General features: G+C 62.0%; 44 protein-coding genes, 1 pseudogene and 1 riboswitch. Of the genes and pseudogenes, 25 read left to right on the forward strand and 20 right to left on the reverse strand.

The genetic code is table 11. From position 1 onward, the window contains the following. Nucleotides 1–111: pseudogene (locus AKG11_RS33860) on the forward strand (amino acid ABC transporter ATP-binding protein); the annotation flags it as partial. Between the two features lie 63 nt (nucleotides 112–174). Beyond that, nucleotides 175–1,197, forward strand: coding sequence for an Ldh family oxidoreductase (locus tag AKG11_RS28360; protein WP_157255843.1), 1,023 nt, complete (start codon nucleotides 175–177; stop codon nucleotides 1,195–1,197). 144 nt (nucleotides 1,198–1,341) lie between these two features. Here the strand turns inward: AKG11_RS28360 and AKG11_RS28365 are convergent, their stop codons facing one another. Together AKG11_RS28365 and AKG11_RS28370 are read right to left on the reverse strand one after the other, a co-directional pair. Continuing rightward, nucleotides 1,342–2,382: a tartrate dehydrogenase gene (locus AKG11_RS28365; RefSeq protein ID WP_050746341.1), complete on the reverse strand. Its 1,041-nt coding sequence runs from the start codon at nucleotides 2,380–2,382 to the stop codon at nucleotides 1,342–1,344. A 71-nt stretch (nucleotides 2,383–2,453) separates the two neighbouring features. Then, complete coding sequence (locus tag AKG11_RS28370; RefSeq protein WP_050746342.1) at nucleotides 2,454–3,839, reverse strand: aspartate aminotransferase family protein; 1,386 nt, start codon at nucleotides 3,837–3,839, stop codon at nucleotides 2,454–2,456. 507 nt (nucleotides 3,840–4,346) lie between these two features. Here AKG11_RS28370 and AKG11_RS28375 point away from each other — a divergent pair. The 5 genes from AKG11_RS28375 (at nucleotide 4,347) to AKG11_RS28395 (ending at nucleotide 8,319) form a co-directional block, all read left to right on the forward strand. Beyond that, nucleotides 4,347–4,955 (forward strand): GntR family transcriptional regulator, encoded by a 609-nt coding sequence (locus AKG11_RS28375; protein WP_050746343.1) that lies wholly within the window; start codon nucleotides 4,347–4,349, stop codon nucleotides 4,953–4,955. Nucleotides 4,956–5,421: 466 nt separating this feature from the next. After that, nucleotides 5,422–5,916, forward strand: coding sequence for a GNAT family N-acetyltransferase (locus AKG11_RS28380; RefSeq protein WP_082342724.1), 495 nt, complete (start codon nucleotides 5,422–5,424; stop codon nucleotides 5,914–5,916). A 251-nt stretch (nucleotides 5,917–6,167) separates the two neighbouring features. After that, the gene (locus AKG11_RS28385; RefSeq protein WP_081870736.1) at nucleotides 6,168–6,521 is read left to right on the forward strand and encodes a hypothetical protein; all 354 of its coding nucleotides are present in this window, start codon (nucleotides 6,168–6,170) and stop codon (nucleotides 6,519–6,521) included. Between the two features lie 81 nt (nucleotides 6,522–6,602). Then, nucleotides 6,603–7,130 (forward strand): hypothetical protein, encoded by a 528-nt coding sequence (locus AKG11_RS28390; protein WP_050746344.1) that lies wholly within the window; start codon nucleotides 6,603–6,605, stop codon nucleotides 7,128–7,130. 163 nt (nucleotides 7,131–7,293) lie between these two features. After that, a complete protein-coding gene (locus AKG11_RS28395; protein WP_082342726.1) occupies nucleotides 7,294–8,319 on the forward strand; it encodes a DUF3829 domain-containing protein in 1,026 nt (341 codons plus the stop codon). 333 nt (nucleotides 8,320–8,652) lie between these two features. On the opposite strand, the gene AKG11_RS28400 is transcribed toward AKG11_RS28395, so the two are convergent. Genes AKG11_RS28400 through AKG11_RS28420 form a run of 5 tightly spaced genes read right to left on the reverse strand, consistent with a single transcriptional unit; the run spans nucleotide 8,653 to nucleotide 14,467 of the window. Further along, a complete protein-coding gene (locus AKG11_RS28400) occupies nucleotides 8,653–9,417 on the reverse strand; it encodes an ABC transporter ATP-binding protein (protein WP_050746346.1) in 765 nt (254 codons plus the stop codon). Between the two features lie 3 nt (nucleotides 9,418–9,420). Continuing rightward, a complete protein-coding gene (locus AKG11_RS28405; protein WP_050746347.1) occupies nucleotides 9,421–11,163 on the reverse strand; it encodes a dipeptide/oligopeptide/nickel ABC transporter permease/ATP-binding protein in 1,743 nt (580 codons plus the stop codon). Next, the gene (gene nikB / locus AKG11_RS28410; RefSeq protein WP_050746348.1) at nucleotides 11,156–12,118 is read right to left on the reverse strand and encodes a nickel ABC transporter permease; all 963 of its coding nucleotides are present in this window, start codon (nucleotides 12,116–12,118) and stop codon (nucleotides 11,156–11,158) included. Before nikB ends, AKG11_RS28405 begins: the two co-directional genes overlap by 8 nt. Nucleotides 12,119–12,123: 5 nt before the next feature. After that, nucleotides 12,124–13,656, reverse strand: a complete 1,533-nt coding sequence (locus tag AKG11_RS28415) for an ABC transporter substrate-binding protein (protein WP_050746349.1) — start codon at nucleotides 13,654–13,656, stop codon at nucleotides 12,124–12,126. A gap of 1 nt (nucleotide 13,657) precedes the next feature. Beyond that, a complete protein-coding gene (locus tag AKG11_RS28420) occupies nucleotides 13,658–14,467 on the reverse strand; it encodes a (2Fe-2S) ferredoxin domain-containing protein (RefSeq protein ID WP_245290264.1) in 810 nt (269 codons plus the stop codon). A gap of 100 nt (nucleotides 14,468–14,567) precedes the next feature. Next, nucleotides 14,568–14,800: riboswitch (cobalamin riboswitch) on the reverse strand. A gap of 212 nt (nucleotides 14,801–15,012) precedes the next feature. Between AKG11_RS28420 and AKG11_RS28425 the strand changes: the two genes are divergently transcribed. The 5 genes from AKG11_RS28425 to AKG11_RS28445 all read left to right on the forward strand — a co-directional run bounded on the left by AKG11_RS28425 (nucleotide 15,013) and on the right by AKG11_RS28445 (nucleotide 23,160). Then, entirely contained in the window at nucleotides 15,013–15,966 is a 954-nt protein-coding gene (locus tag AKG11_RS28425; RefSeq protein ID WP_082342731.1) for a helix-turn-helix transcriptional regulator, read from the forward strand. Nucleotides 15,967–16,052: 86 nt separating this feature from the next. Continuing rightward, on the forward strand, nucleotides 16,053–17,309 hold the full coding sequence (locus AKG11_RS28430) for an MFS transporter (protein ID WP_050746351.1): 1,257 nt from the start codon (nucleotides 16,053–16,055) through the stop codon (nucleotides 17,307–17,309). 2 nt (nucleotides 17,310–17,311) lie between these two features. Continuing rightward, complete coding sequence (locus tag AKG11_RS33865) at nucleotides 17,312–19,516, forward strand: TonB-dependent receptor (protein ID WP_082342733.1); 2,205 nt, start codon at nucleotides 17,312–17,314, stop codon at nucleotides 19,514–19,516. Between the two features lie 69 nt (nucleotides 19,517–19,585). Continuing rightward, the gene (locus AKG11_RS28440; RefSeq protein ID WP_050746352.1) at nucleotides 19,586–21,382 is read left to right on the forward strand and encodes an ABC transporter ATP-binding protein; all 1,797 of its coding nucleotides are present in this window, start codon (nucleotides 19,586–19,588) and stop codon (nucleotides 21,380–21,382) included. Next, a complete protein-coding gene (locus AKG11_RS28445) occupies nucleotides 21,379–23,160 on the forward strand; it encodes an ABC transporter ATP-binding protein (protein WP_050746353.1) in 1,782 nt (593 codons plus the stop codon). Before AKG11_RS28440 ends, AKG11_RS28445 begins: the two co-directional genes overlap by 4 nt. 138 nt (nucleotides 23,161–23,298) lie before the next feature. Here AKG11_RS28445 and AKG11_RS28450 read toward each other — a convergent pair whose 3' ends face one another. Next, on the reverse strand, nucleotides 23,299–24,402 hold the full coding sequence (locus AKG11_RS28450; protein ID WP_050746354.1) for a DmpA family aminopeptidase: 1,104 nt from the start codon (nucleotides 24,400–24,402) through the stop codon (nucleotides 23,299–23,301). A gap of 112 nt (nucleotides 24,403–24,514) precedes the next feature. Between AKG11_RS28450 and AKG11_RS28455 the strand changes: the two genes are divergently transcribed. The 5 genes from AKG11_RS28455 to AKG11_RS28475 all read left to right on the forward strand — a co-directional run bounded on the left by AKG11_RS28455 (nucleotide 24,515) and on the right by AKG11_RS28475 (nucleotide 30,432). Further along, complete coding sequence (locus AKG11_RS28455) at nucleotides 24,515–26,020, forward strand: ABC transporter substrate-binding protein (RefSeq protein ID WP_050746355.1); 1,506 nt, start codon at nucleotides 24,515–24,517, stop codon at nucleotides 26,018–26,020. Nucleotides 26,021–26,092: 72 nt separating this feature from the next. Further along, the gene (locus tag AKG11_RS28460) at nucleotides 26,093–27,031 is read left to right on the forward strand and encodes an ABC transporter permease (protein ID WP_023513374.1); all 939 of its coding nucleotides are present in this window, start codon (nucleotides 26,093–26,095) and stop codon (nucleotides 27,029–27,031) included. Continuing rightward, nucleotides 27,028–27,849 carry an ABC transporter permease gene (locus tag AKG11_RS28465; protein ID WP_050746356.1) on the forward strand — a complete coding sequence of 274 codons (822 nt, stop codon included), beginning with the start codon at nucleotides 27,028–27,030 and terminating at the stop codon, nucleotides 27,847–27,849. The genes AKG11_RS28460 and AKG11_RS28465 overlap by 4 nt, the downstream gene beginning before the upstream one ends. Further along, complete coding sequence (locus tag AKG11_RS28470; RefSeq protein ID WP_050746357.1) at nucleotides 27,846–29,438, forward strand: dipeptide ABC transporter ATP-binding protein; 1,593 nt, start codon at nucleotides 27,846–27,848, stop codon at nucleotides 29,436–29,438. Before AKG11_RS28465 ends, AKG11_RS28470 begins: the two co-directional genes overlap by 4 nt. Before the next feature lie 52 nt (nucleotides 29,439–29,490). Further along, nucleotides 29,491–30,432: a MurR/RpiR family transcriptional regulator gene (locus tag AKG11_RS28475; protein WP_050746358.1), complete on the forward strand. Its 942-nt coding sequence runs from the start codon at nucleotides 29,491–29,493 to the stop codon at nucleotides 30,430–30,432. A 72-nt stretch (nucleotides 30,433–30,504) separates the two neighbouring features. Here AKG11_RS28475 and AKG11_RS28480 read toward each other — a convergent pair whose 3' ends face one another. From AKG11_RS28480 to AKG11_RS28490, 3 genes are read right to left on the reverse strand one after another with little or no spacing between them, the layout of a single operon-like run. Beyond that, complete coding sequence (locus tag AKG11_RS28480; RefSeq protein ID WP_197284028.1) at nucleotides 30,505–31,734, reverse strand: RNA polymerase sigma factor; 1,230 nt, start codon at nucleotides 31,732–31,734, stop codon at nucleotides 30,505–30,507. A gap of 23 nt (nucleotides 31,735–31,757) precedes the next feature. Then, nucleotides 31,758–32,120 (reverse strand): YciI family protein, encoded by a 363-nt coding sequence (locus AKG11_RS28485; RefSeq protein WP_023513379.1) that lies wholly within the window; start codon nucleotides 32,118–32,120, stop codon nucleotides 31,758–31,760. A gap of 10 nt (nucleotides 32,121–32,130) precedes the next feature. Next, nucleotides 32,131–32,523: an MAPEG family protein gene (locus AKG11_RS28490; protein WP_050746360.1), complete on the reverse strand. Its 393-nt coding sequence runs from the start codon at nucleotides 32,521–32,523 to the stop codon at nucleotides 32,131–32,133. A 357-nt stretch (nucleotides 32,524–32,880) separates the two neighbouring features. Here AKG11_RS28490 and AKG11_RS28495 point away from each other — a divergent pair, with 357 nt between their 5' ends. Beyond that, the gene (locus AKG11_RS28495) at nucleotides 32,881–33,837 is read left to right on the forward strand and encodes a phosphotransferase family protein (RefSeq protein ID WP_157255844.1); all 957 of its coding nucleotides are present in this window, start codon (nucleotides 32,881–32,883) and stop codon (nucleotides 33,835–33,837) included. 206 nt (nucleotides 33,838–34,043) lie between these two features. On the opposite strand, the gene gcvA is transcribed toward AKG11_RS28495, so the two are convergent. Beyond that, entirely contained in the window at nucleotides 34,044–34,919 is an 876-nt protein-coding gene (gcvA, locus tag AKG11_RS28500) for a transcriptional regulator GcvA (RefSeq protein ID WP_050746362.1), read from the reverse strand. Nucleotides 34,920–35,099: 180 nt separating this feature from the next. Here gcvA and AKG11_RS28505 point away from each other — a divergent pair, with 180 nt between their 5' ends. The 3 genes from AKG11_RS28505 to AKG11_RS34755 all read left to right on the forward strand — a co-directional run bounded on the left by AKG11_RS28505 (nucleotide 35,100) and on the right by AKG11_RS34755 (nucleotide 38,656). Continuing rightward, nucleotides 35,100–36,536, forward strand: coding sequence for an amidase (locus AKG11_RS28505; RefSeq protein WP_050746363.1), 1,437 nt, complete (start codon nucleotides 35,100–35,102; stop codon nucleotides 36,534–36,536). A gap of 154 nt (nucleotides 36,537–36,690) precedes the next feature. Then, nucleotides 36,691–37,935, forward strand: a complete 1,245-nt coding sequence (locus AKG11_RS28510) for an MFS transporter (RefSeq protein WP_050746364.1) — start codon at nucleotides 36,691–36,693, stop codon at nucleotides 37,933–37,935. 550 nt (nucleotides 37,936–38,485) lie between these two features. Next, nucleotides 38,486–38,656: a hypothetical protein gene (locus AKG11_RS34755; protein ID WP_023514711.1), complete on the forward strand. Its 171-nt coding sequence runs from the start codon at nucleotides 38,486–38,488 to the stop codon at nucleotides 38,654–38,656. Nucleotides 38,657–38,671: 15 nt separating this feature from the next. Here AKG11_RS34755 and AKG11_RS28515 read toward each other — a convergent pair whose 3' ends face one another. Continuing rightward, nucleotides 38,672–40,012, reverse strand: a complete 1,341-nt coding sequence (locus AKG11_RS28515; protein ID WP_050746365.1) for a glycoside hydrolase family 140 protein — start codon at nucleotides 40,010–40,012, stop codon at nucleotides 38,672–38,674. 27 nt (nucleotides 40,013–40,039) lie between these two features. Then, complete coding sequence (locus AKG11_RS28520) at nucleotides 40,040–41,236, reverse strand: glycosyltransferase family 4 protein (protein WP_050746366.1); 1,197 nt, start codon at nucleotides 41,234–41,236, stop codon at nucleotides 40,040–40,042. A 200-nt stretch (nucleotides 41,237–41,436) separates the two neighbouring features. On the opposite strand from AKG11_RS28520, the gene AKG11_RS28525 reads away from it, so the two are divergent. The 4 genes from AKG11_RS28525 (at nucleotide 41,437) to AKG11_RS28540 (ending at nucleotide 46,081) form a co-directional block, all read left to right on the forward strand. Further along, nucleotides 41,437–42,651, forward strand: a complete 1,215-nt coding sequence (locus AKG11_RS28525; protein WP_050746367.1) for a polysaccharide pyruvyl transferase family protein — start codon at nucleotides 41,437–41,439, stop codon at nucleotides 42,649–42,651. 165 nt (nucleotides 42,652–42,816) lie between these two features. Further along, nucleotides 42,817–44,268, forward strand: a complete 1,452-nt coding sequence (locus AKG11_RS28530) for an oligosaccharide flippase family protein (protein WP_157255845.1) — start codon at nucleotides 42,817–42,819, stop codon at nucleotides 44,266–44,268. A 3-nt stretch (nucleotides 44,269–44,271) separates the two neighbouring features. Continuing rightward, entirely contained in the window at nucleotides 44,272–45,243 is a 972-nt protein-coding gene (locus AKG11_RS28535) for a glycosyltransferase family 2 protein (protein ID WP_050746369.1), read from the forward strand. A gap of 166 nt (nucleotides 45,244–45,409) precedes the next feature. Then, the gene (locus tag AKG11_RS28540; RefSeq protein WP_023515873.1) at nucleotides 45,410–46,081 is read left to right on the forward strand and encodes a class I SAM-dependent methyltransferase; all 672 of its coding nucleotides are present in this window, start codon (nucleotides 45,410–45,412) and stop codon (nucleotides 46,079–46,081) included. A gap of 162 nt (nucleotides 46,082–46,243) precedes the next feature. Here AKG11_RS28540 and AKG11_RS28545 read toward each other — a convergent pair whose 3' ends face one another. The 6 genes from AKG11_RS28545 to AKG11_RS28570 all read right to left on the reverse strand — a co-directional run bounded on the left by AKG11_RS28545 (nucleotide 46,244) and on the right by AKG11_RS28570 (nucleotide 53,381). Beyond that, nucleotides 46,244–47,500, reverse strand: coding sequence for a polysaccharide biosynthesis/export family protein (locus AKG11_RS28545; RefSeq protein ID WP_050746370.1), 1,257 nt, complete (start codon nucleotides 47,498–47,500; stop codon nucleotides 46,244–46,246). 12 nt (nucleotides 47,501–47,512) lie between these two features. After that, a complete protein-coding gene (locus AKG11_RS28550) occupies nucleotides 47,513–49,699 on the reverse strand; it encodes a GumC family protein (RefSeq protein WP_050746371.1) in 2,187 nt (728 codons plus the stop codon). A 25-nt stretch (nucleotides 49,700–49,724) separates the two neighbouring features. Beyond that, nucleotides 49,725–50,435 (reverse strand): response regulator transcription factor, encoded by a 711-nt coding sequence (locus tag AKG11_RS28555; RefSeq protein WP_050746376.1) that lies wholly within the window; start codon nucleotides 50,433–50,435, stop codon nucleotides 49,725–49,727. A gap of 191 nt (nucleotides 50,436–50,626) precedes the next feature. Further along, entirely contained in the window at nucleotides 50,627–51,280 is a 654-nt protein-coding gene (locus AKG11_RS28560) for a PIG-L deacetylase family protein (protein ID WP_023516403.1), read from the reverse strand. Continuing rightward, entirely contained in the window at nucleotides 51,277–52,089 is an 813-nt protein-coding gene (locus tag AKG11_RS28565) for a glucose-1-phosphate cytidylyltransferase (RefSeq protein ID WP_023516402.1), read from the reverse strand. The genes AKG11_RS28560 and AKG11_RS28565 overlap by 4 nt, the downstream gene beginning before the upstream one ends. Continuing rightward, nucleotides 52,086–53,381 (reverse strand): class I SAM-dependent methyltransferase, encoded by a 1,296-nt coding sequence (locus AKG11_RS28570; RefSeq protein WP_050746372.1) that lies wholly within the window; start codon nucleotides 53,379–53,381, stop codon nucleotides 52,086–52,088. Before AKG11_RS28570 ends, AKG11_RS28565 begins: the two co-directional genes overlap by 4 nt. Nucleotides 53,382–53,795 lie beyond the last annotated feature (414 nt).

The raw sequence follows: 53,795 nt of genomic DNA on the forward strand, positions 1-53,795 counted from the left end.
GTGATCTTCATGGACCAGGGCCAGATCGTCGAGCAGAACTCGCCGGCCGAGTTCTTCGACAACCCGCAGCACGAGCGCACCAGGCTCTTCCTCAGCCAGATCCTCCACTAGGAGTGCACCAAGACGCAGCTACAAAGGGGAGCACTCATGCAAAGATACCGTTACACGGACCTGATGGATTTCTCCGCGCGGCTGCTCGAATGCGCAGGCCTTGCGCCCGAGTGCGCAGAGACGGTCGGCTCGCTGTTTCTCGAAGCCGACCTTCTGGGCTATTCGACCCATGGCATGCAGCGCCTGCCGACGAATGTCGAATGGCTGCTCAGTGGCGAGACACGGCGAGAGGGCGACCACACCGTCGTCAGCGCATCCCGAAGCAGCGAGGTCTGGGATGCCGCATTCCTTCCCGGACCGTGGATCACGGCAAAGGCGGTGGACCGCGCCTGCGATATCGCGACGACCGAGGGGACCGGGACCCTGGTTGTCCGCCGGGCACAGCATATCGCCTGTCTTGCGAGCTATCTGGAACGGGCAACCCGACGCGGCATCATGGTGATGATCACCGCCAGCACGCCAACGGAAGCAGTCGTGGTGCCGCATGGCGGATTGAGCCGCGTATTCTCCTGCAATCCGATCGCCGCCGGCATTCCCACCGATCGGGATCCCATTCTGATAGACACCACCGCGGCGATGTCCGCGCTGGGGCCGCTGAACCGCAGCTACCGACTGGGGCAGACGCTGCCGGTTCCCCTGATCATTTCGCAGGATGGCAGGATTACCGGCGATCCCGCCGAGTTCGTCGAAAGAGGCGGTGGCATTCTGCCCATCGGCGGCACGGAACAGGGCTACAAGGGCTTCAGCCTGGCCCTTCTTACCGAGGCGCTTTCCGGTGCATTGGGCGGGTTTGGCCGGACTTCACAGAGCGGTGACAGCGAGGCGAACGGTGTCTTCGTGCAGGCTATCGATCCCGCCCATTTTTCCGGCCGCGCATCATTCGAGCGCGAGATGGGGCGGTTGGCCGCGCTATGCAGGGCAAGTGCGGTCGCTCCGGGGCACGACCCCGTGCGCATTCCGGGAGACCGTTCGCTCGCGCGCAAGCGTGACCAGCTTGAGAACGGCGTGGGACTGATTGATACGATCGTCGATGATATCCTGCCTTGGGCGAACAAACTTGGCTGCCGCTTCCCCACGCCGATCTGAACTGCTTCCGCCCATCGAGACGGAAGCGCCCATCTTCTCATGCTCTGAAGTCAGTCAGCTTCATACCGAAGCTGACTGACTTTGGCGTTCTTTGTTTTCGTCTGTCTTTTCGGGAAAACCGGGTTCCACTTTTCCTGGCAAACTCTAGTCGGTTGCGGCGAGGATGGCGGCCGCAATTGTCTCCGTCTTGTCCTTGCCGGGGCTGACGCCGATGCCCTGTGCTGTGGTGCGCTCGATGGCGGCCATGACGCGGCCGGCGGCGCCGTGCTCGCCGAGGTGATCCAGCATCATCGCACCGGACCAGACGGCGGCAATGGGATTGGCGATGCCGAGATGGGCGATATCCGGCGCGGAGCCGTGTACGGGCTCGAACATGGAGGGTGCGCTGCGATCAGGGTTGATGTTGGCGGAAGCGGCAAAGCCGAGGCCCCCCTGGATCGCCGCACCGAGATCGGTCAGGATATCGCCAAACAGGTTGGAGGCGACGACCACGTCGAGGCTTTCCGGTGCCATCACCATGCGCGCGGCCATGGCGTCGATGTGGTAGCTGGTGACCTCGATATCGGGATACTCGGCTGCAAGCTGCTGGGTGATCTCATCCCAGAATACCATTGAATATTTCTGCGCATTGGACTTGGTGACGGAGGCGAGCCTGCCTCGCCGTGCACGCGCCTGTTCGAAGCCGAAGCGCAAGATGCGCTCAACGCCCGCGCGTGTGAAGATGGAGGTTTCCACAGCCACTTCGTCCATCGTGCCCTGGTGGACACGCCCGCCCGCGCCTGAATATTCCCCTTCCGTATTTTCGCGGATGCAGAGGATGTCGAAGCCCTCCGCACGCAGCGGGCCTTCGACGCCCGGCAGCAGGCGATGCGGACGTATATTGGCATATTGCACGAAAGCCTTGCGGATCGGCAGCAGCAAACCATGCAGCGAAACGGAATCGGGAACCTTGGCCGGCCAGCCGACCGCACCGAGCAGGATGGCGTCGAAGGCGCGCAACGTCTCGATACCGTCCTCCGGCATCATCATGCCGTTTTCCTCGTAAAAGGCGCACGACCACGGGAAGGTCGTGCCCGAGAGCTTGAAATCGCGGGCGGCCGCCTTTTCGAGAACCGCCCAGGCGGCCTCGGTGACTGCCGTGCCGATGCCGTCGCCGGGAACGAGCGCGATTGAATAGGTCTTCATGGGATGGCTCTCCAGGTGTTGCGGATGGCGCGAAAAAGGGCGCCGTCGCGGAGACGGCGCTCTTTTTTTGTTCAATTCAGACCTTCGGTGGCGCACCAGTGTGCGGTGTCGTCGAGGGCCTTGCGCAGGCGGTTCACGGTCTCGTTCACCTGCTCTTCGTTGATGATGAGCGGCGGGCAGAGCGCGACGACGTCGCCGATCGCGCGCACGACAAGGCCGTGGTCATGCCCGGCCGCAAAGGCGCGTGCGCCTGCTTTGCCGGCAGCAGCGAAGGGGCGGCGCGTTTCCTTGTCCGCCACCATCTCGATGCCGGCGATAAGACCGGCGCCACGCACTTCGCCAACCAGTGGATGATCGGCGAGCTCAGCCAGACGCGTCTGGAAGATGTCACCAACGCGGGCAGCGTTGCCGATGAGATCGCGCTCTTCGATAATCTTGAGGTTTTCCAGGCCGACGGCAGTTGCGACCGGATGGCCGGAGGCGGTGAAGCCGTGGCCGAAGGTACCGATCTTTGCCGTGTTGTCGGCAATCGCATTATAGACCGCTTCGGTGAAGACGATGGCGGCAAGCGGCATGTAGGATGAGGTCAGCTGCTTGGACATGACCATGATATCCGGCGTGAAGCCGTAATATTCACAGCCGAAGGTTTTGCCGAGGCGGCCGAAGCCGCAGATCACTTCGTCGGCGACGAGCAGGATATCATACTTGCGGCACAGCGCTTCGATGCCCTTCCAGTAGCCGGCCGGCGGCGGCATGACACCGCCCGCCGCCATCAGCGGCTCGCCGATGAAGGCGGCTATGGTCTCCGGGCCTTCCTCGAGAATGACGGCTTCCGCTTCGGCGATCAGGCGTGCGGCGAACTCCGCCTCGGTCTCGCCCGGGAGGCCGAAGCGATAGTGGTGCGGGCAGGTCAGGTGGCGGACCGGAATCGCCGGCAGGTCGAAATCGCGATGGTTGTTCGGCAGGCCCGTCAAGCTGCCGGCGGCGACCGTGATGCCGTGATAGCCGCGGGTGCGCGCCAGGAACTTCTTTTTCTGCGGCCGGCCAAGTGCGTTGTTCATGTACCACACCATCTTGATCATGGTGTCGTTGGCTTCCGAGCCGGAGCTGGTGAAGAAGACGCGGGTGAGGGGCTCCGGCGTCATCTCGACGATTTTCTCCGACAGCCGGATAGAGGGCTCGTGCGACTTGTGGCTGAAGGTGTGGTAGTAGGGCAACTTGGCCATCTGATCTGCCGCGGCCTTCACCAGGCGGGGTTCGTCGAAACCGATGGCGACCGACCAGAGGCCTGCGAGGCCTTCGATATATTCCTTGCCGGCGTCGTCATAGATGTAGATGCCCTTGCCGTGGTCGACGATCATCGGGCCCTGGCGCTCGTGAGCGCGGGCATCCGTATAGGGATGCAGGGTCGTCGTGATGTCCGCATGGGCGAGGGAATTGGAGAGCTTGCCGCTCATAGTCTGTTCCTCCTTGGGGCTTGGCCGCAAATGGCGGAGCCCTGGCGGCGAAACAACGCCGCCGCCGCTTGCATGTTTGTGCTGGTATCCTTGCAGATGACCGTTCGGAAAACCGGAGGCGGCGCGACAGGCGCCCGCCTCCGGCGATGGTGACAACACGCCCCGTCGCATCCTGGAACGCGCCGGAATCGACCCGGTACGGTCACGTCGCCGGATGAGGCGGGGGTGAACTCGACAGAATCGGCCCGGGCGCACCAACACGTCGTCACCGCGCGGGTGAAGCTTCTCGGGTGGACCCTTATGGCCGGGCTGCTTCCGGTTGAGGAGAGCGAGCTGAATTTCCGTCTAGTGTTATAACAAAAATACCATGCCCTGCCATGTTTTTCGTGTCAAGCCGTGTGTTTGATGTTATGACGGGCCACGCACACAGGGAGAGCCTATTTGACACGTGGTGAAGCACCCTTCGGTGGGGCGAACGCGCCGGAACTGTCTCCAGTATCGCGGGACATGCTGCACGAGCAGATTTACGAGATGCTGAAGCGCAACCTCATGATGGGACGTTTCACCCCCGGACAGAAGCTTCCCCTGCGCGGACTGGCAAAAAGCCTCGGCACCAGTCTGATGCCGGTTCGCGATGCACTCCAGCGGCTGGAAAGTGTCGGAAGTGTCGTCTCGACGCCCAACAGAACGATGATGGTGCCGATCTTCACCACCAAACAATTGCAGGATATCCGCACCCTGCGCTCGATCCTCGAAAGCGCCGCGCTCGAACTGGCCGTGGTCAACCGAACGGATGAAGAGCTTGAAAAGTTGAAAGCCCACGTCGCCGATATTTGTAGCTCGGCGGAAGTTGACGATCTCGATCTTTTTCTCGAAGCCAACTACCACTTCCACATGCTGATTGCCGAAATGAGCCGGCTGTCCTTCATCGGCCAGCTTCTGGAGCCGCTGTGGATGCATATCGGCCCGTCAGTCCGTCACTCGGTGCCCAACAAGACGCTTTTCTACAGCTCGGCGCAGAACCACAAGGATGTTTACGACGCGATCGTTGCCGGGGATGCCAAGGCCGCCAACGCGGCGCTGCAGAGGGATATTTCCGAAGGCTACAACTTCTAAAATACTTTTCAGCCGATTGGCTATGTGAGTGCAGGTAAGCGAGATGGCGCCACAGGCTTGGTGGTGGCTCTCCATCTCTAGACGCTGACAAGGCGCCGGGGCGGATTTCATCTTTACGCCGCCGATCCCGGCGTTCGGCTGGGGCCGCCGTCGACCGTTCTTCCACCAGTTGGGAATGGTCCCCGCCGATGGCCTTTCCAACATCACCGCATGGAGGCAGTCATGCGGCAAATCGGTTATTTCCATTCTGCTGCATCCGGCTTCGCCAGGCAATTCGCCACGCCCAGTGCAGGGTGAGGACTACGGCACTTGCTCCGCACGGAGGGAGGTTGCCGGACTGGATGAGCGCGAAATTGGTCTGGCTCGGCTTTCCAAATTGGTGGGATCTATCCCATCCAATCTTGGTAAGACGCTCTGGAAAATTCCGGCGTAAACGCCGTGTTGACAGAGACAGGAAGACTTATCGATGACCGAACCGACCAACCTAAAGTGCCAAACCGTGAGCGCAGCTACATCAGAGCCGGTTGAAATCCGCGCGGTGGCGCCGATGGATGAAGCGGCCTGGAGAAAGCTCTATCGGGCTTACGCGGCCTTCTACAGGGTGCCGATGACGGAAAATGTTCTCGACCGGACATGGGCCTGGCTGCGTGACCCGGCGCACCCGCTCGAAGGGCTTGTGGCCGTGACGGGTGAACTCGTCGTCGGCTTTGCACATTACTGGCCACAGCCGAGACCGTTGCTTGGGCGGGATGCCGGGTTCTTGGACGATCTTTTCGTGGACCCGTCACAGCGCAGTCGGGGTATCGGGCGTCTGCTTCTCGAGGCGCTGAACGAAACGTCCCGCGCGCGCGACTGGGCGATGCTGAGCTGGGTAACAGCGCAGGACAATGCGACAGCGCGCCGACTGTATGACGACGTCGCAAAGGCGGCGAACTGGGTTACTTATGAACTGACGCCCTGATCCGGCCATTGTCTGTGGCCTGCCTCACCCGTTACAGGCAACGATGCGCCCAGTTTTCAGGAAAGGCTACGCCTTGAGAAACGGTGAATGGCGAATCTCCCTAGAAGGCAATATTCCGCCCTGCCACTAGCAAATGGCAGAACCGGGTGTTCTGAAGATTTTGAGCTTCAGAACACCCGGTTTGAGAGGCGCAAGAGTGTAATTTAAAGCAAGCCAGAAACAAAACAATCGAGGATCAAGAATTGAAAGTAATGACAAGAAGCGTATTTGCCGGCGTTATCATGCTTGTTTCAGGTTCCGACGCCTTCGCCGCGCCGACATACCTGACCTGTGAGTTTGCGGACCCGACGGGAGAACCTCAGGTGTTCAATTTCGCTCTCGACGAATCCGCCAGGACATTCGGCGTCTATGTCCCGGCTTCTGGAAGCCAGAGAACCGCGGAGGGTACGTTTGCCGATGGAAAAGCCAGCCTGAATGAGGGGGCTGTTGCATGGGAAATCGATCTCGCAAAGGGCGTTGTCATTCGCGACAAGCGCATGGTTGGCGAGAAGGACAGTGGCACTTGCAAAACGATTTCAGCGGAACAAAGCGGCTTTGACGAGTAATTCTTCGCCTCGCCCGGCAGTTTTTTGGGCTGCATGCGAAGATGACAACAGATAAACAGCCCAATTAATCCGAGAACATAAATGGAATCTGAACTGAAACTCTACCAGAAAAAGCAAAAGCTCATGCTGGGAGGCCTTGGTGTCGCCGCGCTGCTTACTGCTCTGGTAGTCGTTCTGATAAGTGGTCCCGATCCGAGCTCGGTTTTTGGGCCACTGCGGGTTCCCGCGATCTTCTATCCCCTGGGGCTCGCGGGTCTAGCGCTCACACTCTATCTTTTGCGGTTTGTGATCGCCAGTCTGCGCAATCCAGTACCGAGGGTGATCTTGTCTGCACATGGTGTCACTGTTGACGGCTTTTCCGGACGCTTTCGTGCTCCATGGGAAGAGATCAAAGGCTACACCGTGAACAGCCAATCCACCTATGTGCTGCATCTCAAGGATGCCCAGGCGTTTCTTGAAAGGATACCGCCTGGCCGAGCCAAGGAAACCGCTCGGGCATTGGTGGGAATGTTCGGTAGCCCTTTGCTGATCGAAACCAAGATGCTCGACGTCGAGACCGACACGATCGAGGCGTTCCTTGGAAAGTATACTCAGGAACTGGGGACTTGATCGGGAAACGGGCTTGCCTTTTGCGAGAATTATGGAAGGTACGGAGTCAAACAAGGTGCCTGCCGGCACCGGCAGTAGTTCTCATCAACAATGGCTTGCCCGAGAGGGCATGCCATTTATGCGTCGGTAGTGGTGCCGATGATTGTTGCATACAGGGTACGAAATGAAAAAGGTCACAAGTATTGTCATCCTGGGAGCGCTCGGTGCTTTTGTCGGAGCTTACGCGACGGGAGGGTTCAACGCATGGCTGCCGCAAGAGATGAAAGTCGGGGTCTCGAGCGCATCCTTGCTCGGCGATGGTGACGTGGCATTGAAGGAGCAGGACACGCGGTTGGAGGACAAGCTGCAGCCGGTCATCGGCTGCCTCAACGACGTGGCCAGCCCGTTGCGCGATCGTGCCCAGACCTATGTGAACGAATATCCGCACCTTGCGGCAACACCCGGGGCGACAAGAATTGCCGCCAGCTTCAAAATCCAGGTGTATGAACAGAACAACTCCATATCGCGTGAGTGTATTGCCGCTCTCAGGGGCGCCATCGCCATGACCCCGGCCGATGCGGGGCTGGATGATCCGGGCAAGATTTTTGCCGATACGTTGGAGCAGCTCATTCCCGTCATGAACGAGGTTGATCTCTATTACAGCCGCAAGGACAATATTGATGACCACATGAAGAAGGGCGGGGCGCTCAATGAGCAGATCATGCCGCTCTTCACGATGCTTTTTGATGCGGAGGACAAGCTCAGGGAGATCGTTTCAGAGCGCAACCATACACTGCGCGAGAAGCGACTTGTCGCTATTGAGCAGGCATTCGGAACGGAGAATTTCGGCTGGCACACGCTCAACGTTTCCCTTTCCGCCCGGCGTGCCATCGACGGTATCAGCAATCTTGCCGAGACAGGTCAACTGGATACGCAGTCGATAGAGAAGGTCGAGCAGGCCTATCAGGCCGCTCTCGACAAGGCCGACGCCTTTGCCAAGGCACACCCTGACACCAGAACGAAGCTCGGCAACACGCCCAAATGGTTTGCGTTGTCCAGTGACTTCAACACCTTTCTGGTCGGCCTGAAGGATTTCCGGAGATTGCTTGCGGGCAATCCGGACCAACAGGCCATCGAGGCTCAGCTTTCCAAGCTGCAGGGTGACTACAACAGCATGATCCGAAGCTACAACATGATCCCGGATGTCTGACAAGGCAGGTGCCCTTGCGCCTTCCGCAGGCTGGAAGGCGCATACTATCCGCTACCTGGCTTTCAGGCGCCCGTCAGGAAACGTGCCACTGCCTGGCGGGCCGGCTCCCCGCCATCCGTAGTCTTCAAGGCACGCAACCGCAAATCCTTACCAAGTGCCCCAGTCATCGTCTACCCCGCCAATGTGGCTGTTGGGGCAGATACCGCGACCACAACGTCCCGTCGCTCTCGATCCATTGATACCCGATGGGCTCTAAAGCATAGCTTCGCCACAATGAAAATCTGGCTGAAACTCTTCAGCGCCCTTTCTCCATCAGCCGAATTTTTGCTTCCACTATTTCGGTTCGTGCTGCGTGTATGGCGGTGGCAGAACATCGCGGAGCAAGCCCTGGGTGTAGGTGTGCGTCGGATGAACAAGGATGCTTGCGGCATGTCCCGTTTCCACCACTCGTCCTTCATTCAAGACAACAATTTTCTCGCATAGGTCTCCAGCCACCGCGAAATCATGGGTGATCAGCAGATATCCGATGCCTGCGGACCGATGGAGTTCCATCAACAGTTCGATCAGCCGAGCCTGTACCGAAACATCGAGCGCAGACAGCGGCTCATCGAGGACCAGCAAGGCGGGATCCGGTGCCAGAGCGCGTGCCACGCAGAGCCGCTGGCATTGGCCGGTGCTGAGTTCGTGAGGATAACGATCCAGTAGATTGCCGCTTAACGTCACGCGATCGAGCAGGGCCGTCAGGCGTGCGCCGCGAGCTGAACCTTCCTCACTCGGCGTCCAATTGTCGAGGGGTTCGCTGAGCAGTTGGCGCACGGTCCAGCGTGGATTGAGGCTGGACCGCGGATCCTGGAAAACAGCCTGGATTTCGCGCAATGCCGTCCGGCGAACGGCGCGTTCTGCAAGGGAGCGGCCGCGCCAGCTCATCTGACCGGCATCGGGGCGTTCCAGCCCCAGGATGCATTTTGCGATGGTGCTCTTGCCGGAGCCGGATTGCCCGACCAGTCCAACGATCTCGCCGGCGCCGACCTTGAAGGATACCTCGGAGAGAATTTGCTGTTTCCCATAGCTCTTGGAAAGGCGTTCGATGGTCAGCATGGGTCACGTTCCATAGGCACGGAGTGGCTGCAGTTGGCGGCCGGGTACGGCGGCCAATAGCTCGCGGGTATAGGCGTGGCTCGGCCGGGTGAAAATCTTGTTGGCTAGCCCCGTTTCGACCACTTGCCCCTCGCGCATGATCACGACCCGGTCGGCTACCCGCGATACGACCCGCAGGTCGTGGGAGATGAACAGCAATCCGAGACCATAGAGAGACTGGAGTTCGCGCATAAGGTCTAGGATGCGAACCTGCGTCGATACATCGAGCGCCGTGGTCGGTTCGTCGGCAATGAGCAGGCGTGGCCGGTTGGCGACCGCCATGGCGATCACGACGCGCTGGCGCATGCCGCCGCTCAGTTCGTGGGGAAATTGGTCGATGACGCGATGTGGCAGATGGACTTCATCGAGCACTTCCCGCAGCCGTCGTTCGAGTTCGACACGTGAAGGTGCCATGTGGACTTGCACAACCTCCCGAATCTGGTCGCCGACGCGCAAGACCGGATTGAGGGCAGACAGCGGATCCTGATTGACCAGCGTCACCGTCCGCCCGCGCACGTTTTGCCAGTCGTCCCATGACCAGCCGGCGGTGTCTTTTCCGAGTAGGGTTACATCGCCATCTGTCAGAGCCAGCGGCGGGCGGGTCAACCCAAGGGCCAGCGTCGCGAGCGTACTTTTGCCGGAGCCGCTTTCGCCGATGAGGCCGACGCACTCGCCGGGCTCTACGTGAAGGCTGACGTTATCCAGAATGCAGCGGCCGAAAAATGGCGAGCGTCGGTCGGCCACCTCCACCCGTACATTGGCTAGGCTGAGTACCGGTGTAGGCAGAGCATGATCCGGTTGAGCAGGGAAAGGTTCCCTAGGCCGGGATCGAAATGTCGGCCATACGATCCAGCTGCGCGGGCCATGAACGGTGCGGCTTTCGACACTATCCCGCACGACGTCGCCAAAGTAGTTGACCGAGAGCACCACGAGGAAGATCGCTATCCCCGGAGCCAGAACCAGCCAGGGTGCGATCTCCATGCTCGCCCTACCGTCATTGAGCATCGCGCCCCATTCCGGAGCGGGAGGGGGCACGCCAAGGCCGAGAAAGGAGAGAGCGGAAACGGCAAGGATCATGTTTCCGATATCGAGCATGCCGAGGACGAGGATTGGACCGACCAGGTTGATAGCGATATGCCGAAACAGGATCTTCCAGGTGGGTGTACCCATGCAGCGAGCAGCGGCGACATAACCTTCCCGGGATATCTGCAGCGTGAATCCACGGATGATCCGCGCGTAGGCAGGCCAAGCCACCGCCGAGACGGCAATGACCAGAGGCACGATCCCGCCCCCCATCAAGGCTGCGACGGCGATGGCGAGAACCAGGCGCGGAAAGGCCAGCAGCACGTCGATGAGTTTGGTCAGTGTGAGATCGACCACGCCGCCGAAGTAGCCGGCTGTGATGCCCACCGAGACGCCAATCGTCATGACAATGACGACGGCGATCGCACCGACCATGAGCGACGTCCGGCCGCCGTAGAGCAGGCGGGTGAAAACATCCCGCCCGAAATCGTCCGTGCCCAGCAGGTGGGTGGCGCTTGGCGGCAGCAGCACATCGCGGAAGTTCGTATCGATCGGACTTGCCTTGCTCAACAGAGGAGCGGCCAGCACCATCGCGACAATCCCGACCATGACGAGCAAAAGCAACAGGCCAAGAGGATCCCGCTTCAGGTTGACTACAAAGCGGCGAAGAACGCGATCAGCCATGGTTTCCCTCCTCCACTCGCACGCGAGGGTCGAGGAAGCGATAGAGCATGTCGACCGTGAAATTGATGATGACGAACATGGCGGCCATGATGAGAGTAAACCCCTGGACGACGGGGTAGTCGCGGCCGCTGATCGCCTCGATGACGTAGCGCCCGATCCCGGGCCAGGCGAAAACAGTCTCGACCACGGCTGCACCGCCAAGCAATCCGCCCGCAACCAGGGACGCGGAGGTGAGGACCGGGATCAGCGCCGGCCGCAAAGCGTGGCGAAACAGGAGTATGCGGCGCGGCATACCCTTCGCCTCGGCCATCAGCATGTATGGCTGCGACAGGGTATCGAGAAGGCTTGCCCGTAACAGCCGTGAGGTTGCAGCGGCAATGCCGGTTCCGAGCGTCAGGGCCGGCAGAATGATGCTTTCCGGCCTTTGCCAGCCAAGTGCGGGTAGCCAGCCCAGCTCGATCGTAAACAGGTATATGAGCAGGACGCCGAGAAAAAAACTCGGCATCGACTCGCCGATCAGGCTGAGAAACCGGGTGGCGTGATCCACCGGCCTGCCGGCATAAAGACCGCCGAGGATGCCGCTTGGAAGAGCGATTACGAACATCACGAGCAGCGACGTTCCAGCAAGGGCCAACGTTGCCGGGAGACGAACGGAGAGCTCGTCGACGATCGGCTGGCGGCTGCGCAGGGAAGTGCCAAGATTGCCCGATACGACACGGCCGAGCCATTTGACATATTGTTCAGGCAACGGGTCGTTCAGCCCCATCTGCTCCCGCATCTGCTGAATGTCGCCCTGTGTGATTTGTGCGGAATCGAGACCGGGCTCGACCATGGTGAGCAGCACGGCCGTCGCGGGGTCGCCCGGGATGAAGCGCAGCATCAAGAAGATGACGACGGTAATCCCGAGCAGAACCGAGAGGCCGGCAAATGCCCGCTTTACGGCATAAGCCAGCACGAACCCTACTCAGCCTTGATGAACATCGAAGGTGTGATATCGCGCGGGCGCTCAGGATCTACCCCTCCGACTTTTACACCCTGCGCAATAGCAATCAGCTCGGAGTTTGCTACGTAAAGCAATGCATGGTCCTGCATGACCCTGTCCTGGATCTGGCGAGAGAGTTCGAAGCGTTTTTCCGGCTCGAGTTCGGTTCGCAACTGGTCGATGAGCGCGTCGACCTGCGGATTTGCATATTTCTGCCAGTTCTGAACAGCGTCCGAACGGTAAAAGCTCGCAAGCTGCCCATGAAGGTCGCCGGTCGCAGCGCCGCATGAACAATAGGTGGCAATATCGAAGGCTCCGTCGAGCATGATCTGGTTCGAAGCCGTGGGCTCGACCACTTGCAGCTTGGTCGCCACGCCGATCTTGCGCCATTGCGCCTCCAAGGCGATAGCGACAGTTTGCCACCAACCATACGTCAGAACAGAAAATTCCAGACGCTTGCCGTCCTTCATGCGGATACCGTCAGCGCCCGGCTTCCAGCCAAGCTGGTCGAGAAGAACGTTCGCCTTTTCGACATCGGATGCTTGCTGTGTCTTGATGGCATAGGGCAGGCCGGCCGGAAAATGCCCGGTGGAATAGGTGGCGAAGGGAGCCATGACCCCGTCCACGATTTCCTTCCGGTCTACACCGAGGCTCAAGGCTTCGCGGAGCTTCGCATCCTGCAGCAGCGGGTTGCGGTAGTTCATCCAGATGTTCCAGTTGGTCTGATTGACGGCCGGAAACTGAAACTTCTTGCTTCGGATGTAGGACCGGCGCTGCTCGAACTGGACGTTGGCGTCCATATCCGCTTCGCCGGATTGCAGGGCGAGATACCGGGTCTGGGGATCGACGACAAAGCGTGCCTCGAGGCGCTTCAGCTTCGGCTTCTCACCCCAGTATCCGTCGAAAGGCTCAGCGACGACCAATTCGCCGGGCACGAATTGGGTCGGCTTGAAGTAGCCCGAAAGGTCGGCTTCCATCGCATACTTGTCGCCGAGTTCATCAGCCTTGGCAGCGTTGTGGATGCCGATTGTGACGGTCTTGAACAGGAAGGCGGGATCCGCCGCCTGTGTGCGGATCTCAAGCGTTGTTGGCCCGACAGCCTTGAAGGCTGCTCCCTTGAGAAGCGAACCGGCGCGGGTGTTTTTTGCCTGGTGACGCTCGAAAGACGCCTGAACGGCCGCCGCATCGACTGCTGCGCCACTCCAGAATTTGGCATTTGGCTGAAGCTCGATGCGCCAAATCGTAGGCTCGACCATCGCCCAGCTCTTGGCAAGCGCGGGGATGAGCGATGCACCGTCGAGGCTGGCGTGAACCAGGGGTTCGGCGAAGCCGTTGTTGATGATCCGTTGTGCATCGATATTGATGGGATCGAGTGAGCGCGGCATGTTGGCGGTGACAAGGCGCAACACCTGCTCGTCCGCCGGCGCCATATCCGCGGCAAAAGCCGCACTCATCAGTCCAGTGCAGGCAACCACGAGCGCTGCTATCGCAGCACGCGGAACGTATCCCATCTTATTCTCCCATCGGGTTGGATTGAGGACAGCCGGCGCGGAGGCGCTGCTTGCGTCCGTTTGGTTCATAGGCGTGTTCGCTGGCAACACGGCCTTCGAGAAGGTGCTCGGAGATAATGTGGTCGAGGGCGGCCTCGTTGACGCCGCCATAGTAGGTGCCTTCAGGCCAGACCTGGACGACGGGCGCAAGATTGCAAGGACCAAGGCAAGTGGACTTGGCGGACATCGTGCCTTCGCCCGTCACGCGCAGCTTCAGCCGTTCCTGTTCGTTACGCAGATGCCCCCAGAGCACATCCGCGCCTGCCGAGTTGCACGGGCCGCCTTCGCAGACCAGCACGCGTCGCTTCTGCGCCGGCACGAGCGAACCTTCGGTCACGGCCTCGGGCGGAACGGGAACAGGTGCGTCCGGCCCCTCGGCCAACAGTTCCGAGAGGACGGCAGGTATCAGGGCGCTGCGCGCAACGTCCCGCGCTATCGCCACCGGCGGCCATGGCCGGTTGGATTCATGCTGCCAGCGCTTGAGCGATTTTGTCAGCCAGATGTGGAAGCTCGGTTCCATCGGCAACACGAGCGGCAAGATCGTGATGGCATCGTATTGCCCGTCCAGCAGATCATGAAGCGCGTCACGGAGCGACGGGCGACCCTGTTCCGAAAACGCGGAAATAACGCGACCGACGCCTGCAAAGGCGGCCACGATATCGGCAATTCTTGCCATCTCCTGGTGCGGAGCTGCAGCGAAAGCCGCCTTGGCCAGAACCACGATCGCACGACCGCGGCGCCGGTTCTCCGAAATACCTGTTGCTGATTGCACCCACCCACCTCGCTAGCGAACGGGGCAGGCAGAAAATGAGGCGACCGGATGATATGACAAGCCATCGGTGAACCGTCATCCTGCTGACCATCCCCGGCCACGGAAAACTATGCTTGATGGCAGGTCTCCTGGCTCACGGATATCTGTCGCCCATCTGCCTTCCCGCGGATGGTGGCCCGCAGTGGCATGGCGCTCTCGCGCCACAAGGATAGACGGCAATCCGCTTACAGTTGCGGGGGCAGCCACGGCCTTGGTCCCTGACGGGGCCTCACCGTGTTCCCTATTAATCCCCGTCGAGTTATCGGGCGGGGAACCATCGGCGCGCACGCTATCCATGCATCTTCTTGGCGTCAAGACGGTTGGTGCCTTGACCACCATAAACATGATTTATATACTCATATTTATGGTGGTCCCCTATAGAGAGAGCGGGGAAGGCTTCAAACTGCCCGCATATTGCCAATGCCGGTTGTTCGGCGGGCTTGTCTTTCCAAGGCGCGCACCCAGACGGCAGGCGAAAGAGACAGTACGAAGGGTGTCGAGGCAGGATGGGTCATTGGTCGCCCTATAGGGAAGACACCGTCGCGATGATGGAAGCCGGCGACATATCGCTTGCCGACGTGCTTTATTCGCCCGCGGATAGCGAGCCGCTAGTTTTTGCGACAGGCCGGCATCGCACGCGCGCACTATCCCCGTATTTGCAATATATCGATTGCCGACTGACCACGACCGCATCGCTTGAGGCGACGGGCCAGTTCGTGCCGGGCATCTGCATCAGTCATGCTTTCGAGGGCAGTTGGACGAGCCGGATAGACGGCCACTCCCTTGCCCTGAGATCGGGCGGCGAGACCCTTGTCTATGGTTCCTCCCGTGAACTGGACTTTCTGGAAAGCCAGCCGGAGAACACCTGCATCGCCATGGCCGCGCTCTACATCGGCGCGAATTTCTTCGCTGCGGTGGATGTACCCTGCGAAATGATGGCGCTTCTTGACGGCAACGATCTCGTTTCGCGACACCTGGCCAAGGCCGGTGCGTTGCGCTCGGTCCTGCAGCAGATGTTCCAGGCGCCGCAGGACGGCTACCTTGCCGGGTTGCACATGACGAGCCTCGGCCTTGCTGCGGTCGTCGAGCTTGGCAGGGCGCTCGGCGGGGAGCCGGCGGTGGGCCAGGCCGATCGCCGGCAGCGCGAGCGCGCCCATGCCTTGCGGGACTATCTCGACGCCAATATCGCGGATCTGCCCTCGATCCCGGAAATCGCATCGCTCCTCGCGACCAACGAAAGCACCCTGCGGCGGGCCTTCAAGGCGACGTTCGGGCTGTCCATCACCACCTATGTCCGCAACAGCCTGCTTGACCACGCCCGAGTGCTGGTGCGTGACGGCCGGCTTCCGCTCTCCGTCATCGCCTATCGCTGCGGGTTTGCCACGCCTGCGAACTTCACCAGCGCGTATCGCCGGCAGTTCGGCCATCCCCCCAGCACCGAGCAGACGAAATCTGCCTGATCCGCAATAGTCTTGTCCCGACGCGCAAAAGCTCCTCGCTGCTAAGGAAGCACCCGTAAATCAAACAACGGGTGCTGAAAGTGCAGATGCAGGACGAAGCGCGATCCGGTACGCACCGGGCCTTTCTGGGGGCCGCCGCCTTCTATACGGCGACGGCCATCCCCATGTCCTATGTGTTCTATCTTCTGCCGGCGCAGTTGCGCGAGGCCGGTCATTCGGCGACGATCATCAGCCTGCTGGCGCTGGTCTATCTGCCCTATGCCCTGCGGGCGTTGTGGGCCCCGGCCATCGATCGTTATGCCCGTGGCGATGCGCGACGCTTCAAGATCGTCCTGGCCGCGTGCGCTGCCATGGCGGTTCCTGCCGTGCTAGCCTTCGGTCTCGTGGAACCGGCTGGCCAGATTGCAAGCATCATGACGATCGCCGCCGTGCTCTTCGTCATCCTCTCCACCGGCACGACCGGTCTCGACGGTTACACCGTCGCAACGCTGGGGGAAGGCGACCGTCGCCATGCCAGTATATGGCAGACGGCGGGCTTTACGGTCGGCGGCGTCGTCCTTGGTCTCGGTGCGATGCTGGCCGGCGGGCTGGCATGGAGCACCGTCGTCGTCCTGATCGCCCTTGCCACGGCGGTGGCGGCCCTTCCCATTCTGGCCTTGCCGGCCGACCGGCCGTCGCGCGCCGTTTCCATCCATGGAACAGGACCAGGCGAAGGCGGCTCGACCGGTGCCTTCCTGCGCAATCCGGCTGTCCGGCGGCTGCTCTGCATATCGCTTCTCTCCAAGATGGGATTGGGCATGATTGCGGGCTATCTGCCGATCCTTCAGGTGGACTATGGCGTATCGGCCAGCCAGGCCGGTTTCTTCGGTGCCTTCGGCAGCAACGTGCTGGGCCTCGGCTCTGCACTTGTCGGCGGCTGGTTCCTGCTGAGGATCGGCGGTCTGCGCGCCATCGGCGTGATGGGTCTCGTCGCTGCGGTGTTCTTCGCCCTGGCGGCGCTGACCCACGAAACGCTGCGCAGCCCCGCCTTCGCCATCACGCTGACCCTCATCTTCCTCTCGCTCGGCTATGCCTTCATCGCGCCGTTCAAGGCGCTTTCGCTGGCCGTCAGCGACGGGCCGCGCTGCGCCAGCCGCGCGGCGGCGCTCGCTTCCGTCGATCTCTCGCTCTCGATCCTTGCCGCTTCGATCTCGGGTTCTCTCGTCACGGCGCTCGGGCTGGAGAGCTTCCTTTGGCTTTCCATGGCCCTGTGCCTTGCCGCCGCCGGTGTCGCGTTGCGCACCGCACGAGGCCGACCCGACGGGCTTTCCGCTTCAACGACAGAAAGGTTGCCACTTCCGTGAACATGACAGCCCATCACCGCCCGCTTCTTCTCGCCACAACCGTGCTTGCCGGTTGCCTCGCCTTGCCCGCACAGAATGCCGCCCATGCCCAGGAGGCGGATGACGGCGCGACCGTGCTCGAAACCATCACGGTCACCGCCCGCAAGCGCAAGGAGGACATTCGCAACGTGCCGGCGTCGATCGATGTCGAAACCGCAGAATCGCTCGAGGAAAAGCGTGCGCTCGACGGCCAGGCGGTGATGCGCGACGTGTCGGGTGCCAGTGTCGGCACCTTCGGCGATCGCTCCAATGGCTTCATCGTCATGCGGGGCGTCGCGCCCATCCTCACACCGCTCAGCCCGGATGACAGTTCCGTTCTCACCTTTATCGACGGCGCTCCATTGCCGCTTGGCGGATCCTTCTCCTCCTCCTATCTCGACCTCGACCGCGTCGAAATCCTGAAGGGGCCGCAGAACACGCTGTTCGGGCGCAACACTTCGGGGGGCGCAATCAATCTGATCCCGGCGGAGCCGACGCACGATTTCCACGGTTCGGTGCGCGGCGAGTTCGGCAATGACGGCGTCTACCGCACCGAGACGATGCTGAACGGCTCGCTCATTCCCGACGTGCTGGCCGGACGCATCGCCCTTCGCCGTTCGTCGATCGACGGCTATATCGACAACATCGCCGGCGACGATCTCGGCGCGGAAGACAACTGGGTCGGCCGCGCATTGCTGCTGTTCACGCCGACCGAAGACACACGCTGGCTGCTGAGCCTGCAGGGCGAGGACAGTGACATGACCCCGACGACCTACATCGCCCTGCGCCCGGGCGAGGCAAAACTTGCGGCACAGAACCACACGATCGACGATACGCAGCTGGCTACCATCAACTCCCGCCTCGAACACGATTTCGAGACGATGACCTTTACTGCACAGACGAGTTTCACGAAGCTGAAGAACCGTAACGTCTACAATTACCCGGATGCCTTCATCGCCCATGATTTCAGCGGCCTTCCGCTGGAGGATTTCCTCGATCCTGATACCAATTTCATCGGCTGGACGAAGCGCGATACCCGGCTTTCGCAGGAATTCCGCCTTTCGTCGTTGCCGGACTCCGATATCGGCTGGCTCGCCGGCGTGTCTCTCTACCAGGACAGGGCGCGCCGTCATCGCCCCGTAGAAATGTGGTATTTCGGGCCGTCGGCGACGGGAGAATATTTCTATGACCAGACGACGACCGGCCAGGCCATCTTCGGCGAGATCACCTATCCGGTACTGGAGCGGCTCAACCTGTCGGTCGGCGCGCGCGCGACCCATGAGAAGAAGACGTTCGACGGTTCGTTCTTCAGCGATGGCACCGCCGGCGCCGTGAAGGAGTTTCACGAGGATGGCGAACAAAGCTACGGCTTTGCGACAGGCCGCGCGGCGCTCAGCTACGAATGGTCCGACGAGCTGACCACCTATGCCAGCGTCTCGCGCGGGTTCAAGAGCGGCGGTTATGCCGTCGAGAATTCGCTGATGTGGGCCGGCGTTCCGCGCAATCCCTACGATTCCTCTTCGATCATGAGCTATGAGGTCGGGGCCAAGTCCGCCTGGCTCGACAACCGGTTGAAGCTGAACGCTGCTCTCTTCTTCAACGACATGTCGAAGGAGCAGATGCAGACCTGGGATCATATGACGTTCACCGGCCGCACCTTCAATCTCGATGCCCGCAGCTACGGCTTCGAACTGGACGGCGACTATGACGTCACCGGCAACTGGACGCTTTCCGGTGGGCTTGGCTACACCTTCAGCGAAGTGCGCAACGTGCCCGCCGAGGTGACGGCGGCGCAGGATCGCCTCGTGAGCGGCAATTGGTTGCCGACGGTTCCGCGCTGGACGGCGCGCGCTGCCGTTCAATACCAGGCGGAGGGCAGCGAACTCGGTTTCGAGGGCGCCCTTGCCGAGACGATGTTCAATGCACGCCTTGCCTACAACTACACGGGCAAGCGCTATACCGATGCGTCCAACACCGGGGAGCTCGAGCCGGCGCATGTCGTCTCCGCCCGCCTCGGCGTCGATTGGGGTGGCGGGGAAGCCTACCTCTTCGGGGACAATCTCATCGGCAAGCAGTACATGACCATCAAGGACCGCTTCGGAATGGATCCTTCGGGCACCTCGACCGTCTTCGGCGTCTCCTATGCACGGGGCCGTACCTTCGGAGCGGGAATCACCCTTCGCTTCTGAGCTGCCGCGCGCTGGCCGCCCCGGCGGGGCGGCCAATGCATATCCGCAAGCCTGTTCTCCACATGTGCCATGTCCATATCCACCGACCAAGAGGCGGCGCAGGCGATGCCCGCACCCGACTATTTTGCCAGTCTGCGGCTTGTGCTTCCGTTTTTGGATGGGTCGCGCAAGGCATTGGCGGGCGCCTTCGCTCTGGCCACGCTTTCCGTTTTCCTGCAGCTGGTCCCGGTCTGGACCGTCTATCGCATCATCGACGCGGCGGTTGCAGGCGGCCTCGTCTGGCGCTTCGCTGTCAAAAATGCCGTTCTTGCTTTTGGCGCGATCCTGCTTGGTAGCCTGATGATGGGGCTGGCGCTTGGTCTTTCACATGTCGTCGCCTTCGATACCATCCACCGGTTGCGGCACGCCATGGCCCGGCACATGGCGCGCCTGCCGCTCGGCTACTTCTCCGACTGGCCGAGTGGTGATGCCAAGAAGCTCGTGATCGACGAGCCGGAGAAGCTGGAGGGCATCATCGCCCATGGTCTGCCGGAGGGCGTCAGCTCGCTCGCCGCGTGGCTCACGGTTTCGGTTTGGCTGCTCGTGCTCGACTGGCGGCTCGCGCTTGCCGCGATCTTCGTCACGCCGGTCTCCTTCTGGCTGCTTGGTGCCGCCATGCGCAGCGGTGCGCGCAACGCGCCGGCCTATCAGGCGGCGGCCTCGCGCATGAACGCGGCGATCGTCGAATTTCTCGCAGGCATGGCCGTGGTGAAGGTGTTCAACCGCAGCGACGAGAGCCTTGCCGAAGCGAGTGCGGCCGTGCGCGACTATGTGGTGCTGGAGACGCGATGGGCGTGTGACTATCTGCCGCTCGGGGGAACTTTTGCCAGTCTGGTCCTGACCAATATCGTCTTCATCCTGCCGTTCGGACTGGTGCTGCTCCATCTCGGCGAGATCACGCTTGCGACGCTGCTGCTCTTCATCATTCTTGGCGCGAGCTACAGCCAGCCGCTTCTCAAGCTGTTCGACCAGTTCCACAACCTCGCCCATGTCAGTATGGGCTCCTCGCTGGTTGCGGCGCTGCTGGCTGCGAAGCCGCAGCATGACAACAGGGAAAAGCTTGAGCTGGCTTCCCACGATATCCGCTTCGAGAAGGTCTGTTTCGGCTATGGCGGAGAGCCTGTGCTACGCGATGTCGGTTTCCGGGCCCGCGCCGGAACCGTGACGGCGATCGTCGGGCTCTCGGGAGCTGGAAAAAGCACAATTGCAAGCCTCATTCCACGCTTCTGGGATGTGCAGTCCGGCGGCATCGCTATTGGCGGGGTTGATGTGCGCGATATCGGCCTGGACCAGCTGATGGACACGGTCGCGTTCGTCTTTCAGTCGACATTCCTCTTCTCCGACACGATTGCTGCGAACATCCGCTTCGGAAAGCCGGACGCTACCGACGAGGAGGTGGAGGCTGCGGCGCGATCGGCGCAGGCGCATGATTTCATAAGCGGGTTGCCGGAGAGCTATGCCACCTGCATCGGGGGAGGGGGTGTTGCACTGTCCGGCGGCGAACGGCAGCGCATCGCGATTGCCCGGGCGATCCTCAAGGATGCGCCAATCATCGTTCTCGATGAGGCGACGGCCTTCGCTGACCCTGACAACGAAGCGGCCATCCAGCAGGCACTTTCCGTGCTTTCCGCGGGGCGTACCCTGATCGTTGTCGCGCATCGCCTGCACACCATCGCCGGTGCCGACCAGATCCTCGTGGTCGATGCCGGGCGGATCGTGGAGCGCGGGCGGCATGAGGACCTGGTCGCTGGCGGCGGCCTCTATTCCCGTCTCTGGGACGACTATACGCGCGGGCAGGCGGGCCTGCAGCCGCAGAGGATACGATGATGCAGCCCCGCAACCCTCGCGTCGATCGGTCGGACCTCGCAAGCCTTGCCCGCCTGTGGGAGCTGGCCGGGCCGCTTCGTGGCGGATTCCTGCTTGGCATCCTGTTCCGTATCGCGCAGTCCCTGTGTCTCGGCATCGCATTCGGCGCTGTTGTTTGGGTCGTTTCAGGCATTGCGGAAGGGCGCAGCCTCGATTGGCGGCGGATCGGTCAGGTTGCGCTCATCATGACGGCGTCGCTTGCCGGGCAGCTCCTGTTCGGCTACCTCGCGGCTTCCCGGAGCTGGCTTTCCAGCTATGCGCTTGCCGGACGGCTTCGTCTGTCGCTCCTCGCACGCCTGAGATGCCTGCCTATGGGCTTTCACCTGTCGCGTCACCGCGGCGATACGGTGACGGCGTTGACCTCCGACATGCAGATGCTGGAGGGTTTTCTCTCGGAGGCGCTTCCGCGCATCGCACAGGCTTTCGCCCTGCCGGTCATGGTTCTCGGCTTTCTCGTCTGGTGGGATTGGGCGACCGGATTGTCCGCACTCACTCTTCTCCTCGTGTCTGTGCCGTTGTTTCTATGGGCAAGCCGCGAACTGTCGCAGCTGGGTTTGCAGCGTCAGGACCTGCAGGCGGCGGCCAGCGCGCGGATGATTGAATATGCGCAGGGTATTGCCGTCATTCGTGCCTTCAACCGCATTGCAAGGGGCGAGGAAGGTTTTGCAGCCGCCCTCAGGGATTTTCGCGACATATCCATCCGGCTCGTGGCGCGCCTCACAACGCCGCTGACCCTGTTCTCCATCGTCATCATGCTGGGCGTGCCGGTTGTCATGGTGGCTGCGGCTTTGCGGCATGAGAACGGCGCGATCGATACTGCGACGTTGATCGCCTCCCTGGCGCTGGTCTTCTCCCTCTACCAGCCGCTCCTGGGGCTGGCGGCGGTGATGGAACTCGCGCGGATCGCCGATGCGTCGCTCACGCGCATCAATCGGATCATGACGGCTGTTCCGCTGCCGCAACCGCAAGTGCCGCGGGAGCCTGACGGTTTCGCCATCACGTTCGAGGCGGTCTCCTTCGGGTATGGACCGGACCGTTCGGTGTTGCGGGATGTCGGCTTCACGGTTCCCGAGCGGTCGATGACAGCGATCGTTGGCCCGTCCGGCGCGGGAAAGAGCACGGTGCTCAACCTCCTGCCGCGGTTCTGGGATGTGGATCAGGGGAGGGTCCGCATTGGCGGCGTCGACGTTCGCGACATTGCCGAAGAACGGCTGAACGGCCTTGTTTCGGTTGTGTTCCAGGACGTCTATCTCTTTGCCGGCACGCTGTTCGACAACATTGCGTTCGGCCGCCCCGGCGCGGTCATGGCCGATGTCGTGGCCGCAGCACAGGCTGCGCGGGCGCATGAGTTCATCCTGGCGCTGCCGGGCGGGTACGGTACGCGTGTCGGTGAAGGCGGGGCGACGCTCTCTGGTGGCGAGCGACAGCGGATTTCGATCGCCCGGGCAATCCTGAAAGATGCCCCGATCGTTCTTCTCGACGAAGCGACAGCGGCGATAGATCCGAGCAACGAGCGTGCAATCCAGGAAGCACTCGCCTGCCTGACGGCCAGAAAGACGCTGATTGTCGTTGCTCACAAGCTGTCAACCATTCAGGCCGCAGACGAGATTCTCGTGCTCATGGATGGGCGCATCGTCGAGCGCGGCAGGCACGATGCGCTGCTTGCGGCCGAGGGCTCCTACGCGCGCCTTTGCCGGCGTCGCCAGGAGGCTGCTTCCTGGCACCTTGGCCGGGTCTGACGGCTTCAGCCGGGTATTTGCCCAAGGGGCGCCGCCTGCCGCTCCAATGACGCCAACCCGGCACCCCTGCCAAGAGTATGGCGTGAACCGACTGCACTATATCGTTGTCGCCTCTCTTCGGGTTCGAGAGAAAATCGCCTATTTTCCCATGCACTCCAGGAGGCGGCGCGGGTTGATCGCCTTGCATACGGGGTTTTTGCGCGCTTTCACGCAGCTCATGTCCTCTGCCGCCAGCATGGCGTTGATCACGGCTTCGTCCACGGCATTGACCGTGGCGAGATAGACGGGATCGAGCCAATCATCCGGGATCGAGGTCATCGGGCGCAGGGCAGAGGCAAGTTCCCTGCGGGTGAAGCTGTTGGCGGTGCTGAAGGCGAGGAAGATGTCGCCGGATCCATTGCCGCCCGGACTGCCGCTGCGGGAGATCCCGATGCCGCCGCGTTGGGCGAGCCGTTCCAGCTGATTGGGCAGGAGCGGAATATCCGTTGCGATGACGACGATGATGGACCCCTGTTCGCTATCGTACATCCGGTCGTCCTGAAGGTGGCGCCCGACCGGAACGCCGAGCACCGTCAACCAGTCGCGTAGTCCGTAGTTCGCCTGGACGAGGACGCCAACGGTATAGTTCGTGTCGCCGAGCCGCACCGTCTGCGAAGCCGTGCCGGTGCCCCCTTTGAATTCATAGGCGATCATGCCCGTCCCGCCGCCGACATTGCCTTCGGCGAGCGGCGTCGAGGCTGCGGCGTCGAGTGCCTGGAACACATGCTCCTCACGCACGTGCTGGCCGTTGATGTCGTTCAATACCCCGTCATAGGTCTCGGCCACCACGGGCATGGCCCATACGTGATCGGAAAGGAAGTCATCGGCGTGCTGGCGGATCATCCATTTGGTCGCGGCTGCGTGTACGGCGCCGACGCTGTGGGTGTTGGTCAGGCAGATCGGGCCGCAAAAGTGGCCCGCGTGGCGTATCCAGTGGCTTCCCGTCATCTCGCCGTTGCCGTTCAGCGCATGAAGGCCTGCCCAGACCGGTCGCATTTCTCTGGTCTGGCCCCGAGGGAGAATGGCGGTGACGCCCGTGCGCACCGGGCCCTCGCCAACGGTGAGCGGTCCGTCGCCGCAAATCAGTGTCGTATAGCCGACGGCGACGCCCGGGACGTCCGTGATCGCGTTCCACGGGCCGGTTCGCCCCGAAAATTGAAGCCCCAGTGCGCGGCCGCGCAGTTTCACCCCTTGTGTTCCCATAGCCATCTCCTTCGCTGATATATTTTTATAACATCGATTGACATAATAGTTGTAAATATACCAGAATTAATTTGCTCGGCCGGGAGGGCCGCTCAAAAAAGGGGAAAGTCACATGAAACGAAGATCCATCTTCCTGGCTTGCGCCTTTGCCGGCGCGCTGCTGTCCCAGCCGGTTTCGGCCGAAAGCCTTATCCGCATCGGGTCGCCCTATCGGACGACCACGCTCGATCCGATCCGTTCGACGGCGGCAGGAAACATCGAGGCCTTCGGCCAGCTCTATGCACGCCTGCTGCGCAAGGATGAGGCCGGCAAGGTGCAGCCGGGCCTGGCCAGCGCGTGGACGATTTCCGAGGACGGACTGGAGCTCGTCTTCACGCTACGCGCGGCAAAATTCTCCGACGGCAGACTGATCACCGCCGAAGATGTCGCCTTTAGCCTGACCCGCGCCTTAAAGGATGAAAAATCAGTCTATGCCGCGACGCTCGCCGCCGTCGAAAGCGTGCGCGTTCAGGGCGATGCTACAGTCAAAGTGCGGTTGAAGCATCGCTTTGCGCCGATCCTCGACAATCTCGAAGTGTTCAATGCGGGCATCGTTTCAAAGGCCGACGTGGAAGCGCGGGGGGAGATGGCCTTCAGCGAAAAGCCGGTGACATCAGGGCCCTACCAGGTCCGCGAGTGGCGGCCAAACGACCGGCTGGTGCTGGAACCCAATCCGAACTACTGGCGCGAAGGGTATCCGAAGAACGATGGCGCCGAGCTGATCGAGGTGGAAAACTCCAATACCCGCGTGTCCATGCTGATGTCTGGAGAGCTCGATGCGATGCGTGACGTTCCGTGGGCGCAACTCGAAGCCGTCAAGGCGCGGGATAGTCTGCTGATGGCGCTGGAGCCCTCGACTGTCATCTATATGACGTTGCTCAACGAGCGTCGCCCGCCGTTCGACAATATCAAGGTTCGCCAGGCGGCGGCCCATGCGCTCAATATCCCGGCCATCGCCAAGGCGATGACGGCCGGCAACGGCATGCCGGCCAACACGACCCTGCCGGCTGCGCTCGATTATCACGCGAAGAATCTGCCCGGCATCGCCTACGATCCGGCGCTGGCGCAGATGCTGTTGTCCGAAGGAGGTTATGACGGCAAGGAGCTGACCATGCTGATCTCCGCCAATGCGGATGCGGAAAAGCTGGCGACCCTCCTGCAGGCGCAATGGGCAGCAATCGGTCTCAAGACGAAGATCGAGAAGGTCGATCGCGGGGTCTGGTGGGAACGCATACCGGCCGGCGACTACGATCTCGCGCCGAGCTGGTGGTACAATGAAACCTCGGATCCGGATCTTGCGGTGCGATGGGCCGTCTGCGGAACGTGCGAGACACACAGCTTCCACACGCACTACGACAATCCGAAGGTAAATGCGCTGACGGAAGAGGCGGTTCGCGAGCTCGATCCGGCGCGGCGCGGCGCGCTCTATCACGAGATCCAGAAGATCTCGACCGAGGAGGTCGCACAGATCCCGCTCTACTATCCGCCCTATGCCAATGCTTATGCCAAGGCGGTTGATGGCTTGCGGCTGAGCCCATCCCTGCAATGGTCGCTCGAGGATGCCGTTCTGGCGAAATGATCTGGTCCGGCAGCCGGCGCGGACCGCGCCGGCTGCGCCGATCGTGTGGCGACGTCCCGATGGAGACCCCCAATGGCCTTCCTTGCCGTTCTCGTGAAACGGCTGGTTTCGATCATCCCGGTAATGATCGGCATCAGCCTTGTCAGCTTCCTCCTCGTGCATCTGTCGCCGGGAGATCCGGCGCGGCTGCTGCTCGGCGACCGGGCGAGCGAGGAGGCCGTGGCGCAGCTCCGTGACCAGCTTGGCCTGAACGACGGCTTGGCCGAGCAGTATTTCACCTATCTCGGCAATCTGCTGATGGGAGACCTCGGTTATTCTCTTCGTTTCCAGAAGCCGGTAATCGGCCTCATCTGGCAGTTCCTGCCGCCCACCCTGTTCCTGGTCGGCTATGTGATGGCGATCAGCATTCCGCTGACGCTCATGCTTGCTGTTCTGGCCGCCCGCAACCATGGCCGCTGGATCGACCAGGTCATTCGCTTCGGCGCTGTTGCAGGCATGACCTTCCCGGTTTTCTGGCTGGCGCTGATGATGTCGCGTTACTTTGGCGTGGAACTGGGCTGGTTTCCGGTCAGCGGTTACGGCGAAGGCTTCGTCGGGCATCTGCGCCACCTCTTTCTTCCCGCGGTGAGCACGGCGCTCTGGCTCGTGCCGCTGCTGCTGCGCAGCCTCCGGGCGACCCTGATCCAGGAAATGGAAGCCGACTATGTCATCGCCGGGCGCTCGAAGGGCTTGCCGGAGGGCGTGAATTTTGTGCGCCACGTGTTGATGAACTCGCTGATCCCGACCCTCAATCTGCTGGGTGTCATGCTGGCCTATCTGATCGGTGGAGCGGTGGTGGTCGAGATCGTCTACGCCGTTCCAGGCATCGGCACATTGATGGTTACCTCCGTGCTCGGCCGGGATTTCTCCGTGATCCAGGGCCTTACTATCGTCTATGCGCTGTTGACGGTGTCGATCACGCTTCTGGTCGACGTGCTGTCCTCGCTGATCGATCCGAGGGTCAAGCTATGACGGCAGCCGCTTTCCTTGCGCGCAAGGGTGCGCTCGAGTTCATCGCCGGTGTTCTCGTGCTGCTCTTGCTGTTCGTCCTTGCACTTGCAGCGCCGCATGTCTCTCCGTTCGACCCGAATGCGATCGATTTCGAGGCTTTGCTCGCCGCCCCGTCCGCCCAGCATCCGTTCGGAACGGATCATCTCGGCCGAGATGTCCTGAGCCGCACCATCTATGCGGCCCGCATCGACCTTTGGATGGGTGTCGCCGGCGTCGCCGCGCCGCTGGTGCTCGGGGCACTTGCCGGCCTGGCAGCCGGTTACTTCGGCGGCTGGACGGATGCAGTTCTCTCCCGCCTTATCGATGTGACGGTCGCCTTTCCGTTCTTCGTGCTGGTAATCGCCATCGTCGGCATCATGGGGCCCGGGCTGACGAACTATTTCATCGCGCTGGCACTGGTCGGCTGGGTATCCTACGCGCGGCTTGTGCGTGCGCAGACGGCGGTCCTGCGGGAAAAGGACTATGTGCAGGCCGCCAGGGTTCTCGGCTATTCGACGCCGGTGATCCTGCTGCGCCACATCATGCCTTCGACCCTGCCGGCTGTGCTTGTCTACGCCACCACGGATATCGTGATGATCGTTCTGGCCGGCGCCAGCCTCGGCTTCCTTGGCCTCGGCGTGCAGCCGCCGACGCCGGAATGGGGAGCGATGATCGCGGAAGGCCAGCCCTATGTCGTGGATGCCTGGTGGATCTGCCTGTTCCCCGGCCTTGCAGCGATCCTCATGGGCTTCGGTTTCGTTCTTGTCAGCGATGGGCTTGGAAGGATGTTGAAATCATGATCGACGAATCCACTCCGCTTCTTTCCGTCGAGGCGCTCGGCGTTTCCTTCGGTGCGTTGCCGGTCGTGCGCAATGTGGGCTTCACGCTGATGACGGGCGAGGTGCTCGGCATCGTCGGTGAAAGCGGTTCCGGCAAGTCCTTGACCTGCCGGGCCCTGCTTGGGCTTCTGCCTCAAAATGCCAAGGTTTCCGGCCGTGTCCTGTTCGAAGGCCGGGATCTGCTTGCCAGCACGGCCGAGGAGATGCGCGGGCTACGGGGACGGAAGATGTCGATGATCTTCCAGAACCCGGCCTCGCATCTCGATCCATTGAAGACGGTTGGCCATCATGTCGCCGAACCCATCATCCTGCATGGCGCGGCCGGCAATGTGGAGGCGCGTGCCCTTGATATTCTGCGCGCCGTGGAAATCAACGAGCCGGAAAAGCGTCTGCGGGCCTATCCGCATGAATTGTCCGGCGGCATGAAGCAGCGGGTGATGATTGGCGGAGCGATCGCCTGTGCGCCGCGCATCCTGCTTGCCGACGAGCCGACGACTGCACTCGACGTCACCGTCCAGGCCCGTATCCTTGACGTGCTGCGCGACCTGAACCGTCGTCTCGGCCTGGCGGTAATCCTGGTTTCGCACGATCTCGCGGTGGTGGCGGACATATGCCACCGTGTCGTGGTGATGCGGCAGGGCGAGGTCGTCGAGGCCGGGCTGACGCGCGACGTCCTGCAGGCCCCTCGCCACGACTATACCCGGTTGCTCATTGCATCGCAGCCAAGCCGCCTTGACCTGACGCCGGTCACGCCGCCGGCGGCCACCGCTGCGCCGTTGTTTTCCATCCGCGATCTCGGCGTCACCTATCGTCCCGGCGGCGTGATGCGCAGGCGCAGCGGTACGATCCAGGCGCTCTCGGACGTCTCGCTCGACATTCGTCGTGGGGAGTGTTTCGGTATCGTGGGCGAAAGCGGCTCCGGCAAGAGCACCGCGGCAAAGGTGTTGATGCGCCTGGTCGCACCGGCGCAGGGGCAGGTGCTGTTCGACGGGCAGGATGTTCATCGTCTGAAAGGGGCGGCCCTTTCCGCTTATCGCCGCCGTGTGCAGATGGTCTTCCAGAACCCGTTCGATTCCCTGAACCCGGCCATGGCGGTGATCGATACCATTGCCGAGCCGCTGCGTCGCCATGGCCTTGCCGATGCTGCGGAGGCGCGCCGCCGCGCGCTCGATATGATGCGGCAAGTGGAATTGCCGGAAGATTTCGCTCAGCGCCGCCCAAAGCAGCTTTCCGGAGGCCAGTGCCAGCGCGTTGGCATCGCCCGGGCCTTGATCCTCCAGCCGGAGGTTCTGGTTGCCGATGAGATCACCTCGGCACTTGATGTGACGATCCAGGCGCAAATCATCCGTCTGCTCGTCCGCCTGCGCCAGGAGCGCGACCTCACGGTGATCTACATCTCGCACGATCTCCATGTCGTTCGTAAACTCTGTGATCGCATCGCGGTCTTCCGGTCGGCGCGCTTGGTGGAGATGGGTGAGACAGCCCGCGTTCTCGATCAACCGCAAAGCGAATATACCGCGTTGCTCCGCGATTCCGTACCACGTATGTAGAGAAAAACGGAGCCGGCGCGGGCGTGTCCGGAGTACCGACCGGGAGAAGAGCATGGCGGCCGACAGTGACAAGCCCTCCGGCAAGCGTGGCCAGGAAATGGACCTGAACACCTTTCTCGAACGTGGGCTTGCCAGCGAGGACACGGGGTGGTCACGCTCCGGCCGCATGATCGCGTCGCATTTCCGCGACAACTGGGATCGCCTGCCATACGAGACCGGAGCTTCGCTCGCCGCCGCGCTCGGTCTCAGCGAGATGACGGTCATCCGCTTCATTCGCCAGCTGGGTTACGCGAACCTCAAGGACTTCAAGGAAGCGCTCAAGCCGGCGGCGGGGGCGGAAGCCGCGGGCATGGGCAACGTGTTCAAGCGCCTGCAGCTTGATCCGCTCAACGAGCAGACGCTGGAGAAGAGCCTCCAGCGGGAATTGGAGGCCGTCACGGAAGCCTACAAGCTGACGACGCTGCCTCGCTGGCGATACTGTGTCGAGGCTATCGCGGATCCGCAGTTCGTGAGCGTTGTCGGCTTCCAGGCTTCCCGTGGTCTTGCCATCGATTTTGCCAGCCGGCTGCAATATGTCCGCCCGAAGGTCCGCTTTGCCGAAGATCACGCGGGTGTTTCCGCTGAAATTCTTGATATGTCCGGGGACAGCCATTGCCTGGTTCTGGTCGATACGCATTCCTATGCCCGCAAAGGGGTCCTGCTTGCCGAGAAGGCGCGCGATGCCGGCATGCCGCTTGTCATCATCACCGACAAGTTCTCCAACTGGGCCTACGAGTATACCGAGCTGGTGTTGCAGGGCGAAACCTATGTGGAGACGTTCTGGGATTCGTCGGCGAGCCTCACGGTTATCCTCAATCTGTTGATCAACTCGATCGCACGGCGGCACAGCAAGACAGTCGAGGCACGCACCGACAGCATGAAGGAACGCGGACGCCATTTCGGGGAATTCGACCAGCGGACGTCTCTGCAGCGTACGGTTCCCGGGCGTGAATGAGTGTGGTGGGCCTTTGTGTGGACGCATGATTGCAGGGGGAAGCTGACCGAACAGCTAATTGTTGCGCTCCATTCAGATGGCAGGGTTGGGACGGCGGTCCGCCAATTCTAGCCCTTCCAGCAATTTGCGCAGTAACAGCCGGTCTGCCTCCCGCTCTGCCCCTTCGATAGCGGCCAGCCCGTTGCGGCGCGCCTCGTCCCGGGCGCCGGCCCGCGCATAGACAAGGGTCGCTGCGGCATGGAAGGGCTGGAAGCCGTCGAGCTCGGGTCGCAGCGCCGCGATTTCTGCCTGAGCGGTTTCGACAAGGCCGGTCTCGGCCAGGGCCACGGCATGGTTCAGCTGCACCACCGCAGTCGGCTCCATGGTCATGAGAACCGTGTAGAGCTGCAGGATCTGTGGCCAATCCGGCCCCGGATCGGCCATCTGGCAGGCGCTGATCGCAGCCTTGATCTGAAACGGGCCGGCGCGCCGGCGCAACAGGGATGTGTGGAGAAGAGCCCGCCCTTCATCGAGGCTTTGCCTGTTCCACAAGGCCCGGTCCTGTTCGCCGGGCGGCACGCTTGCGCCATCGGTGCCGATCCTAGCGGCGCGTCGGGCGTCGGTCAGCAACATCAGTGCAAGGGCACCTTCGATCTCGGCCTGATCCGGACGCAGGGTCAGGAGCAGACGGCAGAGAAAGATCGCCTCGGCGCAGAGGTTGCGCGGCTCGTCAGGGCCGGTCGTATAGCCGATAGTGAAGATCAGGTAGATCGTGGTCAGAACCGTTTGCAGGCGGTCGTCCCAATCCTCAGGCCCCGGTACTGCGAAGGGGATGCCCGCCATCGCGATCTTCGACTTGGCGCGGCTGAGCCGCTGGCCCATGGTCGGCGCCGTATCCAGAAACACCCGCGCGATCTCCTCGGTGGTCAGCCCGCACACGGTCCGCAATGTCAGGGCCACGCGCGTTTTTTCTTCCAGTGCCGGGTGGCAGCAGGTGAAAATCAGCCGCAGCCTTTCGTCGGGAATATCCTCTGTCACCTCGTCGGTATCGAGGATGGTGAGCTGCGCCAGCGCCGCTTCGCGCTTTGCGCCGCGCCCTTCTGCCCGCAAGCGATCGAGAGCCTTGCGCCCGGCCACCTTCAGCAGCCAGGCGCGCGGCGATTCCGGCACGCCAGATCGCCCCCAATGGAGGAGCGCGGAAATTCCGGCCTCCTGCAGCGCATCCTCGGCGCGCTGAAAATCGCCGAGGCGCGCGACAAGCGCCGCCATGAGCCGCCCCCGGTCCTCACGCATCACCACGGATAGGGCGCGCGTGACAGCCATGGCGTGGGGGGCGGCTCCTGCCATCAGAGATTGGCGGGGTTGTAGGACATCAGCGGCCGGACCTCGATCGTGCCCCAGGCGGCGACCGGCAGCAGCGCCGCGTAGCGCAGCGCGGCGTCCAGATCGGGGACGTCGAGTATGTAGTAGCCGCCCAGATGCTCGCGGGTCTCGGCGAAAGGACCATCCATGGTCTCGACCTTGCCGCCGCGCAGGCGCAGCGATGTCGCCGTTTCGATCCCCTGCAACGCTTCCCCGCCGCGCAAAACGCCATCGGCGTTGGCTCGGTCGTTGAAGTCGGAGAACCCCTGCATCATGGCCTGGAATTCCGGTGTGCCGTAGACAGGTTCGGCGTCGGGCGATGTATAGATCAGAAGCATGTACTGCATGGAACTCTCCTCAGAGGCCGAAGGACGTGAAAACAAGGCAGACCATGGCGTTCAGCGTGGCAAGCAGGCTGGCCGTATTGCCGATGATGCGCAGAGGGTGCGCTGGATTGGCTGCAGTGAGCCCGAAGGGGTGGACCAGCCGCCCGATCAGAAGCAACGCCCCCGAAACATGCAACCAGATCGCATCGGCCTTGTTGCCTTCGGCGATGATCATCAGGATCAGCACGACCGACACCCATTCGACGAAGTTACCGTGCTGTCTGATCTTCTCGTGCAGGCCGGTGTTGCCCCCATCGCCGATGGAAAACTTGAGGTTCGAACGGGTCGTTGTCACACGGAACCACAGGATAACATACAGGGCGGCAAGCGGCAGCGCGTAAAGCGCCGTAACTTGAAAAAGCATAAAGTTTTTCCTCATTTGTGTTGCGACAGGCCAAAGACGCCGCCGACCCGGCCGATTTCGACATCCCTCCATCAGGCAGGTATTCTTTTTTTGATTTTTCCCACCGGGTGCATCCGGATAGAAGCTATCGCACAAAGGGGCAAGAGGCGTTCAGGGGGGCATTTCACGTCAACCGTCGGTAGGTGCCCATTGCTGCCACTGCATGCTTTGTGATTGCCGCGGCATCCCAGCTTCGCGGTAAACAGCGGTGCCCAGCTACGCCTCTCCATCGTTGGGACAGTGCGATCATCGGCGGCGCCAGAAGCGATGCGACCGTCCGATTTGCATCCGTTTCGATTTCCGCTCATACAGCCTCCAATGGATGAGATCGAGAAAGAGACCACACGCCCGGCCTGTGTGGAAAAACCCGCCAGCCGGGAAAATCCATTGGGCAACCCGACCGATGGCGGGCTGCCCGCGCATCACGCCCTCGACGCGCTGTTTCTGTCTGAGATCACCGAAACTCTCGGCATGCCGGCGGGCACGCCGGCCACTCTGCTTGGGGCGGGGCAGAACAATCTCGTCTACGACGTCGGGGGTGAACTCGTTCGGCTACCGCGCCATGCGACAGCGGAAAACGAACTTGAGCGCGAGGCGCGCGTGCTTGCGGTGCTCAAGCCATTGCTTCCGGCGCCGATACCGGCCCTGAGGGTGTGTCGGAGCGGACAGAGGGTGTTTTCAGTCCATCCCCGAATTCAGGGTGAACCGCTTTCGACCCTGCGGGTTTTGACCGACGAACAGCAGCGTGGGCTGGCCGCGGATCTTGGCGGTTTCCTGCGTGCCCTGCACGCGGTTCCAGCCGCCCTTCTGCCCGATCTTGCAGGGGCATTGCCTTCGATGGAGTGGGATGACTTGCGTTCGCGGTGCGAAGCGCTTGCCTTCCCCCTATTGGCCCCGAGGGCAGTCAGCCGCTTGCGTCGGGCGTTCGACGATTTTCTGGCCGTTTGCGATGCACTGCCGCGCTCTGTCCTGCATGGGGATTTCGGGACAGGGAACATTCTCATCCATGAAGGCCGTCTCTCCGGTGTGATCGATTTCTCCGGGTGCGATCTGGGTGATGAGGCCTATGACTATGCCAGCCTGGCCGCGGGGCTCGGCGATGCCTTTGTCGATACGATGCTGAACCGTTTTCAAATGGGAGAGGGATTCCGTGACCGTATGCGTTTCTACCGGCTCACCTTTCCCTTGCTCGACATTCTGCATGGTGTCGAACATGGCGACCGGGAAACGCTGCATGCCGGCGTGGAGGCGTTCTCGGAGACGAATTTGCTCTGAGGTCAGGCCTTTGGCGCGGCGGGCTTCCCGGTTTCGGCGGCATGTACTGGCAACGGATTGTTCGAGCATCTGGCGGCAGTGATGCCGTGCCCAGCGGCGACCTCGCAAAGCGTACTGCGACCCTCGCCCCCTGTGCGGCTATCTGCATGATCGCATCACGTCGACGGTGCTGTTGATGATCTATAAGAGAACCCGGTCCCTTTTGATTATGCGTTCAAGATCCAGTCCCTGAACGCCGAAATCTTCGGCTGTTGTTGCTTGTTGTCGGGGCAGATGAGGTAGTAGGCAAAATCCTCCATATTCACGGCAGGAGACAATTGGACCAAGCGGCCATCTCGCAGTTCGTCTTCAACCAGAGCTGCCGGCAGAAGCCCTGCACCCTGGCCAGCAAGGATCGCCTTTAGCAGGAGCCCGCTGTCATCGAAGGACGGGCCGCGCGCTGCCATCCGCTCGGGCACACCGTGCGTTTCAAACCACAGGTTCCAGCCCTTCCGTTCGGCATCGTGGACCTGCGGCCAGTGCGCGAGGTCCGATGGTCGGCCAGGAAGCCCCAGCCGCTCGACCAGTCCAGGCGTCGCCACCGCTGCCACCTCAACGGTGACGATACGATCGCTGCGAAGCCCGGGATAGCGGCCCAGCCCGTGCCGGATCGCGACATCCACTTCCGAACGAGAGAAGTCGACGAGTGCGTTGCTGGTGACGATCTGGAGATCAATGTCGGGTTGGATCTCTCGAAAGGATGACAACCGCGGAACGAGCCAGGCCGACGCGAAGAAGGGCGTGGCGCTGACGGTGAGCAGCCCGGAGTCCCGCTGAGCTGCGATCCGCTCGGATGCGTCTGCGATTTGGCGGAATGCATTGCGTATCGAAGGCAAATAGTCATGCCCCGCGTCGGTCAGATAGATTCCCCGTGTCACCCGCTCAAAAAGCCTCACCCGCAGGTGTTCTTCCAGAACCTTGATCATCTGGCTGACCGCTCCCGGCGTCACGCACAGTTCCTCCGCCGCGTGCTTGATTGAGAGGTGGCGAGCAGCAGCCTCGAACGCTTTGAGCGCATTCAGCGGCGGTAAACGGTTCGTCATAGCTTAGGTTATCTAATTTATATGCATTAAATCTTCTGGTTTGCCTGTATACGAAAGGCACCATAAGTCTGGCTTTTATAGGATGTCAATACAGCAATCGAGCTGGTCTACGTGCTATAAATTCTAAATCATAGAGATGGTGCGCCTCCGGGCGCGCAATTGGAGAAAGGGCTTAGGCATATGTCTTTCAAGATGGAATTCTGTGATCTGACGGAGGTTGGGGAACTCATCGCCCGGCGGGTGATCACCTCGAGGGAGGTCACGGAAGCGCTTCTGGCGCGCATTCACCGCTTGGACGGCAGATTGAGGACATATGCCCGGGTCCTGGACGACCGGGCGCTCCGTCAGGCGGAAGCGGCCGATCGGGAGATCCGGGAGGGCGTGCACCGGGGGCCGCTCCACGGCGTTCCCATCGCAGTAAAGGACCTGTGCTGGACCGAGGGCGTGGCAACTGCCGGCGGCACTGTGATCCATGGAGATTTTGTTCCGACACACGATGCGACCGTCGTGCGGAAATTGACGGAAGCAGGCGCAGTGCTGATCGGCAAGACCCAGCTCACCGAGGGGGCGTATTCCGACTACCATCCGTCGATACCGCCGGTGTGCAATCCCTGGAACAGCGCGTATTGGGCAGGCATCTCCTCCGGTGGATCGGCAGCCGCCACCGCAGCCGGCCTATGCTTCGGGGCGATTGCCTCCGATACCGGCGGGTCGATCCGCTGGCCCTGTGCAGCCAACGGCGTCAGCGGCCTCAAGCCGACCTGGGGCCGCGTCAGCCGCCATGGGACGTTCGACCTCGCGCCGTCGCTGGACCACATCGGCCCAATTGCCCGAAGTGTCGTGGGTGTAGCAGCCCTTTTCAAGGCAATTGCCGGACACGATGTCGATGACCCGACGACAAGCTCTCGCCCGGTTGTCGACTATATGGCCGACACGTTCGCAGACGTGCGCGGCAAGCGCATTGGCATCGACCGAAACTGGAATAGTGACGACGTCGATGTCGGGACACAGGTCGCGCTGGCCGAAGCGTGTGCGGTCTTCTCGGATCTCGGAGTCGAGATCGTTGACGTCTCTTTTCCGGATGTCCGCCAGATCGTCCTTGACTGGACGCCGAATTGTGCCGTCGAGGCGGCTGTCGTCCATGAGGCGGCCTATGCGCTCCACAAGGAACAATACGGCCCCATTTTGTCATCCGTCGTCGAGGCCGGGATGGCCGTTTCAGGGATGGACTATCAACGCATACTGCTCCGCCGAGCCGCCTTCCGCGGGCAGGTCGAAGCTCTGCTGTCTTCGGTCGATGCTGTGCTGACCCCCATCCACCCTTTTGCACCGCTCACGCTGAAGACGATCGCGACACTTGGCGAGCAACCCGAGCTGATCGCCAAGCTGCAACGCTACACTTGCCCTTTCAACATGAGCGGGCACCCGACACTTGCGTTCCCCGGAGGGGTCTCGGCGGACGGCATGCCAATCGGCCTTCAGCTGATCGCCGCCGCATTCGATGAAAGCTCGCTTCTGGCGCTCGGCGCGGCGTTTCAGGGCTGGACGGAATGGCATCGCCGTCGCCCGGATCTCGATGACGGGCTGGCCGAAAGTCACGTCGCAGGAGCAGCGTGATGAGCATGTTCGACGAAGCGGCATGCCTCCCCGGTATGCCTGGTTTCGCATGGCCCGAAATGCGCAAAGGCGCGATCCGTGGTCGGTTTGAGATTGCGCCGAGGCATCGGCCTCTCCACGGGCTTCAGTGCGGCGCAGCCGGCGGAGGGCTCTCGTGATCTCCCCCAAACAGTCATTCGTGCTCTTCTACGGCTGGTTCGTCGTCGCTGCAGCCTTTGTCATAACCTTCGTCGGCTTTGGAAGCGCCTATACGTTCAGCTCATTTCTTCAGCCGCTTCAAGAGGAGTTCGGAGCATCCCGTGGATCGGTATCCCTGGTCTTTTCGTTGGCGGGCTTCCTCTATTTCGCGCTCGGTGTCGTTTCCGCTCCGCTCGCGGATCGGTACGGTGTGAAGGTTCTTTCCGCAATCGGAATGATGCTTGTTGGACTGGGCCTGCTCATGGCCGGGCGGGCGCAGACCATTCTACAGGTCTACGCAGCCTATAGCATCGGCATTGGAATGGGCGTCGGCAGCGCCTATGTGCCGACGCTTGGGGCCGTGCAGCGCTGGTTCGTCAGTCGCCGTGGTCTTGCCTCCGGCCTTGCGGTCAGCGGCATCGGAATTGGTACCCTCGCGCTGCCGCCGTTTGCGACGTGGCTGATCTCGGGCTTCGGCTGGCGCAGCGCGTACACGACGCTGGGTGTCATTGCGATCGTTCTCGGCGTGTTGGCGGCGTTCGTGATGGAAGACGAGCCGGCACGTCGTGGACTATCGCCCGATGGTGCCGATAGCATCCGAAATGCCGGTTCGCCGCAATCGGGCCACGATATGTCCGTGGGGCAAGCCGTCCGGACGCGGCGCTTCCATGCGCTGTATCTCGCATCTCTCTTTGGTGCGTTTGGGGTGTTCGTCCCCTTCGTTCATCTGGTGCCCTATGCGATCGACCATGGCGTTTCGGCGGCGGTTGCAGTGTGGCTGCTTGGTGCCATCGGCATCGGCAGCACGGTCGGCCGCTTCTTCCTGGGCGGCATTGCGGACCGGATGGGCAGGGAGATGTTCCTGATCGCCATGTATATCGGCATGGCTTCCTCTCTCGCGATCTGGTCCGTTGCTGCTTCTTTCGGTCTGCTCCTCCTATTCGCGCTCATTTTCGGCCTCTTCTATGGTGGCTGGGTCGCAATCCTGCCAGCTGTCGTTGCCGATCTGTTTGGCGCGCGCCAAGCCGGCCGCATCATCGGCGTTCTCTATACCAGCGTTGCCATAGGCACGCTCGCTGGGCCGAGCGCGGCGGGCTTCATCTACGACTTTAGCCAGAGTTACTTCATTCCCATCGCAGTCAGCGCCGCATCAAACGTCGTTGCTGTGGTTGTCACGGCAATGGCGGCCTACCGGGAGGCTGCGCCGGGAGCATCTCTGTGAAACAGCCTGTGCGGCCGGTGTCTATAGCGGACGAAACCGGCCGCACGCGCTATTGCATTCAGTCTTCAACGGAAGCCGGCTGTCACTCTACCGCCGCTGACGTGGGCTTGACCGCGCGGGCACGCGTGGCCGCTTTCAATGGGAAACAGGGGTCTTGGTTTTTTACGGAAATGGCAGGCTACCGGCGAGCACAACCGGGACTCCTGCCGTAATCGCCCTGCTTTCCATCGCCAGACGCTCCAGAACGGTTCTATTCCGGACAGAGTCTCCCCGGGTATCGCGAATCCTCCCGTGTAAACCATTTGGCTAGGGCCGGGACCTTTCAGTCACGTTGCCTCGATGCACGAGAGTTCTACGATGGGGCCTGGTCAGTGATCTGGCCCCCTGCCAGACGCATCGGCTGGGCGGAACCGTGCCGGCAGCCCCTGATCCCCATCCTTGCCGACACGGTGAGGGAGACCCCGAGGCGCCCCCTGTCCTCGTCCTCCGGGTCTCCCTCACGCCCTGCGCGACTGTCAGGTCCAACCGTCCTCTCCGGAAGGGTTCTCTCATGGAAAAGGTGAAGGAACGAAAGATCGTACCCGCCCCCACGCAAGGCACGGCGGACACGACAGTCGAAAAGACAGACAAAAGCGTTGCAACGCTTGCAGATCTCTTCCATCGCTATCGGCGCGAAGGCTGGAGCGACAGCGAGATCGAAATGGGTATCGCCGGCCAGTAGTGCGGGTTGGTCCTGTCAGCGTGAAGCACCATTCCTTATGAGAAGAAGCCAGTCGCTGGAGCCGGAGGCGTTCTGTGAGGACGGCGCCTGCAGCCGGTGGATACCCGTGTCCTTGTCCAGCGGGACGGATCGGCTTATCGCGCCGGTAGACGGGTCGTACCATTCGGCGACCGGATCCGGGACCGTAAGCCCTGGCGCATCGACCTCCACGGAGACCGCGTCATAGAGATAGGCCACGGCGAACGATCCGTCGTCTGCAAGGGCCGAGATCGCGGTCGCTGTGGGCAATCCCTTGGCTTTGAGGGCGAAGCCCCGGTCGGCAGGCTGCAGCTTCCACCAGTCGAGGCGTTCGAAAAATGCGGCAAGATGGCCGATGCTTTGCGCGCCGTCGCTCGCGAGCGCCTGCCGCCAGCCCGCCGGGGCGTCATAGAGGCCGGGTCCGCCAAAATGCCAGACGGGATTGTTGCCATAGATCTGACCGCTTGCCCCCGACAGCAGCGCGCCATAGGCGATCTTGCGGATTTCCGACGCGCCGACGCCATGTTCATTTTCGTAGCGAGATTCGATGAGGAAAAACGGTCGGCGCGGCCCGGAGCGATGGCGTGCCAGAACCGCTGCGGCCACATCGCCATAGGTGTAGACGGTGTCGAGCTTCAGCCAGTCTGCACCCTGCCAGTAAAGGCTCGTCGTCGAGTCGCGATCCCCGTGCACGGTCTGGAGGGCACGGGGATTGCCCGTCTCGATGCCTGAGGCCAGGGCTTCCACGAGGCGTTTGTCGGGTGGATCATAGTCACCGCCCTGAACCCAGATGATGTTCGGATAACGGGCAAAACGCGCACCGACATAGCGGCCATAGGCTTGCAGCGCCGCTGGACCGGCCGCTGCCACTTCACCGTACCAGCCCTGCGGGCCGCCATTGGCACCAAGATAGGCGGGTGCCAGAAGAACGAGCATGTCGGCGCTCAGCGCGATATCGAGCATACGTTCGGCCGCCGCGAAATAGCGGTCATTCGGCCTGGTGAAGTTGCCCGGTTCGAGAAAGGGTGCGACGCCCTCGATGTTGTTGGGCGCGTTCCGGGCGAATTCGTGCTCTATGAGCGAGACCAGCAGGGTGTTGAAGCCGCGCGCCTTCCGGTCGGCGATGTAGGATTGCGCCTCTTCCGGCGAGAGGTCCGCGATCATCGACCAGGCCGAATCTCCCGTGATGAGAAACGGTTTTCCCGTCTGGTCTTCGAGATGGAGGCCGTTCGGCGCGAGGCGCAGTGGAAACCTTACATTCTCCGCATCGACTGTACTGGCCGGAAGCAGGAGGCCGGCAAGCAGGCAGGCGCCGAGGGCAAGACGGAGGAGATGCATGGCGGATCCTTTCGAGGAGGATATCGGTCACAGTCGCTCACGGACGAGGCGCAGCCAGTTTTTCACCGGAGCGGGAAGGTAGGTCCGCAAGCCCGGGCGCAGGCCGGGCGGCAACGACCAGTTCTCGATGGGGAGGGATGGGGCGATCGGCGGAGGATTCGATGCAGTCTTGCGCAGTGCCTCGGCATACCGCATCGCCATGCGCTCCACGGTGAAGCTTCGCGCCACCTTGCGCCGGGCGCCGGCGGACAATTGTGCAAGGCGCAGGCGATCGCCATCGAGGGCGTAGACGAGGTCGGCGGCCTTCCTCCGGTCACCGATGGGAAACAGAAGACCGTCGTGACCGTCGTCGACGACCATGTCCGTGACGCCGCGAAGGGCGGAGGCGATCGGCACGCAGCCTGCTGCCATGGCCTCCAGCAGGGTCATGGGTAGCCCCTCATAGCGTGACGGCATGAGAAGGATGTCATGGCGTGCCATCAGCGCCGGGACGGCCTGGAGGCCGACCGATCCCAGAAACTCGACTCGCGGCGAGGCGGGCAGGGCTGATCGGAGGCGGGGGAGGTCCGGACCATCGCCTGCGATCGTCAGCCGCGCGGTGCCGGGGGATCGCGCGAAAATCTCCGGCAGCCACAGCACCCCCTTCGAGGCATCCTCGATCCGACCGAGGAACAGGAGGCGAAGGCCTTCTCCCTCGAACCGTGATGCGCGGTCCTGCGACGGAAAATCACTCAGCGAAACGGCGTTCGGGATGACAAAGGTGCGGCCGGCGGGAAAACCATGGCGCTCGACGAGATCATCCCGGGCACGGCGGCACACGCAGATGGTTGCGTGCACATGCGGTGCGATGGCGCCGGCCGCGGCATAGGTGCCGGGCGTGATGTTATGCACGACCATGAAACGCAGGATTTCGGGCGGCAGGTAACGCACGATGTTCGTCTGGAGGCGATCGCTGAGGACATTGACAACGACCCCATCGAACCCCTCTGCCAGAATGGCGTCGGTAAGACGGCGGGCTGTTTCCCGGTCATCCGAGAAAGCCTCGGTGTCGATCCCGGTGCCCAGATCCGCGGCATCTGCAAGTGCTGGATCGATGTTGCCTGTCTTGTGGCAAAGCCCGAGCCAGCGGAGTTCGATGTCGTACGGCGCGAGCCCCCTGCGAAGCTGCGTGAAAACGGTGTAGGTACCGCCGAGATGCGGGAGAACGAAATAGGCGAGCTTCATGGCCAACCCCCTGCATTCTTTGTCGTCGCACGGCGGAGACATTGGAATCCGCCCGTTCGAACCGCCACAGCCCTCCTTCGCGACAACGCCCCGCCGATCTACCTCTTCCGGATGAGGCTGCGGTACGAAGGAGGGCGTTTTCTGCCCTCTGCCCGGGCGCGATAATCCTGCCGCTATCGCGCTCCGGATGGGACCTACGGATGAAAATCGGCCTGCTGGGACAGTTCGGCTCCGGAAACTCCGGCAATGACGGCTCGCTGGAAGCCATGGTGCGTTTCCTGCGCCAGGCATGCCCTGAGGCGAAGCTGCTGTGTATCTGCTCCAATCCGGCAAAGGTTCACGACGATTTTGCGCTCGACGTCGTCAGCATCCGGGGGCAGAAGCCGTCGGCGGACCGGGTTACGCGATCGATCGGCGCCAGGCTCTGGCGCGTGCCTTCCCGGCTCGGAAGCATGGTTGCCATTTTCCAGGCGCTTGCCGGGGCCGAGGTCCTCGTCATCCCCGGCACGGGCATTCTTGACGATTTCCAGGAGACGCCGTTCGGCTGGCCTTTCATCCTTTTCTGGTGGTGCTTCGCCGCCCGCCTGCGCGGCATCCGCATCGCCTTCGTGAGCATCGGCGCAGGGCCGATCCACAACGCGCTCAGCCGCCGGTTCCTGAAGGCGGCCGTGCAGATGGCGGAATACCGCTCCTACCGCGATGATTTCTCGCTCCATTATGTCAGGGATCTCGGCGTGGACGTGTCTCGCGATCTTCGCTTTCCCGACCTTGCCTTCGGATTGCGTGCCCCGACCCATGATCCCGTCGTGGATCGCCGGCCGGCCCATGCCGCCGTCGGCGTCGGGGTCATGCACTATCGTGGCTGGAAACGCGGGCAAGCCGACGGGGAAGCAATCTACCGCACCTATATCGCGAAGCTCTCGGCGGTCATCGGCCGGCTTCTCGACGATGGCCGGCGGGTACATCTTTTCATGGGGGACAAGGCGGACGAAACCGCGCTGGACGATATCTTCCAGGGGCTTGCACCGCGTCCTTCTGGAGCGAGCCACGCCTTTGTCTCGGTGGCACGCACGGCCTCGCTGGATCAGGTGATGGAGGAACTCAAGAAGGTCGATATCGCCATCGTTTCCCGCTACCACAACTTGCTCTGCGCCCTGAAGACGGGCCGGCCGGCCTTCTCGCTCGGATATGCGCAGAAGAACGATGAGCTGATGGCGGCGTTCGGCCGTTCGGCCTTCTGCCAGCATATCGAGGATTTCGACGTCGAGATCCTGATCGGGCAGGTATGCACCGCACTCACCGACCTCGACGGCGCCCGCAAGGAAATCGAACAGCACAACGCCGCCATCCGCGGCGAGCTTTCCCGGCAGGGAGAGCTTCTCCTGTCGGGCGTATTGAAGGAGCGATTGGCCTGACGGTCGACCGCGCCAGGCTCAACGGACGGCTGCGCGTGCCGGGCGTGCGCTCATGCCGCCCGTGATTGTTGAATGAACCGGCACGGGGTGCCGTTGTGAAAACGTAGCGCCGCCCGCCCGCCGGCGCCGGAAAGCGTGATCCGTATGGTTCGCCGCGCATACATTATGGCATCGCTGGAGCAATACCTCGCCCTGCTCGTCAATTTCGCGGTCCTTGCGACTGTGGCGCGGCTGCTCACGCCCGGCGAGATCGGCGAGGCGGTCACGGGGCTGGCCATCGCCGTGGTCGCCTTCTCGACGCGTGAATTCGTGACGGCGGAATTCCTCATCCAGCGCCATGCCATCGACCGCGAGGCTGTGGGCACATCTCTGACGCTCCAGGTGCTCTGCAGCGCCACCGTCGCCCTCGGTCTCGGTCTTGCCTCCGGACTTGTCGCCGGCTTCTATGGCACGCCTGACCTCTCCTTCTTTCTGCTGCTCGCTGCCGTCGCGGGCTTTGCAGAGGCCGTTGCCCAGCCGGTCATCGCCATCCTGCGCCGGAATATGAGCTTTGGCGCACTTGCGGTGATCCGCACTGCTGTCTCTCTCGTCAACGGACTGACGACCATTCTCCTGGCTGCCCTCGGCTTCGGTGCGATCAGCTTTGCCTGGGGCCTCCTGGCGGGGGCGATGATGCTCGCTGGTCTCTCCGTCGCGCTCTCGCCCGTGCCGGCGCGGACGTTCCTTCGCCCAGGCCTTTCGCGCTGGCGGGAGGTCCTGACCTTCGGCTCCTTCAAAGGCGCAGCGCTGGTGGTGGAGCGTATCCAGGAAACCGTTCCGCAACTGATCCTTGGCCGGCTCACCTCCATGACCGCCGTCGCGCTCTACAACCGCTCGAACGCTCTTTGCGGCGTGCCGGACCGTATCATCATGTCCGCCTTCTACAGCATGGCCTTTCCGGCACTCGCAAACAGCATCCGGGAGGGGTATGACATCGAGAAAACCTATCTTCGTGTGCTGGCCTATCTTTCGGTGCTCTATTGGCCGGCCGCCATCATGGTTTGCCTTCTCGCGCCGCAGATTGTCCGGATCGTGCTCGGCCATCAATGGGAGGATGCCATTCCGGTCGTGCGGCTCCTCGGCCTTTCCGCCGTCTTCTGGGCGCCGGCAATTGTCACGGGGCCGCTTCTCCTGGCGCTTGGCCAGAACCGCGACGCCTTCCTTGCCAGCCTGATTTCGCGCGTCTTCGCCGCGTCCGTCCTCTGTGCAGCCAGTCTCCACGGTGTGATCGCCATGGCGCTCAGCCAGTTCATCGCCCTGCCGGTTCAGACGGCGGTGGGCTTTTTCTTCGTACACCGTCATGTCCGCTTTTCCCTGCGCGCCCTCGTTGCGATGTTTGTGCCGAGCGCCATCGTCACGGCTTTCGCCCTTGCAGGCCCGCTGACGCTTCTCGTCCTGAACGAGCAGCCGCGATCGGACCTCCTGTCCTTCGCCACGGCCGCTGTTCTTGCCGCAATTGGCTGGCTGGCCGGGCTGCATCTTGCCCACCATCCCTTTCTGACGGAAATACAGATCGCGGCGCGCCTTGGCCGCAGTCGTATCGAACGGCTGCGGCGGCTCCTCGCCGCAGGGGCCTAGGCCATGGCGAGCGTCGATATCGTCATTCCCAACTACAATTACGGCCGGTATCTTGAGGCCTGTGTGAAAAGCGCATTGGCGCAGGACGGAGCCGTGGCGCGCGTCCTTATCGTGGACAACGCCTCGACCGACGACAGCGTGGCGATCGCCCGACGCCTCGCCGCTGCGGACCTACGGGTTGAGCTGCTGCTTCGCCCGGAAAACCTCGGTCCCCATGCTTCCTTCAACGCCGGCATAGACTGGGCGCGCGCCGACTATTTCCTTCTGCTCTTTGCCGACGACGTTCTTGTGCCTGGCGCACTCCGGAGGGCAATTGCGACCATGGAGAAGGACCGTTCGCTTGCCTTCTGCTATGGGCAGGCCGTTGCGATCCGTGACGATGCGCCGTTGCCCGAGATCAGGGTGCAGCCGCTTTTTCCTCCGGTGGAGCTGATGTCCGGCCGCGCCTTCATCGAACGGTTCTGCGATCTCGGCGTCTTTCAGATACCAGGTCCTTCCATTCTCGTGCGTACCAGCGTGCAGCAGCGCACCGGCCACTATCGCACCTCTCTTCCGCACAGCGACGACTATGAGGTCTGGTTGCGGCTCGCCATGCACGGCTCCGTCGCCGCGCTCGATTGCGTGCAGGCCGGAATCCGCACCCACGCCGCGAACCGTTCGACAGACCTTTGGACACACCAAAGCCTGCACGTCCTCCACACGGCCGCGGCGGCGGAGAGTTTTTTCCACCACGAGGGCCGCTGGCTGGACGGGGCCGAAGCGCTGCGCAAGCGCGCCAGGCGCGGCATCGCCCAGCGTGCCTACTGGTCGGCAGTGTCCCATGCCCTGCAGGGGAATGCGGAGGCCCTGCGATTGCTGAGGATCGCCTTTCAACTCTCCCCCTTCACGGCTCTCGTACCTCCTCTCGGTTATCTCCTCCGGCGTCGCGATATGATGCCGCGTGTGCGTTCGCTCCTCGCCCGGGCGTTGCGCTAGCGCCGATTGGGACAAGTTGCCTGCGATGCCTGTGCGCAGGGGTAGGCCGCCTATACGTTCGGTGGAGGTTCTACCCCATACAGGCGCGTTAACACCGCCGGAACGGCCCAATATAGTGTTTGTTGCGGGCGTTCGGCCTGTCCGGCCTTGCCTCATGGGGGAGAAGATGACTGTTTCCGATGCAGCAGCCGTTGCCGAAAAGAACACCCACTACGACAAGTCCTATTTCGACAAAACGTTCGAGCACCAGCGCTACGCGGCCTATTTCGATCGCCTGAAGTTCGAGAGGTTTGTCGGCCCTTCGGATCGCGTGATCGATTTCGGCTGTGGTGGCGGCTACATTCTTTCCGGTCTCAACGTCAGGGACAGGGCTGGCGTCGAGATCAACGAGGCAGCCGCAGCGGTGGCACGCAAGAACGGCATCCAGGTTTTCGACAGTCTCGAGAAGATCGAGGAAGGCTGGGCCGACGTCATCATTTCCCATCATGCGCTCGAACATGTCGATGACCCGCTGAGTACGGTGCGGTTGATGCTCACCAGGCTCCGTGCGGGAGGCAGGATCGTGCTCGTGACGCCGAGCGAGTCCTTCAAGATGCGCTACCGTGAGGACGATCCGAACTTCCACCTGTTCACATGGTCGCCCGGCAACCTCGGCAATCTGCTGAAGCGCGCAGGTTTTACGGAAATCAGCGCGGTGCCCGTTCATCACCGCTGGCCGCGCTACTGGTGGCTTGTCGGCCCGGTTGTCGGCAAGAGCGTCATGAACCGCATCTGCACCGTCTACGGACGACTTATGACAGGGATCAGCCAGGTTAGGGCGATCGGCTACAGGCCTTGAGCAGATCGCCGTTACGGTTTTCCTTGGAAATCGATTGGGTTGGCCCACCGGCACTTTGTCTAAGTCCGACGCAGGATTATCCAGTCTGAAACGCCGCCGCACAGCCCGTCGAGGCAGCGTGTGGTGTCCTTTCCAGGTATTGGAAGCGGTTTGTGTCCAGGCTCATCGCCGGGCGATGTTTGCCTCGTCGAGGATGATGCTCACGCGAAGGATATCGCCTGCCAGGATCGGGTCGGTCTGGCCGACTTCGACTTCCTGATAGTTGCCGTCAAGCATCCGGATGGCGGAGAAGCGGAAGGCGACCTGCCGGCTGCCGTCCTTCTTCTGCAGAGCGATGCCGGCCTCCGCCATGGCCTGAATGTTGTAGGCCATCTTTCGGCGCAGACGCAGGATGTCGATGTTCACCTCGCGCAGATCCGCTGCGGCCTCACTGCGACGCTGGCCGCGAAGCGATACGAGGCGGCTGTCGATCAGCGTCAGGTTCTGGCGTGCCCGCGCGAGGAACGAACCGAACTCCAGGACATCGCGGTTGGTGGCGGATATTTCCCGTTGCTTCTCGCGTAGCTGGGTTTTCGAGGTGAGGCCGCGCTCCACCATCGCACTTGCCACCTTGACGTCCTCATTGAGCAGGGCAAGCTCACCGTCGCGCAGCTTGCCGCTCTTTTCCAGCGTGTCGATCTCCTCGACATAACCAACCTTCTGCCGCGCCAGGCTGTTCAGCTCGGCATCGAGCGATGTGCGCCGCATCTCGAACAGCGTGCGCTCCGCTTCCACGATCTGCTGGACGACGCGGGCATCGGGTGTTCCGATATCGTCATTCGCCAGATAGGCGAAAGGCCGTCCGTTGAGTTCCGCTTCCAGGCGTGCCCGTTTCACGTCCTGGGCGAGAAGCTGTACACCGAGATCGGCATATTCCTGCCTGAGGCCGGCAAGGCGTGTAGAGCCACTTTCACCTTCCGCCAGCGCCTCCTTTTGTCCGCCGCCGAGTGCGAACAGTTCGAGCGCGATCATGCCCGGGTGAAATTCGTATTTGCCTGGTTTCTGCACCTCGCCGACGATGTAGACGGGCGCATAGTTCTCCACCACCACGGCGACGGAGAGGTTGGCGATGTGCACCTTCAGCCCGTCATCAATGGTGGCGCGGACCTGCTCGATGCTCTTTCCCGTCACGGGGAGATTGCCCAGCAGCGGATAACCGATCGTGCCATCCGCACCGACCGGAAAGGAGCCGCTCAGCCCCGTATCGCCATAGACGGTGATACGCAGCACGTCGCCATTTCCCACCGGATATTCGGCGCCGATCGCCGTGTCTGGCCCGTTCGAAACGACGAGCAGCAGTGCGCCGAGAACCGCAGCCAGACGGGTTGCGCCTCGCCGACGGCCGACGGCAGTGGGAATGGCCTCTTGCGCCTTCAGCATCTGTTTCAAGCCTCACATTCCGGCGATGGACGGCATGTCTACGGCCGCATCGCTGCGTTTTCTGCCTTCGTTTGCAGCCTGGAGATCCGCGGTGGTGCTCGCCCGACGGTTCAAGGTGCCGCGCGAGGCCTCGTTGATGACGAGCCCGTCTACAACGACGCCTGCTGCCGCGGCCTTGCGCAGGCCGTTCATCGCCTGCAGGGAATCACCGCCGGCCGGTATGACGAAGATGGTTGCGTCGACGAGGGCCGAGACGAGCAGCGCTCCCGATCCGCTCCCCACCGAGACGGAATCGATGACGACCGCGTCATAGGTCTGCTTGAGCGTAGAAAGCAGCCGGGCGAAGGCCTCGTGGCCGAGGATATGCTCGACGGGACCTTCCGCCACGCCGGCGCAGACGAGATCGATGCCGGATACCGCGTCATGGCGCAGGACATCGTCAAGTAAGACGCTATCGTGCGCGGCAACGAGGTCAACGACGGTGCGGCCGGGCTGGACGGAAAACTCCCGCGCTACGGCCGGGGCCAGAAGGTTTGCGTCGAGCAAGACGGTCCGTAGCCCCGTTGCCGCCAGCGATCGGGCAAGACAGGAGGCGATGAAGGTCTTGCCTTCACGAGGACCCGCGGATGTCACCGACACCGTCAGGGCGTTGCCGGCGCGGGCAGAAAGCCGCAGGCGCCCCTGCAGATCGGCCACCGCGTGGGCGAAGGGCGTATGGCCCTGGCAAATCAGCTTGGCCATGCCGGCGCGCTGATGCTGCGACAGTTCCGGAATACGCCCGACGATCGGCACGCCGCTATGCCCTTCATAGGCGGTCGACCGGCGCAGGAAGGCGGAGCGCACTTCCAGAAGCACGGCAACGAGCAGCCCGCCGGCGAGGCCGAAGACGATCCCGGCGAGCAGCCACGTCGATGCATCGGGGCTTGCCCGCACGGACGACGGCATCGCCTTGGAGATGATGCGTGCTTCCGCCATCGCGATGCCGTCCTGCTCGATCGTCTGCTTGTATCGGGCAAGATAGCTCTCGTAGATTGCGCGGTTCGCACTCGCTTCGCGATCCAGCTGGTCGGCCTGGACGATTGCCTCGTTCGCGGTGGACATCTCGGTCTGCATCTGCCGGAGGCTGGCTTCCAGGCCGGCCTGCTGACGCTTGGAGACCTCGATCTCGTTGCGCAGGCTCTCGACGATCTGGGCCACCTCCACCTCGATCTGCGCCTGGATCGTCTCAAGCTGGGATTTGAGCTCGGGGATCTGCGGGTTCTTGACGGCGCCGCTCTCGCTGATCGTCGCAAGCGAGCGTTTGAGCCGGGCCTCCTCTGTGCGCAATTGCTGGATTGCCGGTGAGTTCAGGACCTCTGACAGGGCAAGGCCGCTTTCGGCCTTGGAAACGTCGAGTGCGGTTTCCAGTCGGGCGCTTGCCCCCGCGACCTGCGCCCTGAGCTTTGCCAGTTCCGTATTCAGCCCGGCGATCTGCTGCGAAAGCAGGGTCGTTCCGCCCGATTTGACGATGCCGGATTTTTCGCGGAACTCGGTCGCCGCATGTTCGGATCGTTCGAGTTCGCTGCGCAGGCTCACGAGACGGGTACCGAGCCAGTCGCTGACATGCCGTGTCGCGGTCGTCTGCACGTCGACCTGATAGTCGATGTAGGCCTCCGCATAGGCATTGGCGACGATGGCGGGAAATTCCGGGTTGGCGCCGCTGAACGAGATGTAGATCGTATAGGAGCGGCCATCGTTCGCGACCCGCACGCCGGAGAGTAGCTGATCGACCAGGATGCGATCGTCAATGGTCGCGTGGGACCTCGGCTCAGCCGTCGTTGCCGCCGCGGAACCAGCACCGGTCTCTCCCGTCAGGCCAAGACCCTTGGCGACGTCGACGCCAGCCTTCTGGAGTTGCGCCAGGACCTTTTCGCCCATCGATCGCGAACTGATGATGTCGATCTCGGTCCGCAGCGCGGGGCTTTCCTGCGGCAAGGGCGAGACGACGGATTCGGTCGGCAGCGCCTGGAACTTGCGCACATCCAGCGCCAGCACCGCCTCGGCGAAGTAGCGCGACGGCTGGTCCAGATAGCCGACCGTCGAGCTGAATATGCCCGCTGCCAGAAAGGAGAGGATCAGCCATTTGCGCTGCAAGACAAGCGACACCGCCCGAGAAACAGCAAGTTCCTCGGAGACGCCAGGGCTCCCCGACACGATCATGACACTATTCCTGTTGCGGGGCGCTCTAGGCCCGGCCGAGATGATGCTCGGCGTCAGGCAAGAGTTCGCCGACCTTGCACGCGACCTCGGTGCGGTTCGTGGCGCCGAGCTTCTTCATGATGTTCCGGATATGCACCTTGACGGTGCTTTCGCAGAGATTGAGTTCCCGTGCGATCATCTTGTTCGCCTTGCCACGGCGCAACGCCTCGGCGACGGCCGTCTGGCGCACGGTGAAGGCGGAGCGGATCGCCTTGCGGGCGACGAAGCCACCCACGAGACCGCGCATCGCGAGTACGCTGCTTGCCGGCACGAACTGCCCGCCGGCAATCGCCAGCCCGATTGCCTCGATACACACATCGACATCGACGGAGCTTGGAATGAAGCCATGCACACCGAGATCGATGGCCTGCAGCACATGGTCCAGCGCCTGGCTGTTGGAGAGCACCACGACCGGTACCGGCTCCAGCGTCGTCACGAGCTGGGTGATTTCCTGCCGAATCGAGATGTCGCTGATATCGTTGCTGCCGATGTTGATCACCGCAACCCTGAGGGTGCCGAGCGTCGTCTTGCATTGCTGCCAGCTGGCGATGCCCGAGAAGGTGAAGATGCTGATGCCGATCTGATGGGAAATGAGGCTGTTTGCGAGGCATTCCCGGTCGAGGTTCCGCTTGTCGAAAATCGCCAGGTAGTCGTTTGCCGCGTAGGTCTGCGGCGGATAGTCAACTCGCTCGCTCACGGCCTCTCGCCGCTCGACGCCGAGCGAGTTCCGCGATCGAAAGATGTCGATTGACTGCCTCTCCAAAAATGTTTCGTCTTTCGCCATGGCACCCCTCACTAACTCCTGGTTCGAAATACGAGCCTTGGTCTGGTTCCGCTTATTCCTCGTTCCGCTTTATTAGCGTTAACGTTTCATGTCGGTGAATCCACCTAAACAAGCGCTAATTTTCTCACTGTGAATGCCTCTGCGAAGAGCGAAGGCGAGCGGCATTCCATTCCGCGCACCCGGGCAACGCCTCGAAACACGTCCTCGTGAAACCAATCCTTCGATCTCTGCGTCGAAAAATGCTCCATGAGCAGCTCGATCTTGCGTTCGATCATTCCTGGCAGCAGCGGCACATAGGTATTGCGCTCGACGAAGTCGCCGTCCCATTTCGGGATTTCGTATTCCAGCACGAAGTGGTCGCGGAAGACGTTTGTGGTCAGTTTGTTCAGCTCCTGATGATCCTGGTGCGCGTCGAAACGGCTGTGCGTGAAGATGACATCGGGCTCCACGCGCTCGCGCAATGCCAGCAGGAACTGTTTTATCTCCCGGCTCTGGCTCGGAAAGTAGCTGTCTTCGAAGCCGCAGACCTCCACCGCCGCGCAGGCAGCGCCCTCGAGAAAGGCAGCTGCCGAACGGCGGGTTTCCAGTGCTCGTTCGGGTGTTGCGCTCATCACGCACCAATGGACGTCGAGCCTCACGCCGGCTGCGATGAGGCCGAGGATCGTGCCGCCTGCGCCGATCTCGATGTCATCGGCATGTGCGCCGAGGCAGAGGACCTTCAACGGGAGCCCGGCAGCGGCCATCGACAGCGTTTTCATGAGCGGCCTGCCATTCGAAGGCTGGAGACCCGGCCGGCCGCCACCTGGCGCACCCACGGCATCTCGCCGCGCTCGACCATTTCCTCCAGCATCTGCCAGTCGCGCAGCGTATCCATCGACCGCCAGAAGCCCTCGTGCTTGTAGGCCATCAGCATGTCGTCCTTGATCAGCCGCGCGAAGGGCTCGAGCACCAGCTCCTCGCCCTCGCGCATGTAGTCGAAGATCTCGCGGCGCATCAGGAAGTAGCCGCCGTTGATCCAGATTTCCGACGTGTCCGACGAACGGAACTCGACAACCCGGCCCGCCGGATCGATGTCGGCAAGATGATAGGTCAGCGGCGGCCTGACCGCGAGGAAGCAGGCGATCTTGCCGCTGGCCTCGAAGCGGGCGACCATGTCGTCAAGATCAACATCGGTCAGGCCGTCGCTGTAGTTGGCGAGGAACATTCGCTCACTCATGACATGGTTGCGCACGGCCCACAGGCGCTCACCGATATTACGCCAGATGCCTGTGTCTATCAGCGCCACGCGCCATTGCTCCTGGGCCTCGCCAAGAAGTTCGACCCGCCCCTCGCCGGACACCACGCAGTCCGAAAAGGTTTGCGGGCGGCAATTCAGGAAAAATCCCTTGATGACATCCGCCTTGTAGCCAAGGCAGAGGGTGAAATCGTCATGTCCATAGGAAGCGTAGTACTGCATGACATGACGCAGGATCGGCTGGGTGCCGAGCGGGATCATGGGCTTCGGAATGCTCTCGGAATATTCCCGGATGCGCGTACCCCGGCCACCGCAGAAAAGCACGACTTTCATGACCAGGCCTCCGCGGGATCGATGATGCTGACATCGGGGATGGGGATGATGAACTTCGCGCCCCAGTCGCCGACATGGCGCATCTGTGCGACGATCTCGTCCTTCAGGTTCCAGGGCAGGATGAGAATGTAGTCCGGCCTGTGCTGGTCGATCGCTTCCACGGGCAGGATGGGAATGTGCATGCCTGGCGTGAACCGGCCGTGCTTGTAAGGATTGCGGTCCACGGTGAAGTCGAGGAAATCCGTGCCGATGCCGCAATAATTGAGCAGCGTGTTGCCCTTGCCGGGCGCGCCATAGCCGCAGATGCGCCCGCCGCGCTCCTTCACGCCGATGAGGAAATAGAGAAGGTTGCGCTTGGCCTTGCGGGCTCTGGCCGCAAACGATGTGTACGCCTCTACCGTATGGAGCCCTGCGCGCCGTTCCTGCCCCAGGAGGTCGGCGACACGGGGACTGATCACGCTATGTGCGCCGGCATGGCCGAGATAGATCCGCAGCGACCCGCCATGCGTCGGCAATTCCTCCACGTCGAAAACCTCAAGCCCGTGCAGCCGCGCGGCTATCTGTACCGTGAGCAGGGAGAAGTAGGAAAAATGCTCGTGATAGATCGTGTCGAACTGGTTGTGTGCCAGAAGCGTCGCGACATGGGGAAATTCCAGTGTGATAGCTCCATGCGACTTGAGGATGCGCCTCATGCCGGCAAGGAAGTCATTGAGGTCCGGCACCTGTGCCAGAACGTTGTTGGCGGCGATCAGATCCGCCTGCTGGCCGGCTGCGACCATGTCGTCGGCGAGCCGCTGTCCGAAGAAGGCGATTCTCGTCGGCACGTTTCTCGCAATGGCGGCCTTCGCCACATTGGCGGCGGGTTCGATGCCGAGCACGGGAATGCCGCGCGTGACGAAATGCTGGAGCAGGTAGCCGTCATTGCTGGCGATCTCCACCACGAAGCTGTCGCCACCAAGGCCGAACCGTTCGATCATCGCTCCGCAATAGCGTTTTGCGTGTTCCACCCAGCTCGTGGAGTAGGACGAGAAATAGGCATACTCCTCAAAGATGCTTTCGCGGCTGACATACTCCTCCAGTTGGACGAGCATGCATTCTTCGCAAACCCGGACATGGAGCGGGTAGTATTCCTCCATACGGCCAAGTTCATTTTCCTGGCGAAAACTCTCGCAGGGTGGAGACATACCGAGATCAACGACAGTATGGTTCAGTGCCGTTCCGCATAGCCGGCAGTTCGGCTTCAAGGAAATCTCAGAAACATACGAAAATGAAGGACTACTCTGAGAGCTCATCTACCGTCTCCACAGAAAGATTCGACAGAATGGGAACGAAAAGCTGAACGAGGGCAGCCTTCCAAATTGAAATCGTCTCTTGGCCCACTGTCAGATTAGGCGAGTGGTACGGCAGTTTCGATACTGCTATGCGAACACGCCCCCTGTCTGAAAGGCGTAGCATTTCGAACGTGTGGTAAGCTTTCCTTAACTATACGCTCACCGGCCGGCCAGAATACGTCGGAAGAAGCACTTGGCAGCACGACGGCGCGCGGCAGGATAGCGGACTCCAGGGAGGAAGGGTGCCATGTTGTTCGCCCAAACTGATCTCGAAGGTGTATGGTTGATCGAGTCGTGCCTGAGAGCGGCGGTGGAAAAGTCGGCCACGGTAGCGGCGGAATAGTCCAGCCGCGGGCGGAGTAAAAACCGGCCACC

The organism is Shinella sp. SUS2, assembly GCF_001262505.1.
GTDB lineage: Bacteria > Pseudomonadota > Alphaproteobacteria > Rhizobiales > Rhizobiaceae > Shinella.

Excerpts from the sequence above, each read along its gene's own strand:
- AKG11_RS28360 (WP_157255843.1), top strand. The coding sequence starts at position 175 with ATGGATTTCTCCGCGCGGCTGCTCGAATGCGCAGGCCTTGCGCCCGAG.
- AKG11_RS28365 (WP_050746341.1), bottom strand. The coding sequence starts at position 2,382 with ATGAAGACCTATTCAATCGCGCTCGTTCCCGGCGACGGCATCGGCACG.
- AKG11_RS28370 (WP_050746342.1), bottom strand. The coding sequence starts at position 3,839 with ATGAGCGGCAAGCTCTCCAATTCCCTCGCCCATGCGGACATCACGACG.
- AKG11_RS28375 (WP_050746343.1), top strand. The coding sequence starts at position 4,347 with ATGCTGCACGAGCAGATTTACGAGATGCTGAAGCGCAACCTCATGATG.
- AKG11_RS28380 (WP_082342724.1), top strand. The coding sequence starts at position 5,422 with ATGACCGAACCGACCAACCTAAAGTGCCAAACCGTGAGCGCAGCTACA.
- AKG11_RS28385 (WP_081870736.1), top strand. The coding sequence starts at position 6,168 with ATGACAAGAAGCGTATTTGCCGGCGTTATCATGCTTGTTTCAGGTTCC.
- AKG11_RS28390 (WP_050746344.1), top strand. The coding sequence starts at position 6,603 with ATGGAATCTGAACTGAAACTCTACCAGAAAAAGCAAAAGCTCATGCTG.
- AKG11_RS28395 (WP_082342726.1), top strand. The coding sequence starts at position 7,294 with ATGAAAAAGGTCACAAGTATTGTCATCCTGGGAGCGCTCGGTGCTTTT.
- AKG11_RS28400 (WP_050746346.1), bottom strand. The coding sequence starts at position 9,417 with ATGCTGACCATCGAACGCCTTTCCAAGAGCTATGGGAAACAGCAAATT.
- AKG11_RS28405 (WP_050746347.1), bottom strand. The coding sequence starts at position 11,163 with ATGGCTGATCGCGTTCTTCGCCGCTTTGTAGTCAACCTGAAGCGGGAT.
- AKG11_RS28415 (WP_050746349.1), bottom strand. The coding sequence starts at position 13,656 with ATGGGATACGTTCCGCGTGCTGCGATAGCAGCGCTCGTGGTTGCCTGC.
- AKG11_RS28425 (WP_082342731.1), top strand. The coding sequence starts at position 15,013 with ATGGGTCATTGGTCGCCCTATAGGGAAGACACCGTCGCGATGATGGAA.
- AKG11_RS28430 (WP_050746351.1), top strand. The coding sequence starts at position 16,053 with ATGCAGGACGAAGCGCGATCCGGTACGCACCGGGCCTTTCTGGGGGCC.
- AKG11_RS33865 (WP_082342733.1), top strand. The coding sequence starts at position 17,312 with ATGACAGCCCATCACCGCCCGCTTCTTCTCGCCACAACCGTGCTTGCC.
- AKG11_RS28440 (WP_050746352.1), top strand. The coding sequence starts at position 19,586 with ATGTCCATATCCACCGACCAAGAGGCGGCGCAGGCGATGCCCGCACCC.
- AKG11_RS28445 (WP_050746353.1), top strand. The coding sequence starts at position 21,379 with ATGATGCAGCCCCGCAACCCTCGCGTCGATCGGTCGGACCTCGCAAGC.
- AKG11_RS28450 (WP_050746354.1), bottom strand. The coding sequence starts at position 24,402 with ATGGGAACACAAGGGGTGAAACTGCGCGGCCGCGCACTGGGGCTTCAA.
- AKG11_RS28455 (WP_050746355.1), top strand. The coding sequence starts at position 24,515 with ATGAAACGAAGATCCATCTTCCTGGCTTGCGCCTTTGCCGGCGCGCTG.
- AKG11_RS28460 (WP_023513374.1), top strand. The coding sequence starts at position 26,093 with ATGGCCTTCCTTGCCGTTCTCGTGAAACGGCTGGTTTCGATCATCCCG.
- AKG11_RS28465 (WP_050746356.1), top strand. The coding sequence starts at position 27,028 with ATGACGGCAGCCGCTTTCCTTGCGCGCAAGGGTGCGCTCGAGTTCATC.
- AKG11_RS28470 (WP_050746357.1), top strand. The coding sequence starts at position 27,846 with ATGATCGACGAATCCACTCCGCTTCTTTCCGTCGAGGCGCTCGGCGTT.
- AKG11_RS28475 (WP_050746358.1), top strand. The coding sequence starts at position 29,491 with ATGGCGGCCGACAGTGACAAGCCCTCCGGCAAGCGTGGCCAGGAAATG.
- AKG11_RS28480 (WP_197284028.1), bottom strand. The coding sequence starts at position 31,734 with ATGGCTGTCACGCGCGCCCTATCCGTGGTGATGCGTGAGGACCGGGGG.
- AKG11_RS28485 (WP_023513379.1), bottom strand. The coding sequence starts at position 32,120 with ATGCAGTACATGCTTCTGATCTATACATCGCCCGACGCCGAACCTGTC.
- AKG11_RS28490 (WP_050746360.1), bottom strand. The coding sequence starts at position 32,523 with ATGCTTTTTCAAGTTACGGCGCTTTACGCGCTGCCGCTTGCCGCCCTG.
- AKG11_RS28495 (WP_157255844.1), top strand. The coding sequence starts at position 32,881 with ATGGATGAGATCGAGAAAGAGACCACACGCCCGGCCTGTGTGGAAAAA.
- gcvA (WP_050746362.1), bottom strand. The coding sequence starts at position 34,919 with ATGACGAACCGTTTACCGCCGCTGAATGCGCTCAAAGCGTTCGAGGCT.
- AKG11_RS28505 (WP_050746363.1), top strand. The coding sequence starts at position 35,100 with ATGTCTTTCAAGATGGAATTCTGTGATCTGACGGAGGTTGGGGAACTC.
- AKG11_RS34755 (WP_023514711.1), top strand. The coding sequence starts at position 38,486 with ATGGAAAAGGTGAAGGAACGAAAGATCGTACCCGCCCCCACGCAAGGC.
- AKG11_RS28515 (WP_050746365.1), bottom strand. The coding sequence starts at position 40,012 with ATGCATCTCCTCCGTCTTGCCCTCGGCGCCTGCCTGCTTGCCGGCCTC.
- AKG11_RS28520 (WP_050746366.1), bottom strand. The coding sequence starts at position 41,236 with ATGAAGCTCGCCTATTTCGTTCTCCCGCATCTCGGCGGTACCTACACC.
- AKG11_RS28525 (WP_050746367.1), top strand. The coding sequence starts at position 41,437 with ATGAAAATCGGCCTGCTGGGACAGTTCGGCTCCGGAAACTCCGGCAAT.
- AKG11_RS28530 (WP_157255845.1), top strand. The coding sequence starts at position 42,817 with ATGGCATCGCTGGAGCAATACCTCGCCCTGCTCGTCAATTTCGCGGTC.
- AKG11_RS28535 (WP_050746369.1), top strand. The coding sequence starts at position 44,272 with ATGGCGAGCGTCGATATCGTCATTCCCAACTACAATTACGGCCGGTAT.
- AKG11_RS28540 (WP_023515873.1), top strand. The coding sequence starts at position 45,410 with ATGACTGTTTCCGATGCAGCAGCCGTTGCCGAAAAGAACACCCACTAC.
- AKG11_RS28545 (WP_050746370.1), bottom strand. The coding sequence starts at position 47,500 with ATGCTGAAGGCGCAAGAGGCCATTCCCACTGCCGTCGGCCGTCGGCGA.
- AKG11_RS28550 (WP_050746371.1), bottom strand. The coding sequence starts at position 49,699 with ATGATCGTGTCGGGGAGCCCTGGCGTCTCCGAGGAACTTGCTGTTTCT.
- AKG11_RS28560 (WP_023516403.1), bottom strand. The coding sequence starts at position 51,280 with ATGAAAACGCTGTCGATGGCCGCTGCCGGGCTCCCGTTGAAGGTCCTC.
- AKG11_RS28565 (WP_023516402.1), bottom strand. The coding sequence starts at position 52,089 with ATGAAAGTCGTGCTTTTCTGCGGTGGCCGGGGTACGCGCATCCGGGAA.
- AKG11_RS28570 (WP_050746372.1), bottom strand. The coding sequence starts at position 53,381 with ATGAGCTCTCAGAGTAGTCCTTCATTTTCGTATGTTTCTGAGATTTCC.